This window comes from Nocardia sp. NPDC060249 (assembly GCF_042728755.1).
Lineage (GTDB): Bacteria > Actinomycetota > Actinomycetes > Mycobacteriales > Mycobacteriaceae > Nocardia.
Genome location: NZ_JBHXAQ010000002.1, coordinates 493,485 through 538,512, shown reverse-complemented (window position 1 = coordinate 538,512; position 45,028 = coordinate 493,485). Strand labels below are relative to the sequence as shown.

The window sequence follows — 45,028 nt, the reverse complement described above, 5'->3', positions numbered from 1 at the left end:
CACCCCACTCGTCTGCGTCGCCCGCTCATTTTTTGAATCCCCCCCCGCCCCCCCCCGGCGGCCACCCCCCCCGGCCGCCCCCCCCCACCGCGGCCCCCGGCCGGGGTTTCAGGGTGATGTCACCAGTGCACGCCGGGCAGCACCCGGCTCATGCGGGCCGCCGAGTTCGGCATCACCATCAGCGGCGCGAAGACCGGGCCGAGGACGGTGAGGGCATTGCGTGCCGGTTCGGCGGGCTCGGTCACCGCGGCGGGACGAGGCTTGCCCTGTGCCGCAGTGGATTCGCCGAAGAACCGGAACCCGGTGTGCATGATCGTGCGCTTGAGCGAGGGCAGGAACATCTCGACCGCCTGGGCGAAGGTGCCCGCGGGGGTATCGATGCGGTCGGGGCGTTCCAGCAGCGCGCGGACCACGATGTCGGCCGCCCGGTCCGGGTCGGGCAGGGGCAGCGAACGGTAGAGGTCGGTGGGCGCGATCATCGGGGTGCGGACGAGCGGCATCCGGATAGAGGTGAAAGAGACACCATCGCTGCGGTTCTCGACGGCGGCGATATCGCTGAAGTTGTCCAGAGCCGACTTGCTCGCGGCATACGCGGCGAAGCGAGGTGCTTTGGTCTGCACGGCGATGGAGGAGATGTTGACGATGTGGCCGAAGTGGCGTTCGCGCATCGAGGGGAGCAGACCCAGGATGAGGCGGACGGCACCGAAGTAGTTGACCGCCATGGTCCGTTCGAAGTCGTGCATCCGGTCCACCGAATTGGCCACCGAACGGCGGATGGAGCGACCCGCGTTGTTGATCAGGTAGTCGACGTGGTGGTGCTCGGTCAGCACGGTCTTGACGAGGAGGTCCACCGCCTCCGCGTCGGTGATGTCGCAGGGGTAGGCGAACGCGGTGCCGCCCTCGGCGCGCACGGATTCCGCTGCGGCCGTGAGGTCTTCGACGCCACGGGCGATCATGAGCACGATCGCGCCACGGCGGGCGACGGCATGAGCCGTGGCCAGGCCGATCCCCGAGGACGCGCCGGTGATCAACACCGTGCGGCCCGAGAGCGGGTGCGCGTCGGCGGCGGGACGGCCGCGGTGCGGGTCCAGATTGCCGCGCCAGAAATCCCAGAGCCGGTCGGCGTAGGTGTCGAACGCGGGCACGGTGAGGCCGGGCAGGACCGCCTGGGTGGAGTCGGAGACGAAGTCGGCGGTGAATCCGACGTGGGGCGCGACCTCGGCGGGAATGCCTGCCTGTTCGAACAGGAAGTCGCGCACCGTGTTCGCGCCGGGAACGTGACCGAGCCCGCTCAACGCGCGTGCGCTGCCGGGCACGGTGCCGATACCGACGGGGCCGCCCGCGGCGGTGGCGAGCGCGCGATAGATCTCCCCGAACGGCTGCGGCCGCGGGTTGACCAGGTGGAACGTGCGCCCGTCCAGACCGTCGCGGCGCACCAGTCGCACCATCGCCTCGGCGACGTAGTCGACCGGCACCACATTGGTCGCACCCAGATCGGGCAGCGGCAACGGCAGTTCGGACGGCAGGCCGGCCAGGGCCGAAATGGCCGAGAAGAAGTAGTACGGGCCGTCGATCTTGTCCATCTCGCCGGTCCGGGAGTCACCGACGACGATCGCCGGGCGATACACCCGCGAGCGCACGTCGGTGGCCTCGCGAACAAGCTTCTCCGCGGCGAACTTGGTGCGGTGGTACGGCGAGGTCAGGTTCTGGCCGAGGTCGAAATCCTCCTCGAAGAACTTGCCGCGATGATCGCCCGCCACCGCCACCGACGACACGTGGTGCAGGGTGGCGTCGAGGCTGCGGGCCAGCTCGATCACCGAGCGGGTGCCCGCGACATTGGCCGCGTGGGCGGTCTCCTCGTCGGCGGTCATGTCGTAGACCGCGCCGAGGTGCAGCACGTGATCGGCTCGCGGCGCGCCGTCGCCGAGGCCGAGGCCCTCGGCGGTCAGGTCCCCGACCAGCGCGAACACGCGGTCGCTGTCGGGATGTTGCGCATTGTGCGCGGTGAACTTGGCCAGCGACTCGGCGCGCACCAGCACGTGCACGATCGCGGTGGGGTCGGCTGCGAGCAGCCCCCGCACCACGCGTCGACCCAGAAATCCGGTACCGCCTGTCACGATGTAGGAAACCATCGCTCCTCCTGAAAATCTCGAAACACGGTGTCGCGCAACAGTGATCGGCATGCGGCGGTGAATGCGAAATCAACGGTTGAGGTCCAGCAGCAAAAGTGGCTGGAGAGAAACCGGGCACATCGTCGTCCCGGCTACGCTTACCGTACTCGTCAGTAACCTTGCCGGGCAAGCGGATGGCGTGGTATCACCGTGTGGGAATTGTCACGCATCACCGCAGGTCAAAGGGTATGTGTGACAGATACTTTCAGTAACCGCGAGTTTCAGACAACTTGCCGCTACCGTCGCGACCGATCCGCCAGGACGTCGCCGACAGTGCTCGCGATCCTGGTGCGGAACACCTCGGGGGCGAAGGTGTTGGCGTGCTCGCGGATCTTCGCGGGATCGTAGGACGCCGAGCGGAATTCACGCATCGTGTCGGCGAGCGCGGCGACGACGTCTTCATCGGAGCCGGCCGGTACGTATTCGCCGGTGACGCCGGGGCGCACCGTATCGAGGGCGCCACCGGCCCCGACCGCGAGCACCGGCGTCCCGCAGGCCATCGCCTCCACCGGGACGATGCCGAAGTCCTCGATGCCCGGCATGAGCAGGGCTCGGCAGCGCCGGTACATGTCCTGCAGCAGCTCGCCCGAGGTGGCGCCGAGGAAGGTCGTCTCCGAGCCCGCGATCTCGTCGAGCTGGGCGCGGAACCGGCCGTCGCCGAGGACGACCAGGCGAACCCCGGCCCGCTGCGCGGCGCGAATGGCGAGGTCGGCGCGCTTGTAGGGCACGAGCCTGCCCGCGCACAGGAAGAAGTCCTCACGTTCGACCGACGGGTCGGGGGTGAAGCGGCTGACCTGCACCGGCGGGTTGACGACTGAAGCGGGCAGACCCCACCACTGGGTGACCCGCTCGGCGACCGCGTGCGAGTTGGCGATGACGTGCGTCAGCCGCGGCGCGGCGCGCAGTTCGCCACGTCGAGCGAGGGTGCCCAGCGCGCCCAGTGCCAGCTGGCCGACCCGTCCGCCCGCCTCCTGTGCGCGGAACTCGCGATCCCAGGCCCAGCGCGCGGGGGAGTGGACGTAGGCGACCACAGGCGCGTCGGTCGCCAAGGCGGCCTGGGTGGCGAACGCGTGATGGCTGATCACGACGACATCGAAGTCGCGCAACGGCATTCGGCGCAGCGCGCGGGGGACCAGCGGGAGCAGGGGAGCGTGCCTGCCACCGGTATAGGTGTGCGCCGTGCTGAGCCAGGTGTCGTGCACGGAACGCACAGGTTCGCGCAGGCCGCCGGGCGCGACGATCGGCGCGAAAACCTCGGCATCGGGCCAGGTTTCGACGAATTCGCCGACGACGGCCTCGGAACCGCCGAATTCGGTGAAACGTTCGTGGACGATGGCGACACGGGTCATCGGCGGGTGCTCGCTTCGATCTGTCGGGGTGCGGCGGTGCGACGCACGGCGGGGGCGACGGGCCGGCCGCGCAGCAGCCCGTCGACGGTGCCTCGCTCGAGGGCGCGGCGGTAGACCTGCGCCGCCTCGGCGCAGGCCGCGACCGTGGTGGCGACGGCGTCGGGGTCGTGGGCGGCGGAGGTGACGAACGACTGGCCGAGCACGCCGCGAACCAGCAGCTCCTGGAGGAACAACGTTCGAAAGGCTTGCGAGGGTGCGCCTTCGGCGTCCATGGTGCGGTAGATCAGACAGGACGGCCTGCCGCGCACCTGAAGGAAATCGGCGATGCCGAGGTCGGCGGCGATCGTGTTCACGCCGTCGGCGAGCGCACTGCCCGCCTGTTCCATCCGCCCGACGGGGTCCTCGGTGCGGTAGGCGTGGACCACCGCCCGGAACGCGGCCAGCGACGACGTTTCCGGGCCGTGCGTCGTGGAGAGCAGGAATACCCGCTCCTGATCGGTACGCAGCCCGCCCCGCTCCATGTACTCGCGCTTGCCCGCGAGCGCGGAGAGGGGGAAGCCGTTGCCCATCGCCTTGCCCCAGCACGACAGGTCCGGTGTCACGCCGTACACGGTCTGGGCGCCCCCGGCCGACCAGCGGAAGCCGGTGATCATCTCGTCGAACACCAGCAGGGTGCCGTACCGATCACACAGTGCGCGAACACCTTCCAGATATCCGGGCAGTGGTTCGGCCATGGCGGTGGCGGCCTCGAGGAACACCGCGGCCACGGAGCCGTCCGCCAGTGTCGCGGCGAGAGCGTCGAGATCGTTGTACGGGAACTTCACGGTGTCGACGGTGGGGATGCCGCCCGCCATCTCGGTGGTGCCGATGAACCAGTCGTCGACGGAGAAGAACGGCTGATCGCAGACCGCGACGGCGGTGCGGCCGGTCACCGCTCTGGCCAGGCGGACCGCGGCGGTGGTGGCGTCGGAACCGTTCTTGGCGAACTTCACCATGTCGGCGCCGGGCACCAGATCCAGGAAGTCCTGGGCGGCCAGCAGTTCCAGCTCGGTGGGGCGGGTGAAGCTGACCCCGTCGGCGATGGTCGACGACACCGCGTCGAGCACCGGTCGGTACGCGTGACCGAGCGTCACCGACCGCAACCCCATCCCGTATTCGACGTAGCGATTGCCGTCGGCGTCCCACACGTGCGCGCCCTTGCCGCGCACCAGGATCGGCGCCATGTTCTCCGGATACTGATCGGCGCCACGGGCGTAGGTGTGCGCACCGCCCGGCACGAGATCGTGCAGCCGGTCCTGGATCGCATTGCTGCGCTGGAACGTTCGCATCAGGGACGACCTCCGTGACTCGGTGGTGTGGTCAGTGCCCACAGGCGGTGGTCGGCGCGGACGCCCGTGGGGCCGCAATGGTCGTGCAGCACACCTTCTTCGGTGAAACCGGCGGCAGCCACCACAGCGTTCGACAGGAGATCGGCGCTGGGAACTTCGGCGGCGATCCGCCGAAGCCCGAGCTCGCCGAAGCCGTGTTCGGCGACCGCTCGCAGCGCCGCCCCCAGCTGTGCGGCCGCGACGAGTTCGGGATCGGCCCAGGCCGACAGGCGGGCGACGCGCCCGCTCATCGTCGGTTCGAACAGCCGAATCTCCCCGGCGTAGCGGCCGTCGGCGCGAAGGACGAGGACCAACCCGGCGGGAGATCGCAACCCGTGCCGGGCGTTGCGCAGCGCGCGATGCCACTCGCGCCGATGCCGGTGCCGGTCGATCGGCGCGAGCCGGGCACAGTGCGCGGTAGCGGCCGCTTGCCAGCCGACCCGATCCACACGCGACAGGCTGCGCACCGAGATGGCCGGGGCGTCGGCGACGGTGATCCGCACAGCTCGGACGAGGGTGTATCGACGCAGACGGTGCGTGACCACCCACAGCAACAGTCGCAGCGCGGCGATCGCGATGATCGCCGGTGACGGCGAACCGGCGCGCGAGAAGCGATCAGCGGACGGCGCTTCGAGCTGTGGCGCGATCGCCGAAGTCACCGGGGCCGAGCAGTCGCGTGCGGTCCACGCCCACAACGCGTGGTCACGCAGCGACCCACCCGCGTCGAAAGCCGAGGCCATCGTGGCTTCCTTGCGGAAGCCGAGGGCGCGCACCGATCCGGCGGCGGGCAGATTGGCGGGTGAGATCGGCGCGACGACGCGGACCAGTCCGAGCACGGTCACCCCGTAGTCGAGCAACATCGCGCCCGCCACGGTGATCACCCCGTGGCCGGCCCAGCGCGCGTCGATCCAGGCGCTGGACTCGGCGGTCCCCGTCGCGGTGTCGATGACGCAGTACTCCAGTTGTCCGACGAACTGTCCGTCGACCTCGATCGCGCCCGCGTAGCAGCGTCCGGCACGCATATCGACACGGGCGAGCAGGCATTCGCGCGCCCAGCGCCGTGCGGTGTGCCGTCTGTCCCACGGCAGCGGTGAGGTGCTCCAGAACGGCTCGATGTGGGCGCGGTCGTGCAGCCGGATCTCGCGCCACGCGGCGAAATCCGACATTCGGGGTGGACGTAGCCGGATCGAGTGGCCGTTGTGTCGCACCGGGCCGAGAATCAGCTGCGACAACTCCGAGTCGTTCGGCCGCTGCTTGCTTCGGTAGGAAGTGCTCACGCCGCCGAGCTAGCTGTCGCGTGATTCGGTGGGGGTCGCGCGCGGACTGCTCGGCGTGTACCCGACCTTTGGCAGCGCCATGGTCTCGGGGTCGTGCGAGATGGTGGCCGAGCGCGGGGTGACCGGGGCGGCACGGCGTGGAGGCGTGTCGAACGATGGTGCCGGGGGAGTCGGCGACGCGCGCACCCGGGTATCGGCCGCGGGTGCTCGGGTATCGGCTGCGCGCACCCGAGTGTCGGCTGCGGGTGCTCGGGTGTCGGCTGCGGGTGCTCGGGTGTCGGCCGCGGGCACCCGGGTGTCGGCTGCGGGCGCTACCTTGTCGATGTCGACGTCCGGGGTCGCGGCAGGCTTTGTGCCGCCACGCCGGCGATCGCGAGCCACCACCGCCAGCACCAGACCTTCGGCGACCACGATCAATGTGGCCAGCGCGGCGAACAGCCCTTCCTGCACCGGATGCGGGGCGACCAGTTCCCACGACGGCGCGGTGAGCACCGTCAGGCGCGCCGGGCCGAGCACCTGACGGAACTCGGTCTCGCGCGCCACGTCGCGGGCGTCGAAACTCAGCTCCGGGCGCAGCGGGTCATCGGAGAGGCGCTTGGAGAAGGTGTCCTCGACCGCGCGCCGGTGTGCCTCCAGATCGGCCGCGGACCGTGCGATCGCCTCGGTCCGCATCTGGGAACCGACACTGTCGAGCGACTGTTCGACCGCCACGACCAATTTCGAGGCCTGCTCGGGCGAGCCGGCCTCGGCGGTGATGATCAGCAACGACGGCGCGGGGCCGGTCATCGCCGACACCCGGGAGCGCAGATCCGCTTCCGAGGGTGCGAGCCCGTTCTTCACCACATCCGAGAGCACGCGGGTATCGGTGACCATCACGATGTAGGGCTGGGTGAGTTCGTTGAACACCGCGCCGATCGACGGTTGCGAGATCTGGACGGTGATGCTCGCCTGGTAGGTGCGCTCGCTGCCGTCGCGAATCAACCACACCGCGCCGCCGACGAGGATCGCGGCAACCAGGGCGAACGGCAGCACCCGGATCAGTTGACGAAGATGGCCCGCGATGTTCACCGCCGGCATCGATCGCCCGCCGGAGTCGAGGTCGGCGGTCGACGGCGACTCGGTACTGCTCACACTTCCCCCACATTCCACGCATCAACACTGCTCGATCACCGGCTCCCGAAGCCGGTACGCCGTCACTTCGGCACGACCGAGTTGCGATGACGATACCCCAGGCCCGCCCGGCGGTCGCGTCGGCGAACGTCGTTGAATCCCGCCGAACCTGCACTGTTCGTCCGCGAGTAAGTCGTTGGGAATTCCTCGGCGAACATCCGCGAAGCCCTGCGGGTAGTCTGATCCCCGTTCGCCCTCGATGGGTGCGGGACGGCGGAGCCGTCGGCAAATGGATGTCATTGAGGGGTAACGGCTGTGGGGGTTCGGGTGTCGGTATGTGTACCGGCCTTCAACGCGGCACGCACGATTGTCGAGACGCTGGAGTCGATCAGCGCGCAGGATTTCGACGACTTCGAGATCGTGGTCGTCGACAATGCGAGCACCGACGGAACGGGCGATCTCGTGCGCGCGTTCGACGACGCGCGGATTCGGCTGTACACCAACGACACCACGTTGCCGATCGTGCAGAACTGGAATCGGGCGATCGAATTGGCCGGTGGCGAGCTGGTGAAGCTGGTCTGCGCCGATGACATGATCACCCCGGGATGCCTGTCGGCGCAGGTCGAGTCGATGGCCGACAGCGAGATCGCGGTCGTCGGCGCCAAGTTCGACGTCGTCGACGACGACAATGTGATGCTCGCGCAAGGGCGCGGGTTGCCGGGACTGGTGGGTCGATGCTCGTCGCGGACCGTGCTGCGCACGCTCGTGCAAAAGATGCCCGACGACGTGTGCCCGACCGCGGCGTTCCTGTTCCGTCGCGCCGATTTCGCCGTGACCACCGGTTTTCGCACGAACTTCCTGTACGCGATGGATGTCGATCTGGTCGCCCAACTGTGCGAACGCGGTGAGTTCTTCGGCCACGATCGGGTGCTCGCGATCAACCGCGCGTCGGCGTTCAACTACTCGAGCACGACCTCGTCGGCGAGCAAATTCGTCGACGTGCTGCGGTTCAACCACCATCAGCGTCGGCAATTCCGCGACCGCGTGGGTGTGATCGATGTCCTGATCGGCGACGGTCGCGTGCTGCGGCAGGCGCTGGTCCGGGTCTCGGCGAGGGCCGCGCGGTTGTTCGGACGAGGCTTACAGCAGTGAACTCCCTGCTGTACGTGGCGGCCCTGCCGGTGGCATGGGTGTTCCTGCGCTGGATCTGGCATCGGCCCCAACGCGGGGTGTTGCTGGTGGCGGCGTTGGTGCCCTTCAACGGGTTGCTGCTGATCGCGCCCGCGTGGATGCGGGTCGACGGCTGGAAAGAAGCGATGCTGCTGCTCACCCTCGCGGTGGCGGCGTTCGTCCCCCACGGGCGAGTCGATCCGCGTCCGGTGTTGCCGTGGTGGTCGTTCGGCGTGGTGCTGTGCGTGTTCGGGGTCGGGTCGGCGTTCCTGACCGCGGGAATTCTGGGCATTTTCGCGATCAAGATCACGTTCTTCTATTTCATCGTGGTGCCGCTGATTCTGTATCTGCGGCCGTTCACCGCGCGCGATCGCGATCTGCTCATCACGATCATGATGGTCGAGTCGGTCGGGATCGCGGTCTTCGGCTTGGCGCAGCAGGCGATCGGGCCCGCCGGGCTCGCGGAGATGGGCTACAAGTTCAACGAGACCATCCGGTTCTCCGGTGGTTTGATGCGCTCGTTCGGGTCGTTCAACCAACCGTTCCCGTTCGCGTTCTATCTGGTCACCGTCTTGTTGGTGGGTGGATCAGTGGCGCTGGCCGCGCCGAAACGGTTCCGCAATCGGTTGTTCCTGCTGTCGACCCCGGTCCTGGTGGCCGGGGTCGCGGCCAGCGTCGTGCGTGCCGCGCTGCTCGGTTTGCTGATCGGCGTGCTGGTGCTCGCGATCGTCCGCTATCGGCGACAGCTCAAAGCGGTGCTCATCGGCGGGGTCGCGTTGATCGCGGTGGTCGGCGTCGGGGCGTCGTCGCAGGCGCGCAGTTCGCTGCTGTCCTCGGACAGCCTGGCCGCGCGCGAGACCGGATGGAAGGTCGTGACCAGGACGGTGCCCAGTCATCCGTTCGGTGACGGCCTCGGCTCGACCGGGGCGGCGAAGGCGGCCCAACTCGTGGCCGAACTCGGCCCGGCCGCCGAGAAATTGCCCTATGCCACCGGCGAAGTCCAGATCTACGGGCGCCCGTACCAACCCGACAACTACTACGTGAAGTTGCTCATCGAACTCGGGCCGATCGGGGTCTGGTTGTTCTGCGCGATCCTGGTGGTGATCTATCTGCTCGCGCTGCGTTCGGCCCGCACGATGACCGGCAACGACGCCGCGCTGGCGCTCGGGGTCGCGGCGGCCGTGCTGTCGAGCGCGGTCGCGGCGGTCGCGTCGAGCTACTTCGAGATCTTTCCCAGCGATTTCTACTTCTGGCTGCTCGCCGCGGTTGTCGGCTGCGCGGTCTCCCAGCACTCCCCAGTCCGGGCCGTCGAGCGCAGCCCCGTCCCCGAACAGGTGTCATGAATACTGCTGCGAACAGCCGACCCACCGTGTGTTTCGGGGCGTTGGCCTACCGACCCGACGGCGCCGGGGTGTCGACCTATCAGCGGGAACTGCTGGCGCAGTTGCCCGCGCTGCTGCCGGACGCCGAACTGTCGGCGCTGGTCCAAGCCGACGCGGCGAGCTCGCTGCCGCCCACCGTCTCGGCGGTGTCGCGACCGGTCGCGTCGGGTGCGCGCCGCGCGTGGCACGGCGTCGCGCCGCTGCGCGGTGTCGAGGTGTTCCACGGGCTCGATGTCGATCTTCCGCTGATCGGCCCGCGTGCCACGGTCGCCACGGTGCACGACCTGTCGGTCTTCGATGTGCCGTGGGCGTTCAGCCGGTATCGGGCACGCGGGGAACAGATCCTGGTCCGGACGTCGTTGACGCGTGCCGATCTGCTGATCGCGGTATCGGAGTTCACCGCCGAACGGATCGCGGACAAGTTCGGCCGGACGGCGGTTGTCGTGCCGCTCGCTCCCGCCGGCTGGGCGCGTGTCCCCGAGCCCGCCGCGGTGGAGCGGGTGCGTGCCGACTACGACCTGCCACCTCGGTTCATCCTGCAGGTGGGGACCGTCGAGCCGCGCAAACAGGTCGCGATGCTCGCGGACGTGGCGCGCGCCCTCGACATTCCGCTCGTGTTGGCCGGGGCCGGATCGGCCGGTCCGCAGGCCCCGGCCACGGCAATCGGTCTCGGCTACGTCGACGCCGCCGATCTGCCCGCGCTGTACGCCGCCGCGACCGTGGTGGCCTACTGCTCGGAGTACGAAGGGTTCGGGCTGCCGCCGGTGGAGGCCATGGCGTGCGGTGGCGCGGTGGTGGCCAGCGCGGTCGGCGCGCTGCCCCAAATCTGTGGCGACGGTGCCGTCTTGGTCGCGCGTGCCGATGTCGAGTCGTGGGCGGCGGCCGTGCGCCCCCTGCTGCACGACAGCGCCGACAACACCGCACTGCGTGAGCGTGGTCTCGTCGCGGCGTCGAAACTGAGCTGGCGGGCCACCGCCGAGGCGACGGTCGGCGCCTATCGCGGCGCCGGGTTGATTCCGTGACGACCGAGGCGAAACCGTCGATTCCCGAGCAACCGGCCGAGGGCGGCGTCTCGATGTCGGGCCGGGCCGCCGCAGGCAACACCGCCGCGATGCTGGCCAGCCGGATCTTCGCCGCGGTGCTCGGTCTGCTCGGCACCATGCTCACCGCCCGCATGCTGCCCGCGGTCGAATGGGGCTACTTCTCCTTCGTGTTCGGTCTGCTCGGCATGCTCGCGATCGTCACCGATCTGGGTGTCGGGCGCGCGGTCATCGGCAAACTCGTGCACGGCGAGCCCGCCGAGGTCGCCGAGATCGCGACCTCGTTCATCGCGCTGCGGACCGCACTCGGGCTGCTGGGCTACGGCGTGGCCCTGGGCTACGTGGTGCTGCTCGATTGCCCACCGGAGGTCATCGCGGCGACGGCCATCGCGGGGCTGGTCGTGGTGGTCGCGACGCCGAGCAACGCGCTCACCGTGCTGTTCCAGTCGACCATGCGGTTGACCCTGGTCGCCGCGGCGGAGGCGATCGCACGCGCCGTCCAGGTGGCGCTGACCGTCCTCGCGGTGCTGTGGGCACCGACCTTGCTGATCGTGGTGATCCCCGCCGTGGTGTACGAACTGATCGCCCTCGCGATCAAGATCGTCGGCGTCGGTCGGGGACTCGGCGGACCCATCCCGGCGCGCCGCGTCGAACTGCGCTGGTGGGGCGGCATGCTGCGCGAGGCGCTGCCGCTGAGCATCGGCCTGGCCTTGATCATCATGCTGCAGAAGGTCGGCCTGCTGCTGCTGGGTCACTTCGACACCTTCGAATCCGTCGGAATGTTCGCGGTCGGCATGAAATTCGCCGACCTCGTCGACACCGCGGCGATCGCGGTCGTGGCCCCGTTGACCACCCTGCTGATCGCGGTGTGGCCCGCCGACCCCACCCGGTTCCGGCGCTACTTCCGCCAGGCGGGTGCCGCGCTGACGGCCCTGGGCCTTGCCGCGCTGGTCGCCTTCTGGCCGGTCGCGACCCAGGTGATCGATCTGCTCTTCGGTGCGAAGTTCGGGTCCGCGGTCGACGCGAGTCGCTACCAGATCATCGGCGGACTGCTCGGCGCGCTGGCGCATCTGGGCTTGGTCGCGCTGATGGCGGCCGGGCGGAACTACCTGATTCCCTGGATCGCGCTGCTCGCCTTGGCAGTCGACCTGGCGTTGTCGTGGCCGCTGATCGCGTGGCTGTCGTTCGAAGGCGCGGCCATCGCCGGTCTGGTGGCCAACGTCGTTCTGCTGATCGGGGTGTGGCTCGCCCTGGTCGCCACGGTACGGATCGGGCGGTTGATCCCGGTCACCTCGGTGGTGTCGGTCAGCGCTGTCGCCGCCGCGGTGATCGTCCCCGCGACGATGATTCAGCAGCGGTGGGAGCCGCCCTGGATTGTCACCTCCACGGTGGCCGGTGTGTTGTACCTTTTCCTCGCCGGCTGCGTAGTGCGCTGGACCGACGGATTGACGATACGAAGCATGCGAGGGCCGAAAACTGATGACACTGTGGCGATTCGCTCGGATGATCACCACCGTGGCCCTCACCCTCACCCTGCTCGGATGCGCGACACCGACGACGTCGACCGTGCTCGATGAGCGCGTGAACGAGACCGGACTCGGGATCGCGGGCGGGCACTCGTGGCTCGCGATGAGCACCGGCGAATTGGACCGTCAGATGTCGGGCGTGGTCGACGCGGGCGCCACCTGGATCAGGATGGATCTGGACTGGTCGCTCATCGAGCACGATCGTGGCCGCAAGGACTGGTCGATGACCGATCGAGTGGTTCGATCGGCGCGCGCCCATGGACTGCACGTGCTGGCCATCCTGACCTACTCACCGCCGTGGGCACGTCAGAACCCGGGGCCCGGCGGCAACAAGGTCGCCCCGTATCCCGCGCTGTTCGGCCAATTCGCCGCCGACGCGGTCGAGCGCTACCGCGATCAGATCAAGCACTGGGAGGTCTGGAACGAGCCCAATGTCACCAGCTTCTTCGCGCCGCTACCCCATGTGGGCCTGTACGCGCAGTTGCTCCACCAGGCGGCGACGGCCGTGCGCACCCGCCAGCCGGGTGGCCAGGTGCTGGTCGGCGGCTTGGCGCCGGCCGCCGACAACGGTCGCGACATCGCGCCCTCGACGTTCGTCGAGCGCCTCTACGACCTCGGCTCGGCTCCCGACTTCGACGCCGTCGCGGTGCACCCGTACTCCTATCCGGAGCTGCCCGCGGCGCCGAGCCGGGACAACGCCTTCCAGAACCTGACTCGCCTCCGCGCGATCATGGACGCTCGCGGCGACACGTCGAAGCGGTTGTGGCCCACCGAATTCGGCGCGCCGACCGGTACCGGGGCGCGCGCGGTCGACGAGCAGACCCAAGCCGAGATACTCGGCAGCGGACTGGACTTGATCGCGGCCATGCCCAATGTCGGCCCTGTTTTCGTCTACTCCCTGATCGACGCGGGCGACGACCGCCAGGACCTGGAGGACAACTTCGGCATGCTCCGTCGTGACTATTCGGCGAAACCGGCACTGGCACAGGTCCGCGCCCGCGCGGAGGTGCTGCGTGCCGGGCAGTGACGACGTGCGCGAGCTGGTGTTCGTCGCGCACACCGGACAGGCGTCGGGCGCGGAGAACGTCATGCTCGCGCTGGTGGACGCGGCGCTCGAACGTGGCTACCGGGTGCGGGTCGCCTGCCCGGACGGTCTGTTGCGCGAACGGCTGCCCGTGGGAGTCGAGCACATCGGCATCGCCCCGCTGGGGTTGGCGGGTGAACGGGGTCTGCGCCGGTTGACCGCCGCGTCGGTCATGCTGAGGAACTGGATCGGTGCGGCGTGGCGGCTACGTCAGCCTTTGCGGGACAGCCGAACCCGAGTCATCGTCAATTCGACCATGGCATTGCCCGCGCTGGCGCTGGCCCGTCCGCATCGGCGCTCGGCAGCCTGGTTGGTCCACGACATCCTCGCCAGCCGACGGCAATACGGCGCCGCGTGGGCCGGGCGCGCGGCGGTGGGCCACGCCGTCGCGGTCTCCGAGACCGCCGCCGCGCCGCTGCGCCGGCGCGGCTTCGAGGTCGAGGTCGCGTTCAACGGTGTGGCCTGGCCGGTCGAACCCGCGCCCGTGGTCGAGCGCACGCCACCGGTGATCGGGATCCTGGGGGTGGTGACCTCCTGGAAGGGCCACCACGTTCTGCTGGAAGCCGTCGCGGGGTTGCCGGAGGTCCGGCTCGAGATCGCCGGTCGGGCACTGCCCGGCGACGTGGCGTATCTGGCCGAGCTCCGCGAGCGCGCCGAGCAGCCCGACCTCGCCGGTCGGGTCGTGTTCCTCGGTCAGGTCGACGCCATGACCACCATGCGCGGCTGGGATGCGGTGATCTCGGCCAGCGTGCTGCCCGAGGCCGGCCAGCTCGTCGTCCTCGAGGCGATGAGCCTGGGTGTCCCGGTGATCGCCACCGATCACGGCGGTTACGCCGATGACCGCGTCATGGTGTGCGTTCCCCCCGGCGATCCGGCCGCGTTGCGGGCGGCGATCGAGCGGGTCACCGGTGATCCGCGGTTGCGGTCGCGTTTGCACGAGGACGGTCGGGCTCGCGTGGCGGCCGCACACGATCGGTCCCGCACGCTGCCGCAGATGCTCGACGCACTGCTCGACACCCCACCCTGACAGGCTCGGCCGCGCGCATGACAGCGACGGACCCGGCGAGCGACTTCGCTGGCCGGGCCCGTCGGGTCGTGATCAGATCGAGAAGGTCTTGCCGTAGGTGACGACGGTATCGCCGGACGAGCTGACGATCCGCACGAACGGGCGAACATTGGTCTGGCCGAGCACACCGGTGACAGTGCCGTGGAAGCCCGAAAGGCGCAGTGTGCCTTCGGCTCCGGCGATCTCACCGCCCGCGACCTCGACCTCCTGGATACCGGGGCCGAAGCCGGCGGCGAGTTCGATGCCCGCGCGCGGGATGAGGCCGTCGAGCTTGACGGTGGGCCCGTCCGGGCCGACCTCGAGGCCGAGGCTCGGAGTCGACCACTCGAACTTGATCCGGCCGTCGAGCGTCGCGGGGTAGCCGACCTGATAGCCGAGCGTGATGCGGCCGGACCAGGCCTCGGCGTCGGGGCCGGTGACCAGGTAGGAGGCCGCCCCGCTGTGGAACCACTCGCGGGTGAGCGGATTGCCGTCCAGTGGCGCGACGAAGTCGATCCGGGTGTCGGACTGGATCGCCTCGACCGCGCGGTTCTTGCCGTCGAGAACGGTGCTGCTGCTGTCGATTCCGGCAGCGGCGGACCCCGCTCCCAAGGCGAGACCGACGGCGATGACCGACGCCATCGCCGCGATCCGGAGCGTGCGTGGTGCGAGCACGGTGGTTCCCCTCATCAGAATTCTTCCCCTGGCTGTGCGCCCGTCGAACGCTGCGTTCGGCATCGCATTCCCCCTGCGAACCGGGCACCGGCCACCGCGACACTGCGACGGTCCAGCAGTGTCCCGAACTCGATCATGGTGCGGCGCTGGGCATTACGAGTATCCCATGCGATCCGATCAGCTGCCGATCGACACAGGGTCGGCTATGCCACAGTCGTCGCGCGCGCCTATCACTCGCGTGGGCCCGCCGGGTCGTCGATCATCCACCGGCCGTCGAGTTCGGGCAGTGCGGCGCTCACTTCGGCGAGCAGGTCCGGTAGCGTCAGCAACACGACGTCGGGCTCGGCGGCGACCAGTTCGGCGGGGGAGATGATCGGCACATCGGTGCCGGGCATCCGGCAGCCCTGCTTGCCCGGAGAGGCGTCGGCGACCCCGGCGAGCAGGCCGCGGTGCGCGCCCGCCATGCTCAGCAGGGCCACCGCGCGGGACGCGGCACCGTAGGCATAGACCCGATGGCCCTGTGCGGAACCAGCGTCCAGCCAACCGCGCAGGGCGCGGACGTGGGTGTCGACCGTCCGCTGTAACTCGGGGGCCGAGTTCAGCGCATCGGCTTCGGTGACGAGAAGGCTGTCGACGGTGGCGTCGGGGGTGTGATCGCCGTGGCGTACGGCCAGGAGCACCGTGCCGCCGTAGAGGTCGAACTCCCACGCGGTGACCACACTCATCCCCGCCGCGCCGAGCAGAGTGCGCAGAGTGGACAGCGAGTAGTACGCGAAGTGCCCGTGCCGCAAGGCGTTCCACTGTCCCTGCGCGACGATGGTGGCCAGTGAGTGGTATTGGACGAGTAGCACCCCGTCGGGCGCCGTCGCCGCGGCACGTGCCGCGAAGGCCGCCCGCTGATCGGGTTCGTGCATGATCCCGAAGCAGTCGAGCACCACATCGGCCGGTCCGCCGGTGTTCTCGGTGAAGCCGCGCTCGGCGAGCAGGGGCAGCCAGGTGCCGCCGTGCGGGCTACCGAATTCGGTGACCGTCGATCCGTGCAGCAGTCCGGCGGCGTGCACCAGACGCACCGCCTCGGCGGCCTGGTCGCGCAGGGCCAGCGGCTCGATGCCGCGGGGTTCGGCGGTGACAGTGTCGTCGTCGGCCAACTGGGCCAGCCCGCATGCCACGCACCGGTCCATCCGCAAGGGGTGGCCGGATTCGGTGGCGGCGACCGGAGCGTCACGTGGCGGAAAGTGATCCGCCGCCGGGACCGACCCCAGGTCGAGAACGGGAGCGAGCGCGGTCTTCGCGCAGCCGCGGCATCGGCGGGTCATGACAGGATGTCCTCGTGCGTATCGAGCGGACCGAATTGGCCGACGTAGTGGTTCTCGTACCCGAACCGTTCCGGGACGAGCGGGGGTTGTTCACCCGTACCTTCGACGCGGTCGAGTTCGACGCCCACCTCGGCGTGCCGGGCGCGGCGGCGGCTTTCGTGCAGGATTCGCAGTCGCGGTCGGTGCGCGGGGTGATCCGTGGCATGCACGGCCGTGGCGGGCGCGGTGAGGCCAAACTCGTGCGCTGCGCACACGGCGCCGTGCACGACGTGCTCGTCGACATTCGCCCCGGTTCGCCGACTTTCGGTGCGCGCCGAGCATTTCGACTCGACGACGAGCAGTTCCACCACCTCTACGTGCCGCCGGGTTTCCTGCACGGATTCCAGGCGCTCACCGAGATCGCCGACGTCTGCTACCGCATCGACCGTCCGCACGATCCCGCCGAGGACATCGGGGTCGCCTACGACGACCCCGAACTGGGGATCGAGTGGCCGCTGCCCGTCGGTCCGGTCTCCGCGCGTGACGCGGGGGCCGGGAGCTGGGCCGCGCTGCTGGCTACGCTGACGCCGACGCACTGATCCGGCGCAGCTGTGCGTCGAGCACCCCGGAGTCGCACAGCCCCTGCAGGTGCGGCAGCCGGGTGAACCGGCGGAAGAACGCGTCGGAGGTGAGCCCGCGCGCGGTGTACTCGGTGAACAGCTCGGCCGCGCCCGCGGGCACCGTCCACTGCGCCTCGAAGCCGAGAACCTCACGCGCGTAAGAGAAGTCGACCCGGTAGGACCGTGGGTCGGCACCGTTCTCGCCGGTGATCAGCAGCCGGGATCCGGGCACCGCCTCGACCACCGAGGCGGCGATCTCGGCGACGGTGAGGTTGTTGACCTCGGTGCCGATGTTGAACGCCCGGCACGAGACGTCGGCGGCGGGCGCGGTGAGGCAGGTGGCGAAGGCGGCGGCGATGTCGGCCGCGTGCACCAGGGGGCGCCACGGGGTGCCGTCGGAGAGCACTTTCACCTCGCCGGTGAGCACCGCGTAGCCGACCAGATTGTTGAGCACGATATCGGCCCGCAAGCGCGGCGAGAAGCCGAAAGCTGTGGCGTTGCGCAGGAATACCGGAACGAAGTCGTCGTCGGCCAGGGCGGCCACATCGTCTTCGACGCGGACCTTGCTCTCGGCGTACGGGGTGATCGGGCGCAGCGGGGCGTCCTCGGTGACGAGGTCGGCACCGGCGGCGCCGTAGACCGAGCAGGTCGACGCGTAGAGGAACCGCGACACCCCGGCCTGCTTGGCGAGGCGGGCCAGTCGCACCGACGCGTGATGGTTGATGTCGTAGGTGATCTGCGGGGCGAGGGCGCCGAGGGGATCGTTCGACAACGCCGCGAGGTGGATCACCGCGTCGAAACCGCGCAGCTGCTCGACGGTCACCTCGCGCAGGTCCACCGCCAAACCTTCGGGGTCACCGGCGAATTCGCCGAGCAGGCAGTCGGCGAAGTAGCCGATGTCCAGGCCGGTGACCTGGTGGCCCGCCGCCCGCAGCACCGGCACCATCACGGTGCCGAGATAGCCCTGGTGCCCGGTGACCAGTACCCGCATGTTCACGTCTGTTCCCATCTGATGATCGCTTTGTCGAGCACGAACGCCTCGGCATACGGTGCGTGGCATTGCACGCCACGCATCCGGGCCAGCCCGAGGAAGGCCTGTTCGTCGAACCAGTCGCGGCCCGTCTGCGACGGATAGTGTTCGTGCAGCAGACGCGACTTCTGCTGGACGAGTTCATGACTCAGCGGGTGGTAGAGCGTGGGAGCCGGCGTGTCGGTCTCCCATTTGAGGATTTCGTAACCCAGGGTCAGGTGGTCACGGAACTCGGTGGGCACCAGTTCGGCGAGCAGGCGGTGGTCCTGGTGGGCGTCGCCGCGATGCGGCGCGAACACCACCTCGGGTTCACCGCCACGACGAAAGGCCGCCAGCGCGTCCTTGATCCGATCCCAGTGCGCCGGCGCGCGGCCGTCGGGCACATCGAGAACGTGCAATTCCGGCTTGTTGCCCGAGCAGAACGCGGTGAGCGCCGCCCGCTCCTCGTCCTCGCGTGCGGTGCCGCCACCGGAGAGGACAAGGGCCCGCACCTCGATATCGGGATCGGCGCCGGTGAGCGCGAGCAGCGTCGCCCCCATCCCGATCGCGATGTCGTCGCAGTGCGCGCCGAGCACGGCGATCCGGCGCGGCGGGGTGGTGAACAACCCGATCACGGTCGGTCCCACACCATCCACGGCCGGGTGCCGTTGCGGTAGGCGTCGTCGAGTTCGGCGCGTTCCTTGAAGGTGTCGGCCGGCTTCCAGAAGCCCATGTGCTGATAGCCGAAGAGCCTGCCCTGCCCGGCGAGCGCGCCGCACGCATCGGCGACGAGATCGCCGCCGGGCGGCAGCAGATCGAAGATCTCCTGGCTGAGCACGAAGTATCCGCCGTTCTCCCACAGCGGCATCTGCGCCACCGGCACGATGTCCTTCACCTCACCGGTCGGCGAGATGTCCACGCAGTGGAACGAGGACTGCGGCGGCACCACCATCATCGAGGCGGCCGCACCCGAGGCGTGGAAGCGTTCGATCATGGTGTCGAGCGGCGCGTCAGTGAGGACATCGGCGTAGTTGGCCAGGAAGTACTCGTCGCCGTCGAGGTGCTCGCGCACGCGGCGCAGTCGCTCTCCGATCGCGGATTCGACACCGGTGTCGACGAAGGTGATCGACCAGTCGCTGATGTCGCTGCCCAGCAGCTCCACTTCACCGTTGCGGATCACGAAGTCGTTGGACGCCGACTCCTGGTAGGTGAGGAAGAAGTTCTTGATGTGTTCGGCGCCGTAGCCCAGACACAGCACGAACTCCTTGTGGCCGTAGTGCGCGTAATAGCGCATCACATGCCACAGCAGGGGGCGCGGACCGACCAGCTGCATCGGCTTGGGGACGACGTCGTCGGATCCGCCACGCATGCGCATGCCGTATCCGCCGCAGAACAGTACGACCTTCATCGGTTCGTCCACTTTCATTCGGAGAGTGCGCCGGCCGCGACCGGTTCGCCTGCCGTGGCGGCGCGATGCAGCACCGGCAGCGGGTAGATCAGTTCGCCACCCCATTCGCCGACCTGGCCGAGCTGGGCCGTGATCTCGGTTTCGAGATTCCACGGCAGGACCAGCACCACATCGGGTTTGTCGGCGTCGATGCGTTCCGGGGGATGGATCGGAATCCGGGTGCCGGGGGTGTAGCGGCCGTGCTTGTAGGGGTTGCGGTCCACGGTGTACTCGAGCAGGTCGGGCCGGATGCCGCAGTAGTTGAGCAGCGTGTTGCCCTTGCCCGGCGCGCCGTAACCGACCACCCGCTTACCGGCCGCGCGGCAGTCGAGCAGGAAACGCAGCAACTCCTGACGGACCGATTCGGCACGGGCACCGAGCGCGGCGTAGCCGGCGGGTTCGTGCAGGCCCGCCGCACGCTCGAGGTCGAGGACCTCGGCGACGCGGGCGGTGGGTTCGGCGACGGCGTCGGGGCGTGCCCACAGCCGGATCGAGCCACCGTGGGTGTCCAGCAGTTCCACATCCACGACGGTCAGCCCGGCGATCGCCAGCGCGCGCTGCGCCGAATGGACGGTGTAGTACTGGAAGTGCTCGTGATAGATGGTGTCGAACTGGCCGAGCTGGACCAGGTTCAGCGCGTGGTGCACTTCGATGCTGCACCAGCCGTCGTCGCTGAGCAGGGTGCGCAGAGCGTGGGTGAACCCGCGCAGGTCGGGTACGTGGGCGTAGACGTTGTTGGCGACCACCAGGTCGGCCGGACCGTGCTCGGCGCGGACCCGGGCGGCCGAATCCTGTTCCAGGAACGCCGTTTCCGTCGGCACGCCGACCTCGCGGGCCGCGAGCCCGACGTTGACCGAGGGCTCGATGCCGAGACAGCGGATGCCACGCGCGACCGCGTGGCGCAGCAGGTAGCCGTCGTTGCTCGCCACCTCGACGACGAACGAATCGCCGCCGAGGCCGAGTCGTTCGGCGGTGCTGGTGACGAACTGCTCGGCGTGGCGTACCCAGCTGTCGGAGAACGAGGAGAAGTAGGCGTACTCGGTGAAGGTGTCCTCGGGGGTGATCAGCGCCGGGATCTGCAACAGCAGGCAGTCCTCGCACAACCGCAGGTGCAGCGGATACGTCGCTTCGGGCAGGTCGAGTTCGGCGGCGGACAGAAAGCTCTCGCACGGTGGGGTGGCGCCCAGGTCGAGCACGCTCGTGAGCCGTTCGGAATCACAGAGTCGACATTGCACGTGGAGTCCCCACCTTCATCCCTGTTCATCCGAGCTGTCGCGGCTCATGCCGGTCATGCCGGACGTCGGACCGGCGGGCCCAGACGTTACAGCGGCGGGCTCCAAGAGTGCCCCGAAACGTTCGGGCAGAAACAGATTCATGGTAATTTTCGGGCCGATACCAGGTCGATTCGGCACCGGCTAATTGTTGGCGAGGGCGACCACCCCTCATTTATGTGTGATGCCAATCACTTGTGAAAGTGATTGTCCTGCATTCATATCGAAAGGCAATAGTTAATCGGTGATAGCTGTTCGATTGTTCTGTGATGTGGCTAACTACCGGAATCCCTTGTGGCGGTGAGTCTTCGGAAAGAACCCCGGCTGGTGGTCTGTAACAATCAGCGGGCGGGTATCGAATCGACGGGAAGTAGGACGGTCGCAAGGCCGCGTTCCGGTCGACGGGGATCGGGAAACGATTCGTCTCCCGAAGGGGAGGGTGTGGGTTCATGAGCTACGAGCTCACCGGTAGTGGCGACGTCGACGTTGTCCAGGTGCTGCGCCGTACACAGCGCGAGAGTTGGCAGACCGTGTTGGTCCAGCGGTTGGCGGTGACCGATGTGATCGCGGTGTTCGGGGCGGTCGCGGCGGCACAGGTCATCCGTTTCGGTGGGCCCGCCGCGCCGCCACTGGCCTGGCCGCTGCCCTACGAGGTCGGCTACTCGGTGGTGTCGCTGGCCTTGGCCGCCGGCTGGCTGGCGCTGCTGCACGGGTACGGCAGCCGGACCCCGCAGGTGGTCGGCACCGGAACCGAGGAGTTCCGCAGGCTGGTGTCGGCGACCCTGCGCCTGTTCGGTGTGCTGGCGATCCTCGCGCTGCTGTTCCGGGTGGAGGTCGCGCGGGGCTATCTCGCCATCGCGTTGCCCGCGGGGCTGTTCGCGCTGGTCGCCGGGCGGTTGGCGTGGCGGTGGCGGTTGCGGCGGTGGCGCGCGCAGGGACGGTGCCACATCGCGGTGCTGGTGGTGGGTTCGCCGGAGGCCGCGCACGCGATGGCGTCGGCGTTCACCGGCGATCCCGCCTCCGGGTATCGCGTGGTCGGCGTGTGCGTGCCCGCGGGATCGGTGGGCGCGCAGTTCGATACGTCCGACGGGCCGTCGGTGCTCGGCGATGATCGCTCGGTGCTGGAGGCGGTGCGTCGCAGTGGCGCCGATTCGGTCGCCGTGGCCGCGACCGATCATCTCGGACCCGCCGAATTGCGGCGGATGGCATGGGCCCTGGATCCACTCGGCGTCGATCTGATCGTCGCGCCCGGCGTCGCCGACATCGCGGAGACGCGGCTGACCAACCGCCTCGTCGCGGGGATGCCGATGCTGCACATCGACCCGCCGCGCTACGGCCGAGCGAAATCGAGCCGTAAAGCGTTGTTCGACTTGTGTTTCGCCGCGACCGTGCTGGTACTCATCGCACCGATGCTGGCCGCCATCGCGATCGCGGTGAAGATGACGAGTGCGGGGCCGGTGTTCTATCTGTCGGAGCGGATCGGGCGCGACGGTGTTCCGTTCCGGATGATCAAGTTCCGCAGCATGCTCGTCGACGCTGACAGCACGGTGGAGGCGCTCATCGAGTGCCACGGTGGAAATCCGTTGTTCTTCAAGGTCAAAGACGATCCGCGGGTGACCGCCGTCGGCCGGTTCCTGCGCAAGTACAGCCTCGACGAGCTGCCCCAGTTCTTCAACGTGTTGCGCGGTGACATGAGCGTCGTCGGGCCACGGCCGCAGGTGCAACGTGAGGTCGACAGCTACGACGGGGAGATGCGACGGCGGCTGCTGGTGAAGCCGGGCGTCACCGGGCTGTGGCAGGTCAGCGGACGGTCGGATCTGTCGCCGGAGGATTCGGTGCGCCTTGACCTGTCCTATGTCGAGAACTGGTCGATGGTGCTGGATCTGGCGCTGATCGCGCGCACCATCGGGGCGGTCACCCGCGGCGACGGCGCGTACTGAACCGGGGCGGTGCGCCGACTCACCACCCCGGCTCGGCCACACGGAGCGCGCTCCGGCGATCAGCGCAGGTCCCGTCGGCGCAAAGCCATGAGCCCCACCAGGATTCCCGCACCCGCGAGGGCGATCAGGCAGGCGATCGGTGCGATGTCGAACGCCGCACCCGGCAGCTTCGGCGGATGGACGAAGGGCACCAGATCGAGGACCCACTGCGGGAAGCTACCCAGCGAGCCCAGCAGGAAGATCACGATCATCGCGCTCAGTACACCCCAGGCAAGTGCCGCGTACTTGGGCAGCGCGCCGAACAACAGCATCGCGATGGCGGTGATCACCCAGACCGCGGGCAGTTGCACCGCGACCGCGCCCAAGGATGCGCCGATCTTGCCGGGAAGGTCGCCGTCCGTCGCACCCCACACGATGCCGATCGCCAGGCCCGCGGACAGCAGTGCCACAGCGGGTCCGCCGATCGCGAACAGCAGGTGGCTCGACGCATAACGCACGCGTCCCACCGCGGCGGCAAGGACCGTCTCGGCGCGGCCCGAGTTCTCCTCCTCGTGCAGCCGCAGCACCGCCGACACGGAGTAGGCGGCCGCCGCGGCGGCCAACATCGTGACGGCGTAGGCGATGAACGCCTTCTCCAGGTCGGCCGACCCGCCCAGCGAGGTGACCACGTCCTGCAGGGTGCCGCTGTCGTCGAGCATGTCGCCGATGCTGTTCACCGCACCGCCGATGAGCAGGCCGTACAGGGCGAAGCCGGTCGTCCAGGCGAGCAGCGAACCGCGCTGCAGGCGCCAGGCCAGACCCACCGGACCCGACAGCGCGCTGCCCGCGACGGCCGGTCCCGGGCGCTCGGCCACCAGGCCCGCACCGATATCGCGGGTCTGCAGCAGCCGATAGGCGAGCAGGGTCGCGCCGGTGCCGAGGGCGGCCAACGGCACCAGCACCCACCAGCGCTCGTCGGCGAACGGGCGGATCTGCAGGCACCAGCCCAGCGGCGAAAACCAGGACAGCACACCGTTTCCCGCGTCGCCGACCGCCCGCACCGCGAAGGCCGCGCCCAAGGTGGCGAACGCGATGCCACGGGCCAGCCGCGCGCCGGTGCTGACCTGAGCGGCGACCGCGGCCACCGCACCCCAGACGACACCGGACCCGGCGAGCGCGGCGCCGAAGGCGACCGAACCGCCGACAGGCAGATCGGTGGCCATCAGCGAAGCGGCACAGGCGATTCCGGCCACTACCGACGCACCGTAGGTGAGCAGCAGCGCTCCGGTGAGGCCGGCGAACCGGCCGATGCTGGTGGCGCCGACCAGTTCCGCGCGCCCGGTCTCCTCCTCGACCCTGGTGTGGCGGATGACCGTGAGTACCGCCGCGATCGCGATCATCGCGTACATCGCCCCGGCCTTCCAGGTGCCGATGGAGCCCAGCGCCGAGCTGAAAACCGGCCCGTACATGGCAATCAGCGCCGGGCTCGCCGCCGTGGTCGTCGCGAAGTGGTCGAGCTGTTCCTGGGTGGTGTAGATGTCCTTGATCGAAACGATCTGCAGCGCGGGCATCAGCCCGATCAGCAGCGACCACAGCGGGGCGACCACCCGGTCGCGGCGCAGGTACAGGCGCAGCATCTGGCCGGTGCCCGCGAATTCGCCTGCGGTGCGCGCTGTTGCGGTGAAATGGGGGAGAGCGGCGGTGGTGGTCATGCGCGCACCTTCTCCGCGGTCTCGGTGTCGACGTGGTAGTGGCGAAGGAACAGATCCTCGAGTGTCGGCGGGGCGCTGGTCAGGCTGCGCACGCCCGCGTCACCGAGCACACGGATCAGGGCGCCGAGATGGTCGGCGTCGACCTGGCAGCGCAGGGTCGAACCGTCGCGTTCGACATCTCCGACACCGGCCATCGCGCTCAGATCGCCGGGATCGCCGATCAGGTCGGCGGTGATGGCGGTGCGGCTCAGATGGCGCAGGTCGTTCAGTGAACCGGATTCCACGGTGCGGCCTGCGCGAATGATCGTCACCCGGTCGCACAGGTGCTCGACCTCGGACAGAATGTGGCTCGACAGCAGTACCGTCGCACCGCGGGCGGCGGCATCGCGCACGCACTCCTGGAAGACCTGCTCCATGAGTGGGTCGAGGCCCGAGGTCGGCTCGTCGAGGATCAGCAGGTCCGCGTTCGCCGAAAAGGCCGATACCAGAGCGACTTTCTGCCGGTTGCCCTTGGAGTAGGTGCGCGCCTTCTTGGTCGGGTCCAGTTCGAAGCGTTCGATCAGTTCGTCGCGTCGTGTCGTATCCAGGCCGCCGCGCATGCGGGCGAGCAGATCGATCGTCTCACCACCCGACAGCGAGGGCCACAAGGTGACATCGCCTGGGACATACGCGATGCGGCGATGCAGTTCGACGGCATCGGTCCACGGATCGCGGCCGAAGACCGCGGCGTCGCCGCCGGTAGCGCGCAGGACGCCGAGCAGGACCCGGATGGTCGTGGACTTTCCCGCGCCGTTGGGACCCAGGAAACCGTGGATTTCGCCGGTACCGACGCGCAGGTCGAGTCCGTCCAGTGCGGTGAAGCGGCCGAACGTTTTGCGCAGGCCCGCGACATCGATGACCCGGTCAGTGGTGGGGGTGGGCATCGTCTACTCCTCGAAAAGGGTGTCGAGCGTGGTGGAATCGGTGAGTAATCCTTGGGTGTAGAGCTCGAGCGCCGGAAAGGTGATCTCGTCGGACAGCTCACGAATCGCCTTGCCGTAGTCGAGTTTTCCTTCGCGCTGTATACGCATCTGGAGATAGAGGTTCATCGCGCCGACGTGGCAGAGCACGATGTAGCGGGCGCGGGCGGCGTGGTCGCGACTCGGCTTGACCTTGCCCTCGTCGACACCGGTCTGCATGTACTGCTCCGCGTCGGTGATCATGTGCTCGAGCAAGGACTCCGCGAGCGGGCCGCCGGCCTGGAAGCTGCGCAGCATGTAGGCCACCAGGGGCGCGTACATCTCGATCTCGGCCATCGCGTTCAAGATCCCCGCGGGACCCGGCGCCTGGAGCGCACGCAACTTCTCGTCGCGAATGATCTCGAGCACACGATCGTCGCAGACCGCACGCAGTCCATCCTTGGAGCCGAAGTGATGGTTCACCAGCCCGGGCGATACCCCGGCTGCGGCGGCGATGGCCCGGACGCCGACACCGAATCCCTGCTCACCGAACAATTCGATCGCGGCATCGCGAATTCTTGCTGCGGTGGTGAGATCAGCTGAACGCATGTTCAATATGTTAAACGCGTGTTCAATCCGTTGGCAAGACTTTCGCCCGATCCGAGTTTCGGGCCTGGGTGACCCACCGTGTGCGGGCTACTGTCGAAGCCATGGCTACCGGCACATCGACGACGGCAGAACATCTCCGCGCAGCGCTGGACGGACCGTGGCGCGCGGTCAGGGAACAGGCACGCACCCAGCTCGCCGGTGAGGAATTCACCGACGACCCCGAACTCGACATCCACGCGGCCAGGGCTCGCGTGCTCGACCAGATGCGGGTCATCGCGACCATGGGCTACCCCGAGCGCGGCTTCCGGCCCGAAAACGGCGGCACCGGCGATCCCGGCGGTGCGGTCATCGGGCTGGAGATGCTGGCCTACACCGACCTGTCGCTGTGGGTGAAATCCGGTGTGCAGTGGGGGCTGTTCGGCGGCGCGGTGGAGAACCTGGGCACCGAACGTCACCGTGACTTCATCAAGCGCCTGATCTCGCTCGACCTGCTCGGCTGTTTCGCGATGACCGAATCCGGGCACGGCAGCGATGTCGCCGATCTGGAGACCACGGCCACCTACGACCCGGCCACCCAGGAATTCGTCGTCAACACCCCGACCCCGTCGGCGCGCAAGGACTACATCGGCGGCGCCGCGGTGCACGCGCGGATGGCCGCAGTGTTCGCCCAGTTGATCGTCGGCGGCGAGAGCAAAGGGGTGCACTGCCTGCTGGTGCCGATCCGTGACGAACTCGGCGCGGACCTGCCCGGCGTCACCACCTACGACGACGGCCTCAAGGGCGGCCTGCCCGGCGTCGACAACGGCCGGATCGTGTTCGACCAGGTGCGGATCCCCCGAGAGAACCTGCTCAATCGCTACGCCGATGTGTCACCGGACGGCACCTACAGCTCGGAGATCGAGAACCCGAGCCGCCGCTTCTTCACGACCCTCGGCACGCTGGTGCGTGGCCGGGTCAGCGTCGGCGGCGCGGCCGCGGCGGGCGCCCGGGTGGCCCTGAGTATCGCCGTGCGCTACGCGCTGGCACGCCGCCAGTTCGCCGACCCCGACACCGGCGAGGAGACTCTGCTGCTGGACTACCGCAGTCACCAGCGCAGGCTGCTGCCGCTGGTGGCGAAGTCGTTCGCGCTGGCCTTCGCCCAGAACGACCTCGTACGCCGGATGGACCTGATCCAGAGCGGGCAGGACACCGAACCGAGCTCACAGCGGGCGCTGGAGAAGCGTGCCGCCGGTCTGAAAGTCGCCCAGACCCGCCACGCCACGCGGGCGATTCAGGAATGCCGCGAAGCCTGCGGCGGTGCGGGCTATCTCACCGAGAACCGCCTCGTCACGCTGAAGGCCGACACCGATGTGTTCACCACCTTCGAAGGCGACAACGTCGTCTTGACCCAGCTCGTGGCGAAGGAACTGCTCACCGCCTACTCCGACGAGGTCCGCGACCTCGACGCACTCGGCTGGGTGCGCTTCGCCGCCACCATGGCCGGCGACGTGGTGCGCAAACGCTCGGGCGTGCGCCAGCTGATCCAGACCCTGCGCGACCGCAACGACGAGTCCGTCGACGAAGGCGACCTGTCCAAACGCGACGTCCAGCTACAGCTGTTCGCCGACCGCGAGGACTACCTGCTGCGCACCGCCGCGCACCGGTTGCGCGCCCGCGCCGCCGATACCGGCCCGTTCGAGGCGTTCAACAACGCCCAGGACCACATCCTGGCCGCCGGCGCCGCGCACATCGACCGGCTCGTGCTGGAGGAATTCGTCGACGGCATCGCCACCATCGAGGACGCGGAGGCCAAGGCGCTGGCCGAAACCGTCTGCGACCTCTTCGTTTACGCCTCGCTGGAGGAGAACCTGGCCTGGTACATCATGCACCGGTTCATGTCGGTGGAGCGGGCCAAGGCGGTGCGGCGCGGGGTGAACGAACTCGTCGACCGCCTGCGCCCGGACGCGCTGACCCTGGTGGAGGCGATGGGTGTGCCCGAGGCGATGCTGCGCGCCGAAATGCTGCACGACGCCAGCGTTTTCGACCGCCGCTAGGCGTCGCGCCGGGCGTGTAGGGCATCGGAGAGCCAGCACAGGCCGATCGCCATCGCCGCGGCCGCCGCCGCCCCACCGAGTACGTCGGTGGGGTGGTGGTAGCCCAATTCGGCCATCGCGGGCGTGATCGCGAGCAGGGCGAGCACCGTGAGCGTCGCGACCGCGATCCGCGCCCGGAGGCCGGCCACCAGGCACGCGAAAGTTGTTGCGACAGCGACCATGTGGACGGTATGTCCGCTGGGATAGGCGAGATGGTCGTCCAGCTGCCGATCCCACAGTGGTTTGAGCAACCAGGTGTTGACCGCCAAGGCGACCTCGGGAACCACCAGCATGGTCACGGCCTGCCACCACTGCCGGTGGAGCGCGAACCAGGCGCAGGCGGCCAGCAGCAGCGCCACGACCACCGGCGCGTTACTCGGCACGACGAGTACCTGCGCGAGGCCCGGTGAGACGGTGTTGCCCGGCACCACGGAATCCAGCTCGCTCGGGCCACCGTTCGCGGGGAAGGTCAGTGGGATCGACGCGGTCAGTGCGGCGCCGATGCCGATCGCTGTCACCCGGACAACGCGGGCACTACCGACACGGTCGATCACGAAGGCGACGATAGCCGCCGTCGGGCCCCGCTCAGGCCGGACCGTAGGTGAGTACCGCCGTGACCAGGAACCACAGCACCCACACGATGGCCACGATCATGCCGAGAGCGAGAGTGATCCGCAGGAAGGCCCGGCCGAAATCGAGATCGCCGCCGACTCGCGGATACAGCTTCCACGGGCTGTACCACGGCGCGACCATGCCCCGGGACTGCGCCTGGCGGGCGATCTCGGCCTGTTCCTCGGCATAGGTCTCCGCGGCAGCCTGGGTGGGCCCGCCGTGCCACAGCGTCACGTCGATCGGGCCGAGGAAGCCCTCGTTGAGCAGATCCTGCGGTGCGGGCAGGAACGGCAGGATGCCGAGGCCGCGGAACGCGATGGCGACGTCGTTGGCCGTCCAGAGATTGTGTTCCTTCTCGGCCAGCAATTCGAAGTAGAGCTCGAGCCGGTGCGGGTCGTCGGTGACGATCACATCGAAGCTCGGGTCGCTCCAGCCCTGGTGCACGTCGATCTGGGCGCCGGGCATCGGCACGATCAGGCCGAGACCGTGCACCGCGCGCTGGCCGAGCCCGCGCGCGGCGAGATAGTCCTGCAGGGCGAAGGTGTGATCACGCGACCGTTCCAGCGGCGTCGACTTCTCCGCGCCCGAGAACTGGGCGAGTTCGCCGGAAACCATCCACGGGCCGTTGAGCGGGATCTCCAGCACGCCGTCCTGCGGGGCGGTGAACGTCTCCGCCTCGATGATCACGCAACTGGTCGGGGTCCAGACCACCGCGTCGAACTGATGCAGCCGATCCTGGTGGAACAGGCTGCAGTTGATCGTGGCGACGCCGTGCGGGCTCGCCGGGTCCTTCCATGTACGCAACCAGTCGATCAGTGCCGCCTCGGCATCGCTGCCTGCCGCATTCTGCACGCGCACGAGCATGGAGACCGCCCTTCGTTGTGCCGAGAACCGTTGGCGTACATCGTAGCTCGATCAATCCTGTTCGGCGGCGAGCGTACCCGCGTCCACGGCCGCGACGAGGTCGGCGTGATCGGCCTCGGTGCGGTCGGCGTAGCGCACCGCGTAGCGGGCCACCGAGTCCTCGAACCGGTCGTCGTCGTCATCGTCGGTTTCCAGATACCCCGCCAGCGCGCGCGGGTCGAGGGAGCGGGCGTGCGCTCGGGCCAGCAGGGCGCCCGCGAGCCGGCCGTAGTCGTCGAGATCGTCGGCGGACAGGGCCGCCGGGTCGATACTGCCCTTGAGGTTGCGGAACTGACGCACGATGAAGGGCAGTGGCCCGTCCAGTTCGATGGTCGTCCAACCGAGCAGGATGTCGGTCTCGGACTGCACGCTCCGCGCGCCGACCACGATCCGTTCGCCTTCGTGCCGGGGCTCGGTGGGCAGCAGGAACGGGGTGAGGGCGGACGGGCGCGCCTGCTTGACCTGCAACACCACCGCCTCGCCGTCGTTGCCGTGCAACAGCGCCACATAGCTGTGCAGGCCGACGCTGCCGGTGCCGACGATGCGGAACGCGACATCGGAGACCGCGAACCTGGCCAGCAGATTGCGCCGGGACTCCCGGATGGTGCCCGCGTAGCGTTCCAAGCCGTCGATCACGGCTTCCGACACCGGCGTGTCGACCGAGGTCAGCACGGGCGGATCGCTGACGAAACGGTGTTTGCGGATGTCGGTCTCGTGGTCGTCGAGGTGCTCGGTCCATTTCGCCACCACCTTGGCGCTGGTGTTCTTGCGGGCCTTCTTCGCGGCCTTCTTGAAGTCGTCGAGCAGGTCTTCGGCTTTGGCGCTGGTGAGAATCGACTCGTCGGGCAGCGCGGTCCAGGACTGCATGAACGGCATGTCGGCCAATTCGCCGACGGTACGGCGGTAGGAACGGGCCGCATCGCGTGCCGCGCGCAGGCAGTCGTCCTCGTCGACGCCGCTCTCACGTCCCGCCAGCACAAGGCTGGCCGCCAGACGTTCCAGATCCCACTCCCACGGGCCGAGGACCGTCTCGTCGAAATCATTGATATCCATCACGATCTCGCCACGTTGGGTGCCGTAGAGGCCGAAGTTGGCGGCGTGGGCGTCACCACAGATCTGGGCGGCCAGACCACTGTCCGGTCCGGCGGCCAGATCGGCGGCCATCAGGCCCGCGGCGCCGCGGAAGAAGGTGAACGGTGAGGCGATCATCCGCCCGATCCGCAACGGGATCAGACGTTCGATCCGGCCACGGTTGCTGAGGTCGATGAATTCGCGCACCGTCGGTCGATCGGGGCTCGCCGCGGCGCGGTCACGCTCGGTGACGGGCACCCGCAGCCTGGCAGCCCGGCCACGTTCGCGGGCGTCCTCGGCGGAGACGTAGGAACGCAGATCAATACCACTGTCGGACACGAGTGCCGAGGTTAGCCGGTTGCCGCGCGCCGGGCAGCGCGGCGCTCGGGACACAGCGGAGTTGACGGCGTTTCGGCGTGGCCGGATGGCGCCGGACGGGGTCGGTGCGGTAAGCAGGGGCGTGGCAACCGAATCAGGAACGCCGGGCACGCACGACACCGAAACCGGTGGTGTGTTCAGCGACCGCATCCTGACCGTGCCCAACGCGCTGAGCGTGGTGCGGTTGATCGGCATCCCCGTCTTCCTCTGGCTCCTGCTGGTCCGCCACGCCGACGGCTGGGCCTTCGCCTTGCTGATCGCCAGCGGCTTCACCGATTTCCTCGACGGCAAACTCGCCCGATTGCTCGATCAGTCCTCGCGTCTGGGAGCGCTGCTCGACCCGCTCGTCGACCGGCTGTACCTGGTGACGACCCTGGTGGCCTTCGTCGTGCGCGGCCTGCTGCCGTGGTGGCTGGCGGTGATCTTGATCGCACGCGATCTGGTACTCACCGCGACCCTTTCGGTCTACAAGCGGCGCGAACTTCCCGCGCCGGAAGTGATCTACCTGGGAAAAGCGGCCACTTTCGCGCTGATGTCGGCGCTGCCGTGGATATTGACCGGGGAGATGGACTGGGCGGGGGCGAGTTTCGGGTGGGCCTTCGGCTGGGCACTACTGATCTGGGGTACGGCACTCTACGTCTGGACCGGGCTGCTCTACGCGGGGCTCGCGGTCGCGGTCGCGCGATCGATACCGCCTGTGCCGCACCGTGGGAGCTAGTCGATACTGTTGCGTGCAACGTCGACGATGAAAGGACGTCCAGTGACCCGGACCCCTGAGGAACTGCGCTACACCGAAGAGCACGAATGGGTGCGGCGGACCAGCCCCACGGCGGTCCGTGTCGGCATCACCGATTACGCCCAGTCACAGCTGGGTGACGTCGTGTTCGTCCAGCTGCCCGACGTCGACAAAGACGTGACCGTCGGTGACAGCATCGCCGAGGTCGAGTCGACCAAGAGCGTGTCCGACATCTACGCTCCGCTCACCGGCAAAGTCGTTGCGGTGAACGAGGATCTGGTCCAGACGCCGGAGACGCTCAACGAAGATCCCTACAACGAGGGATGGCTGTTCGAGCTCGCGTTCGACGACGAGGCAACGCTCGATTCCGCCCTCGGTGAACTGCTGGATGCAGCGGGTTACCAAGGAGTTATCGGGGGCTGACTCAGCCTTCACAGTTCTCCCTGCACGGGCACGCCCCGGCAGGGTACGGTCAAAGCCAAGCGGATACGTCGGGGAATCGACGCCGGGATCTTTTCCTGGCGATGTGATCGCGCCGGTCGTGTCGCCGAATACAGCACCTGCTTGCATGGATAATCAGGTTCGAGGAGGAGAGAAACGGTGAGCGAGAACAGGGACCCGGGTTACGGGGAAACCGCGGCCGAGACGACGTCGGTCTTCCGCGCGGACTTCCTCAACGAGGTCGACGCGTCGCGCTCCGCAGAGCCGACCGGCGAACAGCCGGTTCAGGGCGTCGAGGGCCTGCCGGCCGGTGCGGCCCTCCTGGTGGTCAAGCGTGGCCCGAACGCGGGCTCGCGTTTCCTGCTGGATCAGCCGACCACTTCGGCCGGCCGCCATCCCGACAGTGACATCTTCCTGGATGACGTCACCGTCAGCCGTCGGCATGCCGAGTTCCGTCAGGACGACGACTCGTTCCAGGTCGTCGATGTGGGCAGCCTCAACGGCACCTACGTCAACCGGGAGCCGGTGGACTCCTCGGAGCTGCAGAACGGCGACGAGGTCCAGATCGGCAAGTTCCGGCTGGTCTTCCTGACCGGGCCGCGCACGCAGGCGAACGAGTCGGCGTCGGGCGCGGGGTCGCGATGACCCCAACGGTACTGGTGCCCGTAACGGGCACAGTGCTGTGACAGGGGCGGCGCAGTGGGCGCGCGGAGGGATGTCGATCGGCTCCGTACTCGACCTGCTGCGACCAGATTTTCCTGATATCACCATCTCCAAGATCCGGTTCCTCGAATCCGAGGGCCTGATCCGGCCGGAACGGACACCGTCGGGATACCGGCGGTTCTCGGTGGCCGACTACGAACGGCTGCGTTTCGTGCTGACCGCGCAACGCGATCAGTACCTGCCGTTGAAGGTGATCAAGGAGCAGTTGGAAGCGATCGACAGTGGTGCGGCGACGTTGGGCGTGCGTGAAGCGCGCGCCCGCGCGCACTCCCACCACGGATCCGCGGAGGCCGGGCACGGTGTGCCCGGCTCCGCGGACGCCGATGCCGAGCCGACGAGCCCGGCCGCGCCGCGTCGCCTCGGCATCGTGACGGGCGCGATCACGCCCGAGGAATTGCGTGTCGACATCGGCGTGCGGCTCACCAGGTCCGACCTGCTGGCCAAGGCCGACATCGACGACCGTTTCCTCGACGATCTGCTGCGCGCGGGACTCATCGTCGCCGGTGCGGGCGGGTTCTTCGAATCCGATGCGGTAACGCTCGCGCACGCGGCGAAGGCGATGGCCGAGTTCGGCTTGGAGGCACGTCATCTGCGCGCCTTCAAACTCGCCGCCGATCGCGAGGCGGCGCTGATCGCGCAGATCGCCGCGCCCATCGCGAAGAGTCGCGATGCCGATGCGCGCGCTCGCGCCGAGGAGACCGTCCGCGAACTCGCGGCGCTGTCGCTGAACCTGCACGCCGCATTGGTCAAAGCCGCGGTGCGCACAGCCCTCGGCGGCTGACACACCCGGCCTGGTGATCAGGTATCGCCCCGGCTACACACCGATTTCGGCTCGAACGTCTTTCTTGCACGCCCCAGAATTCGCCTAGACTCGTTGATACGGCGAGCTGTGCAGCTGTCGTGCCGGCCGGCGGCCGAGTATGGGAGGCAGGACTTACTCATGAGCGAGATGCGTGTCATCGGCATCCGTGTCGAGCAGCCACAGAACCAGCCCGTGCTGCTGCTGCGGGAGGCTTCGGGGGAGCGGTATCTGCCGATCTGGATCGGGCAGGCCGAGGCCACCGCGATCGTGCTCGAGCAGGAGGGGGTCACGCCGATCCGCCCGCTCACTCACGATCTGATCAAGATTCTGATCACCGAGCTGGGACACACACTCAAGGAAGTGCGGATCGTGGATCTGCAGGAAGGCACCTTCTACGCCGATCTGGTCTTCGACGGCGACCTGCGGGTCTCGGCGCGGCCGTCGGACTCGGTGGCGATCGCCTTGCGCGTCGGGTGCCCGATCTACGCCGAAGAACCGGTGCTCGCTGAGGCGGGCTTGGTGATGCCCGACGAACGCGAGGACGAGGTGGAGAAGTTCAAGGAGTTCTTGGAGTCGGTTTCGCCCGACGACTTCAAGGCGACCGACAGCTGATCGCAATCTTCTAAACCTTAAGTAGAGGTCCAGGGAATCGCGGCGTTTGGTGCTTGGTGTGACAACACCGCAGGTCCGACAATGGCAGGAGTAACCTCGAAAGTCGGGCAACATCCGTCGTGACTCCGACCCGAGAACGTCGGCAGAAGGAGCGATCAGTGGAAGAACAAACGCAGGATGTCGTACAGCCTGGCTTGTTCCCGGACGACTCGGTTCCGGATGATCTGGTCGGCTACCGGGTGCCGAGCGCGTGTCAGGTCGCCGGGATCACCTACCGTCAGCTCGACTACTGGGCCCGGACCGGGCTGGTCGTGCCGTCGATCCGTGGCGCGGCGGGATCGGGCAGCCAGCGGCTGTACTCGTTCAAGGACATCCTTGTCCTCAAGATCGTGAAGCGGCTGCTGGACGCGGGCATCTCTTTACAGAACATCCGGATCGCCGTCGATCACCTGCGCAGTCGTGGCGTGGGCGATCTGGCCGGGATCACCCTGTTCTCCGACGGAACCTCGGTGTACGAGTGCACCTCGCCCGAGGAAGTCGTCGATTTACTGCAGGGCGGACAGGGCGTGTTCGGCATCGCCGTCGGTGGCGCCATGCGTGAGCTGACCGGCGCGATCGCGGATTTCCCCGCCGAGCGGGCCACCGCGATCACCGACCGCCCCGAGGACGAACTGTCCTTCCGCCGCAAGGTGCGCGAGAACCGAAAAACCGGCTAGCGGTGCCGCGTGCTCGCGCGGGCACAGTGACGAGCACTACACCCCCGGCGTGCCCCTGGTGGCGCGACCGGGGGTTTGCTGCATCTAGAATCAGTGGTGCGTCGCCGCCGTGCGGGAGAGTCCTCGGTTCGTGAGAATCGGGGCGCCGAAGGAGCAGCACCTCCCCGTCAATCTCTCAGGCAACAGGGACCGCACGGTGATTCGACGCCTCTGGAAAGCGGTGGCATCCGGCTGCCCGCCCACGGGGAAAGGGGCACGGTCTTCCCATTTCGGGGCCGCGTTTCCGAATCTCTCAGGCGCACAGACAGAGGGGGAGGGCTGGTACCCGTCGACCACGAGGTCGACCCGCCCGACCTGGAGCTGCCGTGACCCGTTCGTTCGCCGACCGCCACATCGGACCCGATTCCGACGAACTCGCCCGGATCCTCGCGACCATCGGCGTCGAGTCCATCGACGCACTCGCGACCACGGCGTTGCCCGCCACGATCCTCGACGAGTCCGGCCTCGGCGCGCTGCCCGCGCCCGCCTCCGAGCACGAGGTGCTCGAGGAACTGGCCGCGCTGGCGCAGGCGAACACCGTCGCCACCTCGATGATCGGGCTGGGCTACTACGACACCCTCACCCCGCCGGTGCTGGTGCGCAATCTGCTCGAGAACCCCGCCTGGTACACCGCCTACACCCCGTACCAGCCCGAGATCAGCCAGGGCAGGCTCGAGGCGCTGCTCAACTTCCAGACCATGGTGTCGGACCTGACCGGCATGGACGTCGCCAACGCCTCCATGCTCGACGAGGCCACCGCCGCGGCCGAAGCGATGACGCTGCTGCGCCGCGCGGGCAAGTCCAAGTCGAACCGGCTGCTGATCGACGCCGACCTGTTCCCGCAGACCAAGACCATCATCGGCACCAGGGCCGAGCCGCTCGGCATCGAGATCATCGAGGCCGACCTGTCGACCGGGGAACTGCCCGACGGCGAGTTCTTCGGCGTGATCGTGCAGACCCCGGGCGCCTCGGGCCACATCGTCGACTGGACCTCGCTGTTCGCCGCCGCCCACGCGCGTGGCGCGCTGGTCGCCGCAGGCGCCGATCTGCTCGCGATGACGCTGAGCACCCCGCCCGGTGAGCAGGGCGCTGATGTCTGCTTCGGCACCACCCAGCGCTTCGGCGTGCCGATGGGCTTCGGCGGCCCGCATGCCGGTTACCTGGCTGTGCGTACCGCTTTCGCCCGTCAGTTGCCCGGTCGCCTGGTCGGCGTGTCCGTCGACGCCGACGGCGCGCCCGCGTACCGCCTGGCGCTGCAGACCCGCGAGCAGCACATCCGCCGCGAGAAGGCCACCTCGAACATCTGTACCGCCCAGGTGCTGCTGGCCATCGTCGCCGCGATGTACGCGAGCTACCACGGTGCCAACGGCCTGCGCGCCATCGCGCGCCGGGTGCACGAGCACGCCGCCGCCGTCGCGGCAGGCCTCGGCGGGGCCGTTGTGCACAGCGCCTTCTTCGACACTGTGCTCGCGCACGTGCCCGGCGGCGCGGAAGCCGTTGTCGCCAAGGCGAAGTCGAAAGGCATCAACCTGCGCCTGGTCGACGCCGACCATGTCGCCATCGCCTGTGACGAGGCCACCACCGACGCGCATGTCGCGGCCGTCGTCGAATCCTTCGGCACCGCCCTGACCCCCGACGCGGGCGCGGGCACCGAGCCCGCCGCGATCGAGACGCGTACCTCGGACTACCTGACCCACCCGGCCTTCACCCGCCACCACACCGAGACCGCCATGCTGCGCTACCTGCGCGCGCTCTCGGACAAGGACATCGCGCTGGACCGCAGCATGATTCCGCTCGGTTCGTGCACCATGAAGCTCAACGCGACCGCGGAGATGGAGCCCATCACCTGGCCCGGCTTCGCCCGACTGCACCCCTTCGCGCCCACCGAGGACACCCCGGGCATCCGCACGCTGATCGCCGATCTCGAGCAGTGGCTGTCCGAGATCACCGGCTACGACGCGGTGAGCCTGCAGCCCAACGCCGGGAGCCAGGGCGAGTACGCGGGCCTGCTCGCGATCCGCCGCTACCACCTCGATCGCGGCGACGACCACCGCGACACCTGCCTCATCCCGTCCAGCGCGCACGGCACCAACGCGGCCTCGGCGGCGATGGTCGGCATGCGCGTGGAGGTGGTGAAGTGCCGCGCGAACGGTGACGTCGACCTCGACGACCTGCGCGCCAAGATCGCCGACCACGCCGACCGGCTGGCCTGCATCATGATCACCTACCCGTCCACCCACGGCGTCTACGAGCACGAGGTCGCCGAGTTGTGCGCGCTCGTGCACGATGCCGGCGGCCAGGTGTACGTCGACGGCGCGAATCTCAATGCCCTTGTCGGCCTTGCCCGTCCGGGCCGCTTCGGCGGCGATGTGAGCCACCTGAACCTGCACAAGACCTTCTGTATCCCGCACGGTGGCGGCGGTCCCGGTGTCGGCCCGGTCGCGGTGCGCTCGCACCTGGCGCAGTACCTGCCCGGTGACCCGCTGGAAGCGGGCTCGCACGCGGTGTCGGCGGCGAACTACGGTTCCGCGTCGATTCTGCCGATCACCTGGGCCTACATCCGGATGATGGGCGCCGAGGGCCTGCGCGCGGCGACGCTGACCGCGATCGCGTCCGCCAACTACATCGCCCGCCGCCTCGACGCCTACTTCCCGGTGCTCTACACCGGCGAGAACGGCATGGTCGCCCACGAGTGCATCCTGGATCTGCGGGAGATCACCAAGCAGACCGGCGTCACCGTCGACGATGTGGCCAAGCGACTGGCCGACTACGGTTTCCATGCGCCGACCATGAGCTTCCCGGTCGCGGGCACCCTGATGGTGGAACCCACCGAGAGCGAGAACCTCGAAGAGATCGACGAGTTCGTCGCCGCCATGATCGCCATCCGTGGCGAGATCGACCAGGTCGCGGCCGGTGTGTGGCCGGTGACCGACAACCCACTGCGCGGTGCGCCGCACACCGCGGCCAGCCTGGTCGCCGAGTGGAGTCATCCCTACAGCCGGGAGACCGCGGTGTACCCGCGCGGTATCGGCCATGCCCGCCCGAAGGTCTGGCCGTCGGTGCGGCGCATCGACGGTGCGTTCGGTGACCGCAATCTGGTGTGCTCGTGCCCGCCGCTGGATGCCTACGAAGACTGATCAGTAGTCCGGACAACGGGCCCCGCCGATCTTGTCGGCGGGGCCCGTTGTGGTCGGTCCGGGTCCGGTGACCGTGCAATCGCGGCATGGTTGCCGTCAGTGAATTCTCATCGGCCGAACTCGCGGCGCGTCACATACCCACTGTCTTGTTTCTAGCCATTCAAGAAATGTCCAGTTTGTCTCGCGGCGTTTAAATGGTCTCGCTATTAAGTCAAGCCCCGAATATCGGTGGCAAACGAATTGGTATATCCGCTGCACGACACGCGCAGTGTCGGGATGTATCGATCAAATCCGACGCCTTGGTTTGTTTTCGGTCTTACGAGAGAGTGTCGAATGTCGACATGACGGCAATCGCTGGATTCGGTCAATCGATCAGTTCGACGTGAATTGTTGGCAAAATTTGCCGATCACGCTGGGGATGTGCAGAATCGAGGTCGAAGATCGCGCCATGGCTGACCGGTCCACATCGAGAGCGGCAGCGCTACGTTCGCGACTCCATCGCTTCTACCTTTGGTGATGTCGAAATATTGATTTCGCACGGAATGTCCGGATTCGCGATCGACCTGATTTGAATTGTTACTAGGGTGTTCCCGATAAATCGTATGCCGGTTGTTTGCTGTCAGGCTAATGTCGGGGAGATGTTTCGAGTAGGAATCGACTGGGTACCGCACGTCGCGGACCGTCGGATCGATGTCCACCGGATCCGTTCGGTCCTGAAAACAGCAAGGGGAATACGTATGGCTGCTCGGCAGTAAATGGACCCGCATTCGGCGGTTGTGGTACACGTTGATGCGTGGGGTAGGAAAGCGCACGGATCTCCGTACTCGGAGTCCGTGCTAGGTCGATAGCCGTGCGAGGGGTCGGGTAATCATGGAGTCTGTCGAGAGCTGTGCCGGTAATCAGGATCTTATTCCGCTTTCCTCTGCGCAATATGGCATGTGGTTCGCGGACAGCGCGCATGGTGGACCGGCGACCAATATCGCGCAGTACGTCGAGATCGAGGGGCGGATCGACATCGCCCTGTTCAACAAGGCGGTGCACGAGGCCGCCGAAGAGACCGAGTCGCTCATGGTGCGGGTGGTCGAGGTGGAGGGGCACCCCTACCAGGTCGTCGACCGCGGCATCACGTTCAACGAACTCGTGCTCGACTTCGGCGCGCACAGTGATCCGATGGCCGCGGCGCTGGCATGGATGCGCCACGATTACACCCGACCGGTCGACATCACCCGAGATCAACTCGCGGTCACGCGGCTGATCAGAATCGGCGAAGACCGCCACCTGTGGTACGCGCGCGCCCATCATCTCGTGATCGACGGCTATGGCGCGTTCAGTGTGTTGTGCCGGGTCGCCGAGCACTACAACGCGTTGTCGGAAGGCAGGCCGCCTGCTCGACTGGTGGCCGCTGACCTGCGCGAAATCGCCGCGGGGGAACAGGCTTATCGGGACGGCTCCAGGTTCGAGGCCGATCGCCGGTACTGGCTGGACAAGGTCGCCGACCTGCCCGCGCCCGCTAGCCTGTCCGGCCGGTCGGCGCGCGCGGGAACCGTGGATGCGGTGGCGGCGCGCGAACTTCCGGCGCGGCTGTGCGCGCTGCTCGATCGTCGTTCGGCCAAGCTCGACGCGTCCGCCGCGCAGGTCGTCGTCGCGGCGTTCGCGGCCTTCTTCACGCGGATGACCGGCGCCGACGAGGTGGTGCTCTCGGTCCCGATGAGCGCCCGAGTCACCGTGAAGCTGCGCAATGCCGCGGCGATGCTGGCCAATATGGTGCCGATCCGCTGTGCGGTCGATGACGCGACCACGGTGGCACAGCTGGTCAAGGCATCGATCAGCGAGCTGGTTTCCGCGCTGCGTCATCAGCGCTACCGCTTCGAGGATCTGCGTCGCGAATCCGCATCGATCGACAACTCCGCCAACGCTTTCGGGCCCGTCCTCAACATCTTGTTCTTCGACTCCGAGATCCGTCTCGGCGACGCTGTCGGGCGCTACCACGCGCTCACCTCCGGTGCGCTCGAGGATCTGCAGATCAACCTCTATCGGACCGGCCCCGACGCGCCCCTGCTGATCGAGCTGCACGGCAACGACAACCTCTACAGCCAGCGCGATATCGACGCGCACGCCGACCGATTCATCGATTTCCTGCACCGGTTCATCGAGGCAGGCTCTGACGAGCGGGTGGTGCAACTGCCGCTGGTGTCCGCCGCGCAGGAGCTCTCGATCATCGGAGAGTCCGCCGGCGCCGAAGGTGTCGCCCCGGTGGAAACGCTGGTGGATTCGCTGTCGCGACAGGCTCATTCAACCCCGCTGGCGGCGGCCGTCACCGCCGGGAGCGCGACGATCACGTATCGGGACCTCGACGAGCGTTCCACCCGGCTGGCTCGGCGTTTGATCGCCGGTGGCGCGGGTCCGGGTGCGCTGGTCGCCATCGCGCTTCCGCGTGGCACCCAGATGATCGTCGCGATGCTCGCTGTCCTGAAATCCGGTGCCGCGTATCTGCCGCTGGATATCACCCATCCGCAGGAGCGGCTGGAATACGTTATCAGCCAGGCAGATCCGGCTGTTGTCCTGGTCGAGGAGGACCGACTGCCGGCTGGTCGGGGCCAGACGCTGGTCCTCGGGCCGGATGACGACCTCGAAGGTGCCGCGATCCCGATCACCGATGACGAGCGCACCGCACCACTGCGACCCGACGACGCCGCCTACGTCATCTTCACCTCCGGTTCCACGGGGCGGCCGAAAGGCGTGGTGATCAGCCACCGCTCGGTCGTCACCTACTTGGCGAATGCGTGCGCCGCCCTCGATATTCGGGCCGACGATGTGTGGACATGGCTGCACTCGGTGGCCTTCGACTACTCGATCTGGGAGGTTTTCGGGCCACTCGTCACCGGCGGTCGCGTCGTGGTCGCCGATGGACCGACCACCCGCGCGCCCGAGGAGCTGGTGCGCCTGACCGTCCGCGAACGCGTCACCGTGTTCAGCCGAACTCCTTCGGCCTTCTATCAATTCGCCGCGGCTCAGCGCCGCTACCTCGCGGCGGGTGCGCCCGAGGGTGAGCCGGCGCTGCGGTTGGTCGTGCTGTCGGGTGAAGGTCTGGACCCGGCGGCGTTGGCGCCCTGGTACGTGGACAACCCGGACGGCCCGATCGTGGTCAACAGTTACGGCATCACCGAGACCACCGTGTTCGTGACCCACGCCGACATGAACGCCGATCTGGCGGTACCAGGCGCGCCCAGCGTGATCGGCACGGCGCTACCCGGCCTGCGCACCTACGTGCTGGATCGGCGTCTGCGGCCGGCGCCGGTGGGCGCGTGGGGCGAGATCTATGTAGCGGGCACGCAATTGGCCCGCGGCTACCTCGGTCAAGCCGCGTTGAGTTCGGGTCGTTTCGTCGCCGACCCGTGGGGTGCGCCGGGGGAGCGCATGTATCGCAGCGGGGATGTGGCCCGCCGCAATCACCACGGCGATCTCGAATACCGCGGGCGCGCCGATCAGCAGGTGCAGCTGCGCGGGTACCGCATCGAACTCGACGAGGTCCGTGCCGCGCTGCTGGCGCATCCGGCAGTGGCCGCGGCCGCGGTGGTGGTGCATCGCGCAGGCACCGACGCGGCGCGGCTGGTGGGATACGTCGTACCGGCGGGCGCCGACTGCGAGGTCGATGCCGTTGTCGCACAGGCGGGTTCGTTGCTGCCGGAGTACATGATCCCGGCCGTCGTGATGGTCGTCGACGAACTGCCGCTGACGGTGAACGGCAAGCTCGATCTGCGCGCGCTGCCCGAACCGGCCGCCGGGCGCACCGCGAGCTATGTGGCGCCGCGGAGCGAGACCGAAGAGATCGTCGCGCACGTCTTCGCCGAGGTGCTCGGGGTGGACCGGGTCGGCGCGTTCGACAGCTTCTTCGAGGTGGGCGGCAACTCGCTCACCGCGGCGAGCGCCGTCGCCCGAGTCGCCGATACCACCGAATGCGCACTGTCGGTGCGTGATCTGTTCGGCAACCCGACAGTGGCGGGCTTCGCCGAGTCCGTGGGCCGCGCACGGCGCCGGGTACGGCCCGCGCTGACACCGATCGCGCGCGACGGCCTGTTGCCGCTGGCTCCCGCACAACACCGGATGTGGTTGATCAACCGCGTCGACCCGGAGTCCGCCGCCTACAACATCCCCCTGGTCCTGCGGCTGGCCGGGCGGCTCGACCCCGCCGCACTGCGCGCGGCGCTGGGCGATGTCCTCGATCGCCATGAGTCGCTGCGAACCCGCTATCCCGCCCGCGACGGCCACGGTGTGCAGGAGGTTGTGTCGGCCGAGGCCGCTCTGGCCGACTTCGACTGCGTCCCGCAACAAGTCGGGGAAGACCGGCTTGCCGACCGGATCCGCGAACTGACTGTCGATGGCTTCGATGTCTGCGTTCGACCGCCGCTGCGCGCGGACTTGCTCACGACCGGTCCCGACGCCTACGTGCTGGTGCTCGTCCTGCACCACATCTGCTGTGACGGTACGTCGTTGGCGCCGCTGGCGGCCGACTTCGCCGCCGCCTATGCGGCGCGGTCGCAGGCGATGGCGCCTGAGCAGGTGCCGCTTCGGGTGCAGTACGCCGACTACGCCGACTGGCACCGTCGTCTGCTCGGCGACGAAGCGGATTCGGATTCACTCGCCGGTGACCAGTTGCGATACTGGACAACCCAGTTGGCCGATGCCCCCGCCGTGCTCGAGCTGCCGACCGACCGGCCGCGGCCTGCTCGCCGTTCGATGCGCGGGGAGGCCGTCACCACGCAGCTCCCCGCCCGGACCTACGCCGAGATCGAGCGACTCGCTCACGCCGCGGACGTCACCCCGTTCATGGTGGTCCACGCCGCGCTCGCCGTTCTGCTGGCCCGGCTGTCGGGAACCGGCGACATCGTCATCGGCGCGCCGCTGGCCGGTCGCGGGGAGCCGGATCTGGCTCCGCTGGTGGGAATGTTCGTCAACACGGTGGCATTGCGCACGCCGATTGGCGGCGACGAGTCGTTCACCGCATTGCTCGAACGTGTCAAGGACATCGACATCGACGCCTTCGCGCACGGCGACCTGCCCTACGACCGGGTCGTGGAAGAGCTCGATCCGCGGCGCTCGGCGGCCTATGCGCCGGTGTGCCAGGTGTATCTGGCCTTCGACAACACCGAACTGCCCCGCCTTGCCCTGCCCGGCCTCACGGTGGAGGTCCTCGATCCGGTCGCCGAACCCGCGAAGGTCGACCTCGTCGTCACCGTGGGCGCGAACGCCGCGGACACCGGCGCGGTCGCGGTGCGCATCAACTACGCGACCGATCTGTTCGACCCCGCCACCGTCGAGCAGATGGCCGCACGGCTGGGCCGAATCCTGGACGCGGTGGTGGCGAACCCCGCCGTGGCGGTGGGTGATGTGGAACTGCTGTCCACCGCCGAACGCGCTGCGCTGCACCCGGTTCGGGGTGCCGTCGCGGTACCCGGCGTAGCGCTGGCGGAGCTGCTGGCCCGAGGTGTCGCGATCTCGCCGGCGGGTCCGGCCGTGGTGTCCGGGACGCAGTGCCTGGACTTCGCGGAGTTGGACGCGCTGTCGAACCGGTTCGCCCGGCGGCTGCTCGACGAAGGAGCCCGACCCGGCGAAGTGGTGGCGATGGTCCTGCCACGCTCGGTCGATTTCGTGGTCGCGGTGTGGGCGGTGGCCAAAACGGGTGCCGCTCTGGTGCTGATCGACCCGCGCAACCCGCGGGATCGGGTCGGCTCGATGCTCGCCGACAGTGCGCCCAGAGTGGTGTTGACCAGCGCCGAAGTCGAGGGTGCTGCCCCCGAGGGGCCGTGGACTTTGCTGGTGGTCGCGGACCCGGTCTCGCGCTCCATCACCGCCGAGTTCTCGTCCGCGCCGGTGACCGACGCCGACCGTGGCAGGCCCGTGCACCCCGGCGACGTGGCGTATGTGATCTACACGTCAGGGACCACCGGTGTGCCGAAGGGCGTCGAGGTCACCAACCAGGGGCTGGCGAACTTCGCCGCCGAACAACAGGACCGCTACGACGTCGAGCCGAGCGTGCGAGTGCTGCAGGCCGCCGGTCCGGGGTTCGACGCGGTGATGCTGGAGGTTCTGCTCGCCCACCCCGGCGGCGCGGCGCTGATCGTGTCCCCGCCCGATGTCTACGCGGGCGCCGAACTGGCGGAACTCGTTCGGGCACAAGGGGTTACCCATGCCTTCCTGACGCCGACTGTGCTCGCCTCGATGTCGCCGGAGAACCTGGAGTGCCTGCGGGTACTGGTCTCCGGCGGCGAAGCCCTCACGGCCGAGCTCAGCGCGACCTGGGCGCCGGGGCGTCGGCTGTTCAACGGCTACGGACCCACCGAGACCACGATCATGGTCGCGATCAGCGATCCGATCCCCGAGCAGGGTCCGATCACCATCGGCGGGCCCATTCGCGGGATCTCCGCGCAGGTCCTCGACTCCCGGATGCGGCCGGTGCCGGTCGGTACGGCGGGCGAACTCTATATCGGCGGCGTGCAATTGGCGCGCGGCTACCTCGGCCGGCCCACGGCGACCGCCGCCAGTTTCGTCGCCGATCCTCGCGGCGCGGGCACCCGCATATATCGCACAGGTGACCTCGTCCGCTGGACCTCGGAGCGGACCATCGAGTACCTGGGCCGCGCGGACCACCAGGTGAAGATCCGCGGGCAGCGCACCGAGCTGGGGGAGATCGAAGCCGTACTCGCCCAGGATCCCGCAGTGACTCACGCCGTCGTCGTGATGCACGGCAGTACCGGAGCCGACCGCCTCGT

34 protein-coding genes and 1 riboswitch (1 of these 35 running past the window's edge) are annotated in these 45,028 nt (G+C 68.4%); of the genes, 17 read left to right on the top strand and 17 right to left on the bottom strand.

The window, feature by feature from the left end; all coding sequences use genetic code 11:
- Positions 1-119: 119 nt before the first annotated feature.
- The 5 genes from ACFWFP_RS10020 to ACFWFP_RS10000 all read right to left on the bottom strand — a co-directional run bounded on the left by ACFWFP_RS10020 (position 120) and on the right by ACFWFP_RS10000 (position 7,295).
- On the bottom strand, positions 120-2,132 hold the full coding sequence (locus ACFWFP_RS10020; RefSeq protein WP_379294371.1) for an SDR family oxidoreductase: 2,013 nt from the start codon (positions 2,130-2,132) through the stop codon (positions 120-122).
- A gap of 275 nt (positions 2,133-2,407) precedes the next feature.
- On the bottom strand, positions 2,408-3,520 hold the full coding sequence (locus tag ACFWFP_RS10015; protein WP_379294370.1) for a glycosyltransferase: 1,113 nt from the start codon (positions 3,518-3,520) through the stop codon (positions 2,408-2,410).
- Positions 3,517-4,848, bottom strand: a complete 1,332-nt coding sequence (locus tag ACFWFP_RS10010; RefSeq protein WP_379294369.1) for a glutamate-1-semialdehyde 2,1-aminomutase — start codon at positions 4,846-4,848, stop codon at positions 3,517-3,519. The genes ACFWFP_RS10015 and ACFWFP_RS10010 overlap by 4 nt, the downstream gene beginning before the upstream one ends.
- Positions 4,848-6,164, bottom strand: a complete 1,317-nt coding sequence (locus ACFWFP_RS10005; protein ID WP_379294368.1) for a GNAT family N-acetyltransferase — start codon at positions 6,162-6,164, stop codon at positions 4,848-4,850. The genes ACFWFP_RS10010 and ACFWFP_RS10005 overlap by 1 nt, the downstream gene beginning before the upstream one ends.
- Before the next feature lie 9 nt (positions 6,165-6,173).
- Positions 6,174-7,295 (bottom strand): hypothetical protein, encoded by a 1,122-nt coding sequence (locus tag ACFWFP_RS10000; protein ID WP_379294367.1) that lies wholly within the window; start codon positions 7,293-7,295, stop codon positions 6,174-6,176.
- A 294-nt stretch (positions 7,296-7,589) separates the two neighbouring features.
- Here ACFWFP_RS10000 and ACFWFP_RS09995 point away from each other — a divergent pair, with 294 nt between their 5' ends.
- From ACFWFP_RS09995 to ACFWFP_RS09970, 6 genes are read left to right on the top strand one after another with little or no spacing between them, the layout of a single operon-like run.
- Positions 7,590-8,426, top strand: coding sequence for a glycosyltransferase family 2 protein (locus ACFWFP_RS09995; RefSeq protein WP_379294366.1), 837 nt, complete (start codon positions 7,590-7,592; stop codon positions 8,424-8,426).
- Positions 8,423-9,787, top strand: a complete 1,365-nt coding sequence (locus ACFWFP_RS09990; protein ID WP_379294365.1) for an O-antigen ligase family protein — start codon at positions 8,423-8,425, stop codon at positions 9,785-9,787. Before ACFWFP_RS09995 ends, ACFWFP_RS09990 begins: the two co-directional genes overlap by 4 nt.
- Entirely contained in the window at positions 9,784-10,848 is a 1,065-nt protein-coding gene (locus ACFWFP_RS09985) for a glycosyltransferase family 4 protein (protein ID WP_379294364.1), read from the top strand. The genes ACFWFP_RS09990 and ACFWFP_RS09985 overlap by 4 nt, the downstream gene beginning before the upstream one ends.
- Entirely contained in the window at positions 10,845-12,443 is a 1,599-nt protein-coding gene (locus ACFWFP_RS09980; RefSeq protein ID WP_379294363.1) for an oligosaccharide flippase family protein, read from the top strand. The genes ACFWFP_RS09985 and ACFWFP_RS09980 overlap by 4 nt, the downstream gene beginning before the upstream one ends.
- Positions 12,370-13,419 carry a beta-xylosidase gene (locus ACFWFP_RS09975; protein WP_379294362.1) on the top strand — a complete coding sequence of 350 codons (1,050 nt, stop codon included), beginning with the start codon at positions 12,370-12,372 and terminating at the stop codon, positions 13,417-13,419. The genes ACFWFP_RS09980 and ACFWFP_RS09975 overlap by 74 nt, the downstream gene beginning before the upstream one ends.
- Positions 13,406-14,503, top strand: coding sequence for a glycosyltransferase family 4 protein (locus tag ACFWFP_RS09970; protein WP_379294361.1), 1,098 nt, complete (start codon positions 13,406-13,408; stop codon positions 14,501-14,503). The genes ACFWFP_RS09975 and ACFWFP_RS09970 overlap by 14 nt, the downstream gene beginning before the upstream one ends.
- A 72-nt stretch (positions 14,504-14,575) precedes the next feature.
- On the opposite strand, the gene ACFWFP_RS09965 is transcribed toward ACFWFP_RS09970, so the two are convergent.
- Both ACFWFP_RS09965 and ACFWFP_RS09960 read right to left on the bottom strand, forming a co-directional pair.
- The gene (locus tag ACFWFP_RS09965) at positions 14,576-15,211 is read right to left on the bottom strand and encodes an MspA family porin (protein ID WP_379294360.1); all 636 of its coding nucleotides are present in this window, start codon (positions 15,209-15,211) and stop codon (positions 14,576-14,578) included.
- A 215-nt stretch (positions 15,212-15,426) separates the two neighbouring features.
- A complete protein-coding gene (locus tag ACFWFP_RS09960) occupies positions 15,427-16,512 on the bottom strand; it encodes a class I SAM-dependent methyltransferase (RefSeq protein WP_379294359.1) in 1,086 nt (361 codons plus the stop codon).
- Between the two features lie 14 nt (positions 16,513-16,526).
- On the opposite strand from ACFWFP_RS09960, the gene ACFWFP_RS09955 reads away from it, so the two are divergent.
- Positions 16,527-17,090, top strand: coding sequence for a dTDP-4-dehydrorhamnose 3,5-epimerase family protein (locus ACFWFP_RS09955; RefSeq protein ID WP_379294358.1), 564 nt, complete (start codon positions 16,527-16,529; stop codon positions 17,088-17,090).
- Here the strand turns inward: ACFWFP_RS09955 and ACFWFP_RS09950 are convergent.
- The 4 genes from ACFWFP_RS09950 to ACFWFP_RS09935 are packed head-to-tail and all read right to left on the bottom strand — an operon-like array spanning position 17,068 to position 20,802.
- On the bottom strand, positions 17,068-18,102 hold the full coding sequence (locus ACFWFP_RS09950; RefSeq protein WP_379295113.1) for an NAD-dependent epimerase/dehydratase family protein: 1,035 nt from the start codon (positions 18,100-18,102) through the stop codon (positions 17,068-17,070). The genes ACFWFP_RS09955 and ACFWFP_RS09950 overlap by 23 nt on opposite strands.
- 2 nt (positions 18,103-18,104) lie before the next feature.
- Positions 18,105-18,767, bottom strand: a complete 663-nt coding sequence (locus ACFWFP_RS09945; protein ID WP_379294357.1) for a PIG-L deacetylase family protein — start codon at positions 18,765-18,767, stop codon at positions 18,105-18,107.
- Positions 18,752-19,528, bottom strand: coding sequence for a hypothetical protein (locus ACFWFP_RS09940; RefSeq protein ID WP_056817729.1), 777 nt, complete (start codon positions 19,526-19,528; stop codon positions 18,752-18,754). Before ACFWFP_RS09940 ends, ACFWFP_RS09945 begins: the two co-directional genes overlap by 16 nt.
- Before the next feature lie 14 nt (positions 19,529-19,542).
- A complete protein-coding gene (locus tag ACFWFP_RS09935; protein WP_379294356.1) occupies positions 19,543-20,802 on the bottom strand; it encodes a methyltransferase domain-containing protein in 1,260 nt (419 codons plus the stop codon).
- Between the two features lie 485 nt (positions 20,803-21,287).
- Between ACFWFP_RS09935 and ACFWFP_RS09930 the strand changes: the two genes are divergently transcribed.
- Complete coding sequence (locus tag ACFWFP_RS09930) at positions 21,288-22,778, top strand: sugar transferase (RefSeq protein WP_379294355.1); 1,491 nt, start codon at positions 21,288-21,290, stop codon at positions 22,776-22,778.
- Positions 22,779-22,837: 59 nt separating this feature from the next.
- On the opposite strand, the gene ACFWFP_RS09925 is transcribed toward ACFWFP_RS09930, so the two are convergent.
- Genes ACFWFP_RS09925 through ACFWFP_RS09915 form a run of 3 tightly spaced genes read right to left on the bottom strand, consistent with a single transcriptional unit; the run spans position 22,838 to position 26,016 of the window.
- Positions 22,838-24,469 carry an ABC transporter permease gene (locus ACFWFP_RS09925; RefSeq protein WP_379294354.1) on the bottom strand — a complete coding sequence of 544 codons (1,632 nt, stop codon included), beginning with the start codon at positions 24,467-24,469 and terminating at the stop codon, positions 22,838-22,840.
- Entirely contained in the window at positions 24,466-25,392 is a 927-nt protein-coding gene (locus ACFWFP_RS09920) for an ATP-binding cassette domain-containing protein (RefSeq protein WP_379294353.1), read from the bottom strand. The genes ACFWFP_RS09925 and ACFWFP_RS09920 overlap by 4 nt, the downstream gene beginning before the upstream one ends.
- A gap of 3 nt (positions 25,393-25,395) precedes the next feature.
- Positions 25,396-26,016, bottom strand: a complete 621-nt coding sequence (locus ACFWFP_RS09915) for a TetR family transcriptional regulator (protein WP_379294351.1) — start codon at positions 26,014-26,016, stop codon at positions 25,396-25,398.
- A gap of 101 nt (positions 26,017-26,117) precedes the next feature.
- Here ACFWFP_RS09915 and ACFWFP_RS09910 point away from each other — a divergent pair, with 101 nt between their 5' ends.
- The gene (locus ACFWFP_RS09910; protein ID WP_379294350.1) at positions 26,118-28,049 is read left to right on the top strand and encodes an acyl-CoA dehydrogenase; all 1,932 of its coding nucleotides are present in this window, start codon (positions 26,118-26,120) and stop codon (positions 28,047-28,049) included.
- Here ACFWFP_RS09910 and ACFWFP_RS09905 read toward each other — a convergent pair.
- The 3 genes from ACFWFP_RS09905 to ACFWFP_RS09895 form a co-directional block, all read right to left on the bottom strand.
- Complete coding sequence (locus tag ACFWFP_RS09905; RefSeq protein WP_379294349.1) at positions 28,046-28,642, bottom strand: phosphatase PAP2 family protein; 597 nt, start codon at positions 28,640-28,642, stop codon at positions 28,046-28,048. The two genes, ACFWFP_RS09910 and ACFWFP_RS09905, sit on opposite strands and share 4 nt — an antisense overlap.
- A 31-nt stretch (positions 28,643-28,673) precedes the next feature.
- Positions 28,674-29,552, bottom strand: coding sequence for a nuclease-related domain-containing protein (locus ACFWFP_RS09900; RefSeq protein WP_379294348.1), 879 nt, complete (start codon positions 29,550-29,552; stop codon positions 28,674-28,676).
- Between the two features lie 63 nt (positions 29,553-29,615).
- Positions 29,616-31,013, bottom strand: a complete 1,398-nt coding sequence (locus ACFWFP_RS09895; protein WP_379294347.1) for a DUF2252 domain-containing protein — start codon at positions 31,011-31,013, stop codon at positions 29,616-29,618.
- A 121-nt stretch (positions 31,014-31,134) separates the two neighbouring features.
- On the opposite strand from ACFWFP_RS09895, the gene ACFWFP_RS09890 reads away from it, so the two are divergent.
- From ACFWFP_RS09890 to ACFWFP_RS09855, 8 genes are all read left to right on the top strand, one after another.
- Positions 31,135-31,770, top strand: a complete 636-nt coding sequence (locus ACFWFP_RS09890) for a CDP-alcohol phosphatidyltransferase family protein (protein WP_378631208.1) — start codon at positions 31,135-31,137, stop codon at positions 31,768-31,770.
- 42 nt (positions 31,771-31,812) lie between these two features.
- Positions 31,813-32,211 carry a glycine cleavage system protein GcvH gene (gene gcvH / locus ACFWFP_RS09885; RefSeq protein ID WP_379219366.1) on the top strand — a complete coding sequence of 133 codons (399 nt, stop codon included), beginning with the start codon at positions 31,813-31,815 and terminating at the stop codon, positions 32,209-32,211.
- Positions 32,212-32,388: 177 nt separating this feature from the next.
- Entirely contained in the window at positions 32,389-32,874 is a 486-nt protein-coding gene (locus ACFWFP_RS09880) for an FHA domain-containing protein (protein WP_101462719.1), read from the top strand.
- Positions 32,875-32,944: 70 nt separating this feature from the next.
- The gene (locus ACFWFP_RS09875) at positions 32,945-33,733 is read left to right on the top strand and encodes a MerR family transcriptional regulator (protein WP_379294346.1); all 789 of its coding nucleotides are present in this window, start codon (positions 32,945-32,947) and stop codon (positions 33,731-33,733) included.
- 159 nt (positions 33,734-33,892) lie between these two features.
- A complete protein-coding gene (locus ACFWFP_RS09870) occupies positions 33,893-34,366 on the top strand; it encodes a bifunctional nuclease family protein (RefSeq protein WP_067446263.1) in 474 nt (157 codons plus the stop codon).
- A 158-nt stretch (positions 34,367-34,524) separates the two neighbouring features.
- A complete protein-coding gene (locus ACFWFP_RS09865; protein WP_131816826.1) occupies positions 34,525-35,082 on the top strand; it encodes a MerR family transcriptional regulator in 558 nt (185 codons plus the stop codon).
- A 102-nt stretch (positions 35,083-35,184) separates the two neighbouring features.
- Positions 35,185-35,284: riboswitch (glycine riboswitch) on the top strand.
- A 163-nt stretch (positions 35,285-35,447) separates the two neighbouring features.
- Positions 35,448-38,258 (top strand): aminomethyl-transferring glycine dehydrogenase, encoded by a 2,811-nt coding sequence (gene gcvP / locus ACFWFP_RS09860; protein WP_379294345.1) that lies wholly within the window; start codon positions 35,448-35,450, stop codon positions 38,256-38,258.
- Positions 38,259-39,128: 870 nt separating this feature from the next.
- On the top strand, positions 39,129-45,028 hold the beginning of the coding sequence (locus ACFWFP_RS09855) for a non-ribosomal peptide synthase/polyketide synthase (protein ID WP_379294344.1). Its footprint extends 18,424 nt past the window's final position; the window shows 5,900 of its 24,324 coding nt (coding positions 1-5,900); its start codon is at positions 39,129-39,131; its stop codon lies beyond the right edge, outside the window.

Excerpts from the sequence above, each read along its gene's own strand:
- ACFWFP_RS10020 (WP_379294371.1), bottom strand. The coding sequence starts at position 2,132 with ATGGTTTCCTACATCGTGACAGGCGGTACCGGATTTCTGGGTCGACGC.
- ACFWFP_RS10015 (WP_379294370.1), bottom strand. The coding sequence starts at position 3,520 with ATGACCCGTGTCGCCATCGTCCACGAACGTTTCACCGAATTCGGCGGT.
- ACFWFP_RS10010 (WP_379294369.1), bottom strand. The coding sequence starts at position 4,848 with ATGCGAACGTTCCAGCGCAGCAATGCGATCCAGGACCGGCTGCACGAT.
- ACFWFP_RS09985 (WP_379294364.1), top strand. The coding sequence starts at position 9,784 with ATGAATACTGCTGCGAACAGCCGACCCACCGTGTGTTTCGGGGCGTTG.
- ACFWFP_RS09975 (WP_379294362.1), top strand. The coding sequence starts at position 12,370 with ATGATCACCACCGTGGCCCTCACCCTCACCCTGCTCGGATGCGCGACA.
- ACFWFP_RS09965 (WP_379294360.1), bottom strand. The coding sequence starts at position 15,211 with ATGAGGGGAACCACCGTGCTCGCACCACGCACGCTCCGGATCGCGGCG.
- ACFWFP_RS09960 (WP_379294359.1), bottom strand. The coding sequence starts at position 16,512 with ATGACCCGCCGATGCCGCGGCTGCGCGAAGACCGCGCTCGCTCCCGTT.
- ACFWFP_RS09950 (WP_379295113.1), bottom strand. The coding sequence starts at position 18,102 with ATGCGGGTACTGGTCACCGGGCACCAGGGCTATCTCGGCACCGTGATG.
- ACFWFP_RS09940 (WP_056817729.1), bottom strand. The coding sequence starts at position 19,528 with ATGAAGGTCGTACTGTTCTGCGGCGGATACGGCATGCGCATGCGTGGC.
- ACFWFP_RS09930 (WP_379294355.1), top strand. The coding sequence starts at position 21,288 with ATGAGCTACGAGCTCACCGGTAGTGGCGACGTCGACGTTGTCCAGGTG.
- ACFWFP_RS09925 (WP_379294354.1), bottom strand. The coding sequence starts at position 24,469 with ATGACCACCACCGCCGCTCTCCCCCATTTCACCGCAACAGCGCGCACC.
- ACFWFP_RS09920 (WP_379294353.1), bottom strand. The coding sequence starts at position 25,392 with ATGCCCACCCCCACCACTGACCGGGTCATCGATGTCGCGGGCCTGCGC.
- ACFWFP_RS09915 (WP_379294351.1), bottom strand. The coding sequence starts at position 26,016 with ATGCGTTCAGCTGATCTCACCACCGCAGCAAGAATTCGCGATGCCGCG.
- ACFWFP_RS09910 (WP_379294350.1), top strand. The coding sequence starts at position 26,118 with ATGGCTACCGGCACATCGACGACGGCAGAACATCTCCGCGCAGCGCTG.
- ACFWFP_RS09875 (WP_379294346.1), top strand. The coding sequence starts at position 32,945 with ATGTCGATCGGCTCCGTACTCGACCTGCTGCGACCAGATTTTCCTGAT.
- ACFWFP_RS09870 (WP_067446263.1), top strand. The coding sequence starts at position 33,893 with ATGAGCGAGATGCGTGTCATCGGCATCCGTGTCGAGCAGCCACAGAAC.